The organism is Streptomyces sp. NBC_01445 (genome assembly GCF_035918235.1).
Taxonomy (GTDB): Bacteria; Actinomycetota; Actinomycetes; order Streptomycetales; family Streptomycetaceae; genus Streptomyces.
Genome location: NZ_CP109485.1, coordinates 5,099,794 through 5,155,168 on the forward strand (window position 1 = coordinate 5,099,794; position 55,375 = coordinate 5,155,168).

Genomic DNA, 55,375 nt, shown 5'->3' on the forward strand with positions numbered 1-55,375 from the left:
GAGGGCGATCACACACGGCGTGTCGCCGTTCGGTTGCGCAGTGCGATCAGCCATTCCACGGTGGTCACAAGATCAGACACGCACCACCGAAAGGGAACAAACATGCACCATCAGCCCGTACGGCGCATTGCTACCACCGCTCTTTGCGCGACGATTCTCCTCGGCACCGCCGCCCCCGCGATAGCCGCCGAAAGCGACCCGGGAAGCTCCAGCAGCGTCGAGGCACTGCGCGCACCGGTTCCCGGAGCGGATGCGCTGCTGGGCCAGGTCGGCACGCTCGGCAGCATGAGTTCCGTCATCACGCCGGTCACGGACCTGCTCACCGAGGTCCTCAAGGCCGACGACGGAAAGCTGTCCGCCGAGGCGGCACAGAAGCACGCGGACGCGATCAAGGCGGCCATCGACGCCGCCAAGGCCACCGTCCCCGCAACCACCACCACACCGAAGTCGGCCACCCCCGACGACGCCAAGGCGGCCCGGAAGGACGTGAAGGGCGACGCCCTGACCGCGCTCCAGACCGCCGTCGACGCGCTGCTCAAGGCGTCCACCGCGGGTGACGTCGCGGGCGTGGCCACGGCGGCCACGAACGTCGTCACCGGCCTGGTGAACCTGCTCGCCGCCACGCTGCTCGGTGGCGGGCTGCCCGCGCCCACTCTGCCGGGCCTGCCCAAGCTCCCCGCACTCCCGGGGGTCCCGCTCCCGTCCACGGCGTCCCTCCCGTCCACCTCCACGCTCCCGCAGACGCCGGCGCTCCCCAAGGCTCCCGCCCTGCACGACTGACGGGGGCGTGCCCGTATCGAAGCGGGCGCCCCCGCCCACCCGTCGCGCCGGTCCTGCACCGGCGCGGCGGGCTTTTCATGTTCCGGCCGTGCCTGATCGGGCGCCCTGCGCCGACAATTCACCTCCTCCTAAATCTCATATGAGAACTCCACGGCCCTTCGTTCGAGTGGGTTCGGCAAATCCCCTGACCTCAGAGTTTCCGTTGCCGGGGACGCTCGTTGGATATTCCGTCGCTGGTGACAAATCGTCACCCCAAGGAAGGAACATGATGAAGCCCCTGAAGGCCGCCGCCGTCGTCGCCGGATCCATGGTCATCGCCGGTGCAGCCGCACCCGCCTTCGCCTCCGACCTCACGCCGACGAGCCTCAACGGCGCGATCGAGACGCTGAGCCACCAGTCGGTGCTCGACGCCCAGCCTCTGCACACCAACATGCTCGACACGGAGCGGGGCGGTTCGGTCCTCAACACGGTGCAGGACACGGCGGACAACGTGAACGACGCCGGTGCGGGCGCCCCGGCCGGACTCCTCGGCGGCCTTCCCCTCGGCAAGTAGCGATCTGCGCGGGTGTGTTCCTGCCACCCGCCGTACAACCAGGTTCATAAGCTGCAAAAAACCCCAATTGGGAAGGTTTTTGAGATGAACACTGCCAAGAAGGCTGCTCTGGTCATGGCCGTCGCCGGTCTCGCTGCGGGCGCCGCTTCGGGCAGCGCCTTCGCCCACGGCGGCGCCGGCGCGGAGGGTGCCGCGGTGGGCTCCCCGGGCGTCGGTTCGGGCAACGTCGTCCAGGTGCCGATCGACGTTCCGGTCAACGCCGTCGGGAACACCGTCGACGTCATCGGCCTGCTGAACCCGGCCTTCGGCAACAGCGGCCAGATCGGCTGACGCAGCCCTTCGCGCGCCTCTCGCGCGAAGCGGCACTCAGGCCGACAAGAGGCCGGCCCCCCGCTCCGAGCGGCCCCGGACCGGCCTCTTGGCGTGTCCGGCGCGGCCCCAATTCTCGTTCGAGTGGGGGCCGTTCCCCCAAGCGGGTGAAAGGTCGCCGGGGCGCCCGGCGCCCGTGGCTACGCTGCCGTGGTGACTTCAACGCCGACTGAGAACCGCGCCTTCCGCGCCATCGATCTGGGCACCCTCGCCGTCATCGCATGGAGCGGCGAACACCCGGACGAGGCAGGGGACATGCCCTTCCTGCTGGCCTACTCCCTGGGGGACGGCGCGGGCGGGCAGGAGGCATCGACCGAAGCGGTACGAATCCTGCTGGAGAACAACGGCCTGCCGGTCGGCAAGGTCGTGGACGCCACGGGCAAGCCCAGCTTCCCCGTCTCGCTGCTCGTCGAGGCCGGCCAGGCCGTCGTCAACATGCCGTACCTCAATGCCCAGTGCGTCGCGCCCCCCGAGTGGCTGGCCGCCGCGGCCGAACGCGGTTACGCGTACTTCGTGTTCACCACGCGCCCCTGGACCTCGGCGGTGCCCGGCAGCCCGGTCGCCGAGGAGGACTTCGCCTCGTTCGCGGGCGACGAGGCGACGCTGACCGGCGCGGCCCACTGCCTGCTCCCCGTACGCAAGCTGCGCGTCTGACGAGAAGGAAGTGGCCCATGGGAACCACGAACACCGAGGGACGCCCGGCCCCGATGCCGCGGCAGCCCGGTCCAACTCGGCACGGTGACAGCTCGGTTGAGGCTTCGCGTTCCGCTCCGGAGTCCCGTTCCCTGGGTTTCGCGCTGCTTCTGGTGATCACCGGTGCGGCGGGGCTGCTCGCGGCGTGGGTCATCACGATCGACAAGTTCAAGCTGCTCGAGGACCCGAACTTCACGCCGGGCTGCAGTCTGAACCCGGTCGTGTCGTGCGGGAACATCATGAAGAGCGAGCAGGCGTCGGCGTTCGGGTTCCCGAACCCGATGCTGGGGCTCGCGGCCTACGCGGTCGTGATCTGTGTGGGGATGAGCCTGCTGGGGCGGGCGAGCTTCCCGCGCTGGTACTGGCTGACGTTCAACGCGGGCACGCTGTTCGGGGTCGGGTTCTGCACGTGGCTGCAGTTCCAGTCGCTGTACCGGATCAACTCGCTGTGCCTGTGGTGCTCTTTGGCGTGGGTCGCCACGATCGTCATGTTCTGGTACGTGACGTCGTTCAACGTGCGCAACGGGTTCCTGCCCGCGCCGTCGTGGCTGCGGTCGTTCTTCGGCGAGTTCACGTGGGTTCTTCCCGTGCTGCACGTCGGGATCATCGGGATGCTGATCCTGACCCGCTGGTGGGACTTCTGGACCAGCTGATACACATATCGGCCAATTGCGCCGGGCGAGGGAAATTTGCACTGATGCCGCCCGCCGGGTCGTTACTCCTTTCGCGGTGACCAGTACCGCGAAGCCCGAAAGGATCCGTGTCCGACATGAAGCCAACTGCCAGAGGGACGCTCGCTGTACTGGCCGGCTGCCTCGCCGCCGCGGGCGCGGGCGCCGCTCCCGCCGTCGCGGGCGAGCAGGTACCCGTAGCCGTTCCGCTGACCGGTGTGGAGAACGCGCTGCACGTGAAGGCGCCCGAGCTGTCGACCGGAGTGCCGATCCCGCTGCCGGGCGGGCCCGACGCCCCGCGCTTCGTGGCCGGGCGGATGCTTCCCGAGCCGCTGCTGCCGGCGGTTCCGCTCAGCAGCGAGTTGCCCGAAACGCGGCTCGAGGCGCCGCTGTCCCAGGTGACGGGGGACCACAAGGTCGATCACCTGGGCCTGACCACCGCGGGGTCCGACGTGCGGACGGCCACCCCCGGAGCGTCGGTCAACCCGCCGCTCACCGGCCCGCCGGCCGACCGCTTCGGGCTCCCGGATGTGGCGCTTCCCGAGGCCGCGGTCGTAACTCCGCTGCTGACGACGGCGCCGGGAGCCGCGCTCGACATCGCGTGACCCGCACGCAGTATGGAAGAGGAGACGCCAGTGGAAGCCGGTACCCCACCTGTCGGTCTCGGTCCCGTCGGCCAGGGGGTCGTGACGCGCCGGACCGCAGTGCGGCGGCTGATCGGGGTCGCGCTCGCCGCCGCCGTGGTGCCGGCCGCCGCCCTCGTCGGCCGGACCTTCCGCGAGCCGCACGACGATCTGCGGGGCGCGTCCGGCAGGGACTTCGAGGAGACCTACCGCGGCCGTCACATCCGCGGAACGCGCGGACAGGGCTCGATGATGCGCGCCCACCTCGGGCAGAAGCCGGGGCAGCGGTCCGGGCGCTGGGACGTCACGGTCGACGGCCGGCCGCTGCATCTGATGCGCCGTGCCGACGGCAGCTATCTGAGCATGGTCGACCACTACCAGTCGTATCCCACCCCCCTGGCCGCGGCGAGGGGGGCCGTGGACGAGCTCGGTCACCAGATACTGCGCCGGCAGGTGCTCTGAGCGCCGCGGCACAGCCGAAGTTGAAGGAGCAGGACGGCGTTGGTCTACACGCGGCAGAACCAGAGCGCGCTCACGACAGCGCAGAAGAAGCGGTTCGTGTCCGCGCTGCTCGCGATCAAACGCAGCGGGCAGTACGACGAATTCGTGCGAATGCACGTGGCGTTCTACGTCGGTGACGGGGACGGCGGGCAGCGGGTCGCGCACATGGCGCCGACCTTCCTGCCCTGGCACAGGCAGTTCCTCCTGGAGTTCGAAGGCGCGCTTCAGCGCGTGGACCCCGGGGTCTCCGTCCCCTACTGGGACTGGACGGTGGACCGCTCCCCCACGTCGTCGCTGTGGGGCGAGGGGTTCCTCGGCGGGAACGGCCGCCGCTCCGACCGGCGGGTGACGACCGGTCCTTTCGCCTACGGGAACGGGCACTGGCCCATCAAGGAGGGCGTGACGGAGGGCGAATACCTGACCCGGGACTTCGGCCGCCCCCACGATCCGATCGAGCTGCCCACCAAGGACGAACTGGCCTGGGCCATGCAGGATGCGCTGTACGACTCGGCCCCGTGGAACTCGACGTCCTCACGCGGGTTCCGCAACAAGGTCGAGGGCTGGACCTCGGGGGTGGGGAACGGCAAGTTCCGTAACCACAACCGGGTGCACCGGTGGGTCGGCGGGCACATGCTCGGCGCGGACGCAGTGAACGACCCGGTCTTCTGGCTCAACCACGCGTTCGTTGATCTGCTCTGGTCGCGCTGGCACCGGAATTACCCCGACTCGGCTCCCTATTTGCCGGCCGGAGGGACGATGGGGCGTGTCGTGACTCTTGACGAGCCGATGCCGCCCTGGAAAGTGAAGCCGAGTTCGATGATCGAGCACGGGCATTTGTATCGGTACGCATAATCCGCGCCACTCATGAGAAAAGGCCCCCGCGCATCCGCGCCGGGGGCCTTTGTCGGGGTGTCAGCCGCCGTAGCCGCCGTTGTCGCCCCCGTCGTGGTCCTCATCGTTGGCGCAGGCGTTGCCGAAGGCCGGGTTCAGCAGGCCGATGACGTCGACGGTGTTGCCGCAGAGGTTGATCGGGACGTGGACCGGGACCTGGGCGGCGTTGCCCGAGACGACGCCGGGCGAACCGGCGGCCACGCCCTGGGCGCCGGCGTCGGCCATGGCCAGGCCGGCACCGCTGATCACCACGGCGCCGGTGCCGAGCGCGACAGCGGCGGCCTTCGCGATGCGAGACATCACGTTCTCCTTTTTGCTGGACGGATACGGCCGCAAGATCGCGTCCGCATACCGGTTCAACGGACTCGCCCCGCCCAGGTAACGGCCTTAACGACATCCATCCGACGGACCCCGATTTATGGTGATTCCGGCGGAATAGGGCGGCCTAGTTCCGTTGCGCACGGTCGCCTGTGCGGAAAATCGTCGGAAATTCGTGGCGCGAATTATTGCGGGGCGGAGGGCACGAATGGTGGCACGGTGCCGGGCGGCTCTTCGTGGCGGTGGCGCAGGAGGAGCATCGCCGCGTCGTCGTGCAGGGGGCCCGCCGCGTGGTGGACCAGGTCGGCGCGCAGCTCCTTGAGGGCGGCCTCCGGGTCGGGGTCCTTGAGGAGCGAGGCGCGGTCGCCGAGCGGGTAGAAGTCTCCGGCCCGGTCCCGCGCCTCCGTGACGCCGTCGGTGTACAGGAGGATCTGGTCGCCCGGCTCGAACCCGACGGTGTACGGCTCGGGCCCCTCCGCTCCGTGCACGCCGAGGCCGAGCGGCAGCGCGTACTGCGGCGGGCGCGGGAAGTGGGCCGAGCCGTCGGGGCGTACGAGCATGGCGGCCGGGTGCCCGAAGTTGAGGAACGTGACCTCGCTGCCGCCGCCCCGTACCTCGGCGAGGAGCGCGGTCACGAACTTCTCGCCGTGCAGGTCCCGGTCCACGGCGCGCTCCAGGCGGCGGCTCAGGCCGAGCAGTTCGGGCTCGTCGTGCGCGGCCTCGCGGAACGCGCCGAGGACGAGCGCCGCCGTCTCGACGGCGTCGAGCCCCTTGCCCTGCACATCGCCGATGATCACGCGTACGCCGCCCGGCGAGGCCACGACCTCGTACAGATCGCCGCCTATCCGGGCCTCTGCCACCGCCGATGTGTACGACACCGCCACCCGCAGCGGGCCGGCGCTGCGGGGCACCGGGCGCAGCAGCACGCGCTGGGCCACCTCCGCTATCGAGCGCACGCTCGCCAGCTCGGCGTCCCGGCGGCCGCGCATCACAGCGGCGGCTATGCCCGTGGCGGTCACGCCGAGGACGCAGATCAGCGCCGTGTACCCCCGGCGCTCGCCCAACTGCCCGTCGTCCACCGCGAGGAGCGAGCACAGGGCCATGGCGATGCCGCCGATCCACGCCGTGCGCCGCCAGCTGCCCACGAGGCCCGCGAAGGCGGGGCCGAGCGAGGCGAGCGGCAGCAGACCCCCGCCCGGGCCGGACGCCACGTCCGCGAGCGCGACCAGAGCCATGACCCCGTAGGGCAGGGCGGACAGCACGCGGTACGCCCGGCCTCTCCCCCGGCTTTCCTGACCCTTCGCCTCGGTCATACGTCACCCCGGCTTGACCAACGGCCGGTGGAGTGGCGAAAGTTCCCGCAACGGCCTCGCAAAGGGCGGTAAAACCCGGCATCAATGAACAGTAAAGATTGCCGGGATATGGCAATGTGCGAACGCCGGTCGTGGTGCGAGGATGTGGCCATCACCGAAGGGGGCGGCCGGTACGGGTACGGCCGGAAGGGGGATGCGGTGACGGTTTTTCTGGGGCTCGGTATCGCGGGGGTCGTGCTGCTGGTGCTCGCCCTCGTCTTCGACGGCGTGCTCGAAGGGCTCTTCGGCGGCGCCGGGTTCCTCGACGGGCTCTTCGACGGGCTGCTCTCGCTGCCGGTCGTCGCCGGGTTCGTCTCGATGCTCGGCTTCGGCGGTGCACTCGTGCTCGGCACCACCGGCCTCGGGGCGGGGCCCGCCACCGCCGTGGGGGCCGGCGCGGGGGTCGCGGCCGGGTGGCTGACCTGGCGGCTGAGTCGGGCCCTGATGCGCGATCAGGACGGATCCGCCCCGCGCGGCGACGACCTCGTCGGCACGGCGGGTTCCGTCGTCACGGCGATCCCGGCCGACGGCTACGGCGAGGTGCTGCTGCGGCTCGCCGGCCAGCCGGTGAAGCTCGCGGCGAAGAGCGCAGGGGCGACGGCCGTGGCACGGGGCAGCGAGATCTGGGTCGAGGAGTCCCTCTCGCCCACGTCGGTCGCCGTGCGGCCCGTCCAGCGCTGAGCGCCTCCGCCGGGGTCCTACAGCCGTGGCCATACATACGTAATCGATCCACCGTCCCCCAGGGGGCAGGAGGGGGGAATCACCATGAGTCCAGTGCTCATCTCCGTCATCGGAGTCGTCGTACTCGTCGTGCTGCTCGCGCTCGTCGTCGTGACCCGGTACAAGGTGGCCGGGCCCAGCGAGGCGTTCATCGTCACCGGGCGGCGCGGGAAGCAGGCCACCGACCCGGAGACCGGCCGGGTGTTCACCGACAACAGCGGCCAGAAGGTCGTGGTCGGCGGCGGCGTCTTCGTCGTCCCGTTCGTCCAGCAGAAGTTCACCCTCGACCTGTCGTCGCGGCACATTCCGATCGCCGTGCGCGGCGCGGTCACGCTGCGCGGAGTGAAGGCCAACCTCGAGGGCGTCGCCATCGTCAAGGTCGGCGGCACCGAGGACTCGATCCGGGCCGCGGCCCAGCGCTTCCTCGCCCAGCAGGGCGGCATCGTCGGCTTCACGCAGGAGGTGCTCTCGGGCGCCCTGCGCTCCATCGTCGGCCGGATGTCGGTCGAGGACATCATCCGGGACCGGGCCGCGTTCGCCGGGCAGGTCGCCGAGGAGGCCGAGGCCAGCCTCTCCGGGCAGGGCCTCGTCCTCGACGCCTTCCAGATCCAGGACATCACCACCGAGGGCTCGTACCTGGAGGACCTCGGCCGGCCCGAGGCCGCCCGCGCCAAGCAGGAGGCCGACATCGCCGAGGCGGTCGCGCGCCGCGCCGCCGAGCAGGCCCGGCTGAAGGCTGAGGAGGAGATCGCGATCGCGCAGCGGACCTTCTACCTGAAGCAGGCCGAGATCAAGGCCGAGACCGACGAGGCCGCGGCGCGTGCCGGGGCCGCCGGTCCGCTGGCCGAGGCCGCGCGCCGGCAGGAGGTGCTCGCCGAGCAGGAGAAGGTCGCCCAGCGCCAGGCGGCCCTGACCGACCGCGAGCTGGACACCCAGGTCCGTAAGCCCGCCGACGCCGCGCGCTACCAGGCCGAGCAGGAGGCGGAGGCCCGCCGTATCGGTCTGGTCAAGCAGGCGGAGGCCGACGCCGCGCGGTCGCGGCTGACCGGTGAGGGCGAGAAGGCGCACCGTGCGGCGCTCGCCGACGCCGTCCGCCTGGAGGGTGAGGCCGAGGCGGCCTCGATCGGCGCGAAGGGTGCCGCCGAGGCGGAGGCCATGCACAAGAAGGCCGACGCGTTCGCGCGGTACGGCGACGCCGCGGTGCTCCAGATGGTCGTCGAGGTGCTGCCGAGCGTCGTCGCGAAGGCGTCCGAGCCGCTGAGCGCCGTGGACAAGATGACGGTGATCTCGACGGACGGCGCGAGCCAGCTGTCGCGCACGGTCGCCGACAACGTCGCGCAGGGGGTCGAACTCCTCAGCTCCACCACGGGAGTCGACCTGGCGTCGCTCCTCAAGGGGCTTACTTCGGGATCGGGTTCGGCAGCTGCGGCCAAGGGGCAGGTGCCTGCGCCCGCGGCCGGATCCGCTTCCGCTTCCGCCGCGGACAGCAACGGCCGGATCGAGGTCGCCGGGGAGTAACTTCCCAGGCAGCGGCATCAGCAGGGCGGCGTCCGCCGTATTCAGGTCGTCGGGATTCCGGTCCCGGGGCCGGTCTACGGGCATGGGCGCCGCCCTGTTGCCGTGACCGGCGCCGCCCCGTCAGTGCGTGGACACCAGTGGCCGTAGACGCGTCGTGCTCAGGCGGTCCACCAGTGGGGCGGCCCGGGTCGCGAGCGGGGTGAGCAGGAGGGCCAGAGTGGCGCCTACGGCCAGGCCCACCGCGACGTCGTGCGGGTAGTGCGCGCCGATCCACACCCGGGAGGCGCCCATCAGGACCGCCGCCGGGACCGCGATCAGGCCGATGCGGCGGTCGGCGAGCAGCAGCGTGACGGCCGCCGCGGCGGCGATCACCGCGTGGTTGCTGGGGAACGACCAGTCCCCGAGTGCCGGGCACGCCTCCACGGTCACCGTGTGGAGCGTGCGGCACGGACGCTGTTCGTCGACGACCGACTTGAACAGGGAGTTCACCGCATAGGCGACCACGACGATGACCGGGGACGCGAGGGCCCGGGCCATCAGGACGCCGCCCTCGCCTCTCGCGCGCCACCACGCCGCGATCATGAGTACGGCGAAAAGCGCGAGCCCGTAGTCCGACCAGGCGGACACGACGGCGTTCACCGCGTGCGGAGTGCTGTGCGCCAGGTCGGTCACCCACGTGTAGAGACCGCCGTCCACGGACGCGCCGCTGAAGGCGAGGGGTGCGGTCATGAAGTGCCCTCCTCCGCGGCGCGGCGCTCACGAGACCGGGCGCGGGAGCGCCACACCTCCAGGACCAGCGGGATCAGGGAGACGATGACGACGAGGGCGACGATCGGCAGGAGGTAACGGTCGACGTTCGGCACCGACGAGCCGAGTCCGTAGCCCGCGAGGACCAGGCCGACCGTCCAGACGAGGCCGCCGACGACCTGCCACACCGTGAAGACCCGCGCCGGCACCCCGAGCGCTCCGGCCAGCGGATTGAGCACCGTACGGACGACGGGGACGAATCGGGCCAGGACGATCGCCTTGGCGTGCCCGTACCGATCGAGAAGCTCCTCGGCGCGGGCCGCCCCCTCGTGCAGCCGCTTGGCTCTGCTGCGGGCGAGGAGCGCGCGGCCGCCGCGCCGCCCGATCCAGTACCCGGCCTGCGCTCCGGCCAGCGCGCCCACGACGGCGGCGGCCAGGACCTGCGGCAGCGAGAGGTGGACGGGCCCGTGCGAGCCGCCCGCGCACAGCAGGCCGGCCGTGAAGAGCAGCGAGTCGCCCGGCAGGAAGAACCCGACGAGCAGTCCGGTCTCCGCGAACAGGACGACGGCCACGCCGAGGGCGCCGAAGGCGGACAGGAGGGAACCCGCGTCCAGCACGTTCACCGCTTGGGCGGCGGCGAGGGGGTCTACGGCCATGGGGCCGCTCCTCTCTCGGTCGTCTCATAATGGGCTGAACGGCGGCCGCGAGCCGGCGCGCCGACCGCACGACTACAGTCGTGTAGACGGTCTACTCAACTGTAGACGAAGAAGAGCGGAGGATCGTTCCATGGCCGAGGAGCAGGAACGGCGTCCCGCGGGCGAGCTGGAGGCGAGCGTCCTCGCCGCGCTCTGGGCCGCCGAGACGCCGCTCACACCCGGCGAGGTGCAGCGGGCGCTCGCCGACGGCCTGGCCCGCACCACCGTGACCACGATCCTGACCCGGCTCTACGGCAAGGGGACGGTCACCCGGGACCGGGCGGGCCGCGGCTACGCGTACCGGCCCGCGCAGGACGCGCACGGGCTCACGGCCCGCCGTATGCACGCCGAACTCGACAAGGACGAGGACCGCGGCACGGTGCTGGCCCGTTTCGTCTCCGAGCTGAGCAGCGAGGACGAGCAGATGCTGCGCGCGCTGCTCGACGGCGACGGCGGAGGCGACAGCGGTACCGAAGGCGGCACAGGGAGCGGCGACCCCGGAGGTACCGGCCGATGATCTTCGCCGTCTGGATCCCGCTGCTCATGCCGCTGCTCGCCGTGCCCGCCGCGCGGCGCGCCGCCGAGTGGCTGCCGCCCCGCGCGGCGGCGTGGACGCTGGCGGGCTTCTCCGTCGTCCTCGCCGGGTCCAGCACGGCCTCGCTCGGACTCCTCGCCTCCGCCGGGGCGCTGCGGCTGCCTCCCGTGGCCGCCCTCGGGCGTCTGTCGCCACCCCTCCTCGGCGACGGCTCCCCGGTGCTCGTTCCCGCGTCGGTCCTCGCCGCGCTCGCGTTGGCTGCTGGCGCGTTCGCGCTGGTCCGTACGGGGCTGCGGCAGCGGCGCGAGATGCGGGCGGCCCGCGCCGGGTCCGCCGGCGCCGACGAACTCTCCGTGCGGCCGGACGAACTCCCGTACGCCTACGCCCTTCCGGGCCGCCCCGGCCGGATCGTCGTGACGACGGGGATGCTGCGGTCCCTCGACGCGCGGGAGCGCGAGGTGCTCTTCGCGCACGAGCGCGCCCACCTCGCGGGCCGCCACCACCTGTTCCTCGCGGCGGCCGAACTGGCCGTCACCCTGCACCCGATGCTGCGCGGTCTGCGCGAACCCCTTGCCTACGCGCTCGAGCGCTGGGCGGACGAGTCCGCCGCCACCGCGACGGGCGACCGGGCGCTCACCGCGCGCGCGATCGGCCGGGCCGCTCTCGCCGCGGCCCGCTTCCCGGGGGCCGGATCACGGCCCCGTACGGCGCTCGCCGTCGCGGCCGGCCCGGTGCCGCGGCGCGTCACCGCCCTGCTGACCACGAACGCCACGTCGGCCCGCCCGCGCAAGGCGCTGCGGCGCGCGCTGGCCGGCGCGCTCCTGGTGTGCGCGGCGCTCTCGGCCGGCGCGGTCGCCGACGCGGCTCACGACCTGCACGCGGGCGTGGAGGTCGCCCAGGGAGAGACCGGCCGCTGAATCCGGCCTCCTCGCGCGCGTGGCCCGTCACTTACCCGTCTTCACCGTCCAGCTGACGCTGTTGGACGCCGCCCGGATCGCCGCCGGGTCCCGCAGCGACGCGCTGCTGTCGACGGCGGTCGCCGTGATGGTGTGCATGCCCTTGCGCGCGCCGAGCTCCTTGCCGGTGACGCTGTGCTCCGCGGCGGCGCGGCGCACCTCGACCCCGTCGACGTACCAGTGCACGCGCACGTCGGACAGGCCCTTGGCGAGCGGCGCGAGGTCCACGCGGATGTGGTCCTGGGGGCGCAGGGTGCGGGCGGTGGGGGTGCGGGCCGTGAGCACGTCGGCGTCGCGGTAGAAGCCGGCGATCATCGCCTCGCGGCCGACGAGGTTGAACTGCTCGGTGTCCAGGGCGCGCATGATCGAGTTCTGGGTGGGGCGGTAGATCCCGTACTCGTAGTAGCCGCCGCCCTCGTACGTGCCCACGGTCCCGCCCGCCGGGTCGCTCTCGCCGAGCCAGCGGTACCACTTGGCCTTGGCGCCGGACATGCCGTCCGCCGTCTGGATGCTGGTGTTGGGCTCGACGGGCTCCGCGCCGGGGTACCTGCCGTAGCCGTCGTACTGGTACTCGTCGGCCAGCAGGCCTATGGAGTGGCCCAGTTCGTGGGCGCCGATCAGGTACGAGCGGTCGTTGTCGGAGGACATCGTGGCGATGCCGGTGTGCCCGGCCGTCGACTGGACGCCGCTGTAACCGGCGCCGCCGTACTTCGTGGCGTTCGAGACGACGAAGACGATGTCGGAGTCCGGGGCCTGCTGTGCGTACGAGTCGACCTTCTTCTCGTCGATGCACAGCAGCCGCTCGACGTCGTCGCAGAAGAAGTAACTACTGAGCGCGGTGTCCTTGACGACGTCCTGGGTGGGATCCCCGGAGACACCCGATTCGTTCGAGACCGCGTTGACGAGCCAGAAGTTGAAGAGGCCCTTGTAGCTCTTGTACGGCTCGATCGCGAAGATCGAGGCGAGCTTGGACTCGGCGTCCTGCCTGAAGTCCTCCTGCTGGTCCGCCGTGTAGCCGTCGCCCATGATCACGAGGTCGAGGCGGCCCTCGGAGGGGCCCGTCTTCTGCAGCGCGGTGACCTCGCCGTCCGGGGCGGCCGTCGCGGGCGCGCGCCTCTCCTTACGGATCTCCGCCGGTACGGCGGCGGGAACCTGGACGTGCCGGCCCTCTCCGTGGGAGTCGGCGAAGTACTCGACCGTACGGGTCCCCGTGTCGGAACGGCCCGCGGCTTCGGCGGCGTCGGCGTGACCGGCGAGGCCGGCACCACCGAGGGCGGCGGCCGCGAGTACACCGGCGAGGAGCGCGGCAGGCAGGGGGCGGCGCGGGGACTTGGGTATCGGCACGAGGACCTCGGGTACTCAAGTAGGAGACATAAGTGCTGGGTTAATCAGACTTAATCGGTCGATCAACCTAGGGGGTGGCGTGACGGCTGACAAGGGGTAAGACTCAAGTGCCCTGCGGCGAAGAACAGTTGCGGGTGCGGAACCACGGAGCGGGACAGGAAGGGCGGCGCGCCGCACGATGACGCACGACAGCACCCCGGAGGCGGGCGGCCCCGGCTCCATACCGGACGGGGAACCCGGCCTCGTACCGGACGCCGAGCCCGCCGAACCTGCCGACGAACCCATCGGCCGCCGCGTCCTGCGTCTGCGTACGGAACGCGGGTTGACCCAGCGCCAGGTCGCCGAGCCCGTCTACACGCCCGCCTACATCTCCACCCTGGAAGCGGGCCGCGTCCGCCCCTCCGACGCCGCCCTGCGGCATGTCGCCGAGCGCCTCGGAGTGACCTACGAGGAGCTCACGACGGGGCAGCCCGCCCACCTCGCCACCCGGCTGCGCCTGCGCCTCACCGAGGCCCAGCGCGGGCTCACCACGGGCGCCGCCGAGGAGGCCGCCGTCCTCTACGAGAAGCTGCGTGCCGAGGCCGAGCGGCACGGCCTCACCGCCGAACAGGCCGCCGCCGAACTCGGCCTCGGCGAGTGCGCCCTGGAGACCGGCGAACTCCCCGCCGCCCACCGGCACTTCGAGGCCGCCGAAGCGCTGCTCGTCGCAGTAGGCGCACCGCTGCCCCAGCGCGCCCCCGTCGTGCGCGCGCGTGCCCTCGCGCACTACCTCTCCGGAGAGCTGCGGTACGCGTGCTACCTCCTGGAGTCCGCGCTCGACGAGCTGAACACCAGCGGCCTGCACGACCCGGACGCCCTGCTGCTGCTCTACACCGCGACCATCGCCCCGTACATGGACATGGGCGCCCACGCGCGCGCCGCGCAGGCCGCCGAGCTGGCGCTCTCGCTGGCCCCGCAGGCCGGGGACCCCGTACTCGTCGCCAAGATGCACCGCTCGGTGGCCCGTACGCTCCTCGCCGAGGGCCGCGCCGCGGAGGCCGACGCCTCCCTGAGCAAGGCCGCCGAGCTGTACCAGCGGCTCCAGATCCGCACCGAACTCGCGCACTGCCACTGGATGCGTGGCTATGTGCACGCCCAGGACGGCCGACTCGCCGACGCGGAAAGGGAGTTGAGAACCGCGCGCGACATGCTGTCGGCCAAGCGGGCGGTGCTCTACACGACGCAGGTCGAGGTGGAGCTGGCCGACGTACTGCGCCGCAGGGGCAGCAGCGACGAGGCGGCCGCGCTGCTGCGGGCCCTGCTCGGCGACCTGAATCCGGAGCGCGGCGCCGTCCACGCGGCGGGCGCGCACCGGCTGCTCGGCATCATCGCGGAGGAGTCGGGGGCCGCGGGCGACCCGGAGGACACGGCGGCGGCCGAGGCCGCGGAGGAGCACTACGTCACCGCACTGAGCCTGCTCGAACGCGCCGGCGCGGCGGGCGACCTGGCCGACCTGTGCCGCCTGCTCGGCGACCTCTACCGCCGCACGGGCCGTATCGACGCCGCCCTCGACACGTACCGCACGGGCCTCGGACACCGCGCCGCGCCCGGCACCACCACCCTCGGCCCGGCACCCGCCGAGCCGCCCGTGTGACCGGGAAGCCATCCACAGGCTGGAGTTATCCACAGGCTGGGGAACCTCGTCGGCGGATTGTCGGCCGGTGGAGGCACTATGGGGCCATGACTGAGAGCAACGGGGCCCCTCGGGGGGCGGGCGGCGGATCCATGCCGGACTGGGAGAAGCGCTTCCGTGCGCCGCGGGTGTCCCTGCCCGACTGGGCGGAGGACGCGCCGGACCGCTCCCTGTTCGTGTCGAACGCGACGGGGACGTACGAGCTGTACGCGTGGGACCGGGCGACGGGCGAGCAGCGCAGAGCGACGGACCGGCCGAACGGGACGACGGACGGCGTCCTGTCCCCCGACGGCGAGTGGATCTGGTGGTTCAGCGACAAGGACGGCGACGAGTTCGGGGTGTGGCTGCGCCAGCCCTTCGGCGGGGGCGACGACGTCCCCGCGGTGGACGGGCTCGAAGCCTCGTACCCGGCGGGCCTGGCCATCGGGAGGGACGGTTCGACGGCGGTCGTGGGCCGCTCCACGGACGAGGACGGCACGACGATCCATGTCGTCCGCGACGGCGGCGCGCCCCAGGAGATCTACCGGCACCGCGAATCGGCCGGCGTCGGTGACCTCTCGCACGACGGCACCCTCATCGCCATCGAGCACACGGAGCACGGAGACGCCATGCACTCGGCGCTGCGTGTGGTGCGGCCCGACGGGACGACGGTCGCCGAGCTCGACGACACCAAGGGCGGCATGCAGGAGCTGGGCCTGGAAGTCCTGGGCTTCGCTCCGGTCGACGGGGACAACCGGCTCCTCGTCGGGCATCAGCGGCGCGGACGCTGGGAGCCGATGGTGTGGGACGTGGCGTCGGGCGAGGAGACCGATCTCGCCCTCGACCTGCCCGGTGACGTCTCCGCCGAGTGGTATCCGGACGGCTCCGCCCTCCTGGTCGCGCACAGCTTCGAGGCCCGCAGCGACCTGTGGCGGTACGAGGTCGGCTCGGGCGCGCTGACCCGCGTCGAGACGCCGCCGGGCACGGTGTCGGGGGCGACGGCGCGGCCCGACGGCAGCGTGGAGTACCTGTGGTCCTCGGCGGCGGAGCCATCGGTCGTCCGGTCCACGTCGGGTGGCGTGGTCCTCGATCCGCCCGGGCTCAAGGCGCCCGCGTCGGTGCCGGTGGAGGACGTGTGGGTCGAGGGGCCCGGCGGCCGCATCCACGCCCTCGTACAGAAGCCGGCGGGGACGACGGGGCCGCTGCCCACCGTGTTCGAGGTGCACGGGGGGCCGACGTGGCACGACAGCGACTCGTTCGCGGCCGGACCCGCGGCCTGGGTGGACCACGGGTACGCGGTGGTCCGGGTCAACTACCGGGGCTCGACCGGATACGGGCGCGAGTGGACGGACGCGCTCAAGCACCGCGTCGGCCTCATCGAGCTGGAGGACGTCTCGGCGGTCCGCGAGTGGGCCGTGTCGTCCGGGCTCGCCGACCCGGACCGGCTCGTCCTCGCGGGCGGCTCGTGGGGCGGATACCTCACGCTCCTCGGCGTCGGCACCCAGCCGGACGTCTGGGCGGTGGGCCTCGCGGCCGTGCCCGTCGCGGACTACGTCACGGCGTACCACGACGAGATGGAGGCCCTCAAGGCGCTGGACCGCACGCTGTTCGGCGGCACCCCTGAAGAGGTCCCCGACCGCTTCACCGCCTCGTCCCCGCTGACGTACGTGGACGAGGTGAAGGCCCCGGTCTACATCTCGGCAGGGGTCAACGACCCGCGGTGCCCGATCCGCCAGATCGACAACTATGTGGACCGGCTCGCGGCACGCGGCGCGACGCACGAGGTGTACCGGTACGACGCGGGGCACGGTTCGCTCGTCGTGGAGGAGCGGATCAAGCAGGTGCGGCTGGAGCTGGACTTCGCGGCGCGCCATCTGACCTGACGGCGACGCTCTCGCGCGGGGCGGGCACGGGGACGCGAGGCTACGGGTCCCGGGGTGGGTGGTCCTGAGAGCCGGGCCCACCCCGCGGCCCGGGTCCCCGCGCGGGAGCCGTACCGTGGGGAGGGTGTACCGGTTCCTGCTGACCCCCCGGTGGTGGGGGATCAACCTGTTCGTCGTGCTCGCCATCCCCTTCTGCGTCTTCATGGGCTCCTGGCAGCTCGGCCGCTTCGAGGACCGGGTGCAGGGCCACAAGGACGCCTCGGCGCAGTCGACGGCGAACGAGAAGGCCGCGCCCCGGCCGCTCGACTCCCTGCTGCCCGTGGACCAGAAGACGTCCGGCAAGCGGGCCACCGCGACCGGGCACTACGGCAAGCAGTTCCTGGTCCCCGACCGTGAACTCGACGGCAGGACCGGCTTCTACGTGGTGACGCTGCTGCGCACGGAGGGGGGCGCCGGTCGGGCGCTGCCCGTCGTACGCGGCTGGGTGCCCGGCGCGGCGAGCGCCGCGAAGACTCCCGCCGCGCCCCGGGGCGAGGTCACCGTCACCGGCGCGCTCCAGGCCTCCGAGAGCCCCGGCTCGGGCGGGGCGCCCGCCGCGGGGGGCCTGCCGGCCGGGCAGCTCGGCGCGATCAGCGCGGCATCCCTGGTGAACCTCGTCCCGTACGACGTCTACGACGCGTGGGTCACGCTCGACAGGGCGGACTCGGGGATGACGGCGGTACCGGCGACGGCGCCGCAGGGCAGTGGCCTCGACCTGAAGGCGTTCCAGAACCTGGGCTACACCGGCGAGTGGTTCGTCTTCGCGGGCTTCGTGGTCTTCATGTGGTTCCGCCTGCTGCGCCGCGAGGCGGAGTTCGCGCGGGACGCCGCCCTGGGGCTCACGGAATCGGATGACGCTTCGGACGCGGCAGACTCCCCGGAGCCCGCGAGCCCCGAAGCGGCCCGAGGCTAGTCCGGCACCTCCGCCGCAAGGGCGAGTGCGAGTGCGAGGCGCCCCCGGCGAGGCCGGGTTTCGCCCCGCCGCTCCCCCTAGGACGCCGGCAGAATCCCCGTGCGGTACACCGTTCCCGAGCACGCGTTGGGGATGGTCGCGCTGGAGGAGGGCGTGCCCCCTTCCGCTGTGTGGGAGACCGCTACGCTGCCGTCGGCCGTCGGGCCCTCGGCCACCAGCTGCGTGGACAGGCCGCTCTGGTCCGGGTTCGAGCCCGTCGCGTCGCCCGTGGTGCCGCCGGACGGGGTCGGGCTGGGCGACGGGTCGCCACCGCCTCCCGTGGTCGGGCACTCCGCGGACGGGATCCATGCGAAGCGGACCTCGTACGACATGCCCGGTTCGAGGATCAGCTGGCTGGGCTCCGTCGACGGGTCGGGCAGCCCGGTCGCGGCGTCGCCCGCCGTGTGGTCGACGACGTTGACCTTGGCCGGGTCGGCCGCGCCCTGGGCCATGACGGAGACGGTGCCGGGGGTGTCCACGGAGCAGTTCGCCTGGGAGATGTTCGTGACGCGGAAGGAGCCGTAGACATTGCCGCCCGCGTCGGCCGCGCCGACGTTCGCCGGGGCGCCGCCGAGGTCGGCCGCCCCGCAGACCGGGGAGCTCGCGGCCGCCGTGCTCGCGGGATCAGGGCCCCCGGTGGCACCACCGCCCGCACCCTTGCCCTTGTCACCGGGCTTGCCCTTCTTGCCGTCCTTGTCCTTGGACTTGGACTTGCCCGAAGGGCTCCCCGTGCCGCTCTCGCCGCCGTCGGGCCCCTTCCCGGAGCCCGTACCGCCGTGCGACGCCTCGCTGTTGCCGGCGATGGACGGCCGGTCGTTCGACCCGCTCTGGCCCGCCACATGGACGAGCGCGGGGATCGCCGTGCCGATGAACAGGGCCGCGGCCGCCATACCGACGACGGCCTGCCGCTTACGGGCCCGCCGGGCGGGCACTGCGCGGCGCAGATGTTCGAGCGTCCCGTTCGTCGGCTCGATCTCCTCCACGGCCTCGTGCAACAGGCGCCGCAGCGCCAGCTCGTCACTGCCGAGGGAGTCCAGCGGGTCGACAGAGTCCGCGCCGCCCGCGGAGTCCGGGCGGCCGAAGGGATCCTCGGGACCGCCGAAGAGGCCGTCGTCCTGGCCGGGGCCGTGATTCACAGTTCCATCCCCGGATCCCACATGCCTGTTCTGCTCATCCCGATCATTGCGGTGCTTGTCGCTGCTCATGCGGGGGCCTCCATGGCGACGCGCAGCGCCGCTATGCCCCGGGATCCGTACGCCTTCACTGATCCGAGGGAGATGCCCAGGGCCTCCGCCACCTGCGCCTCGGTCATGTCCGCGAAGTAGCGCATGACGAGGACCTCGCGCTGACGGCGCTGCAGCCCGCGCAGCGCCTTCTTCAGCGCGTCGCGCTCAAGGAGGTCGTACGCGCCCTCCTCCGCGCTCGCCATGTCGGGCATCGGCTTCGTCAGAAGCTTCAGGCCGAGGATGCGGCGGCGCAGGGCGGAGCGCGAGAGGTTCACGACCGTCTGCCGCAGATACGCGAGCGTCTTCTCGGGGTCACGCACTCTCTTGCGCGCGGAGTGGACCCTGATGAACGCCTCCTGCACGACGTCCTCGCACGAGGCCGTGTCGTCCAGGAGCAGGGCCGCGAGACCGAGAAGCGACCGGTAGTGGGCGCGGTAGGTCTCGGTGAGATGGTCGACCGTGGTGCCTGCTGCCATCGTCTCCTCAGCGCCTTCGCGCTGAGTGGGTATGCGGGCAGGCCGCGCTGCTGGCATGGGGGCGATCACCGGCATGCCGCCGGACGAACCGGACATCCGGGGACGCCGGGGCGGGCGAAGGGCCGCGCCCCTCGCCTGAACCGCTGTGAAATCGAGTACCTCTGCCACGCCTGTTGGACACGCTTCCCCCCGTCAGGGTTGTACGCGACAGGCGTCCTGTTTGCGGCAGGCATCATCCATGACGCTGCGTCAAGTGCCCTCATGCGTACCCGCTCTTCCCCTATGCCCCAGTTTCCCCTGGCGCCCCTAGGCCCGGCGCCCCCGAAAGGCGATCGCAAAGACGCTCCCCGTCCCGTGCGCGGTTGCACGGAACGGGGAGGGATCTTCGACGAATCTTCGGACGCGCGGACCGTCGCGTTCAAGTGGTTAAGACCACCGATCGCCCACAGGTCCTTCACAGATCTTATAAAGCGCGCCGGATAAAAGAACACCAAGCCCGGCTTCCGGACGGTGAAGAGGCCGAACTCACGCGGCGGGCGGGAACTCCTGGGCCACCAGCTCGGCGATCTGCGCGGTGTTCAGGGCCGCACCCTTGCGCAGATTGTCCCCGCACACGAAGAATTCGAGCCCGGCCGGGTCGTCGAGGGAGCGCCGGACACGGCCCACCCAGGTCGGGTCGGTGCCCACCACATCGGCGGGCGTCGGGAACTCACCGGCGGCCGGGTTGTCGAAGAGCACGACACCGGGCGCGGTCGCGAGGATCTCGCGTGCCTTGTCGACCGTGACCTCGCTCTGGAAGCGGGCGTGGACGGTCAGGGAGTGCGTGGTGACGACGGGGACGCGTACACACGTCACCGCGACCTTGAGGTCCGGCAGGCCGAGGATCTTGCGGGACTCGTCCCGCACCTTCATCTCCTCCGAGGACCAGCCGTCCTCGCGCAGGGACCCGGCCCACGGCACGACGTTGAGCGCCACGGGCTCGAGGAAGGGGCCGGTGTTGTCGCCGACCGCACGGCGTACGTCGCCGGGGTGGGTCCCGAGCTCCGTACCGGCCACGAGCGACATCTGCTGGCGCAGGGTGTCGATGCCGGCTCGGCCGGCCCCGCTGACGGCCTGGTAGCTGGAGACGACCAGCTCGCGCAGCCCGAACTCGGCGTGCAGCGCTCCGACGGCGACGATCATCGAGAGGGTCGTGCAGTTGGGGTTGGCGACGATGCCGCGCGGCCGCACGCGCGCGGCGTGCGGATTGACCTCGGGCACGACGAGCGGCACGTCCGGGTCCATGCGGAAGGCGGCCGAGTTGTCCACGACGACCGCCCCCTTGGAGGCGGCGACGGGCGCCCACTGCGCGGAGATCTCGTCGGGTACGTCGAACATCGCGACGTCGACCCCGTCGAAGACCTCTTCGCACAGGGCCATGACCTCGACCTCCTCCCCGCGCACGGCCAGCTTGCGGCCGGCCGAGCGTGAGGAGGCGATCAGGCGGATCTCGCCCCAGATGTCCGCGTGCTGCGAAAGGATCTGGAGCATGACCGCGCCGACGGCCCCGGTCGCTCCCACGACCGCGAGCGTCGGCCTGTCGGTCTGAGCCATCAGCGGCCGGTGCCTCCGTAGACCACGGCCTCGTCGGAGTCCGAGTCGAGGCCGAAGGCGGTGTGCACGGCGCGCACGGCCTCGGTCACATCGTCGGCGCGCGTGACGACCGAGATGCGGATCTCGGAGGTCGAGATGAGCTCGATGTTGACGCCCGCGTCGCTGAGCGCCTCGAAGAACCCGGCCGTGACACCCGGGTTCGTCTTCATACCGGCGCCCACGAGGGAGATCTTGGCGATCTGGTCGTCGTAGCGCAGGGACTCGAAGCCGACCGCGCTCTTCGTCTTCTCCAGGGCGTCGATGGCCTTGCGGCCCTCGGTCTTCGGGAGAGTGAACGAGATGTCCGTCAGGCCGGTCGAGGCCGCGGACACGTTCTGCACGATCATGTCGATGTTGACCTGGGAGTCCGCGATGGCCCGGAAGATGTTCGCGGCCTCCCCGGGCTTGTCCGGGACACCGACGACGGTGATCTTCGCCTCGGAGGTGTCGTGAGCGACACCGGAGATGATGGCCTGCTCCACCTTCTGGTCCCCTTGATCAAAGTGCGGTTCGTTGCTGACCCAGGTGCCCTGCAGTCCCGAGAAGGACGAGCGGACGTGGATCGGGATGTTGTAGCGGCGCGCGTACTCCACACAGCGGTGGAGGAGCACCTTGGACCCGGAGCTGGCGAGCTCCAGCATGTCCTCGAAGGAGATCCAGTCGATCTTCCGCGCCTTCTTCACGACGCGCGGGTCGGCGGTGAACACGCCGTCGACGTCCGTGTAGATCTCGCACACCTCGGCGTCGAGGGCCGCGGCGAGGGCGACTGCGGTCGTGTCGGACCCGCCACGGCCGAGCGTGGTGATGTCCTTCTTGTCCTGGCTGACGCCCTGGAACCCGGCGACGATGGCGATGTTGCCCTCGTCGAGCGCCGTCCTGATCCGTCCCGGCGTCACATCGATGATCCGGGCTTTGTTGTGGACCGAGTCGGTGATGACGCCGGCCTGACTGCCCGTGAACGACTGGGCCTCGTGGCCCAGGTTTTTGATCGCCATGGCCAGCAGGGCCATGGAGATCCGCTCTCCGGCGGTCAGCAGCATGTCGAATTCGCGCCCGGCAGGGATCGGGGATACCTGCCCGGCGAGATCGATCAACTCATCCGTCGTGTCGCCCATCGCGGACACCACGACAACCACCTGGTTGCCGTTCTTCTTGGCGTCGACGATTCGCTTGGCGACCCGCTTGATGCCTTCGGCATCGGCTACGGAGGAGCCTCCGTACTTCTGCACGACAAGGCCCACGTGCGCTCCTCGCTCAGTTTGTCTCGGTCGGCTCAGTCTAACGAGCGGCCGAAATCAGCCCCGGGAATACCACATCCTGAGATGTCCCGCTCAGAAAGTGATCACCGGGCACAGGGACCCGGTGGGGCTTCACGCTCCGGCCGCTCGGACAGGCGCATGCCCGCACCCCGGCCCGGCAACCGGAAAAGTGGGGTGGGTCACTTCACCGGCCGGGTCGTCTCACCGGCGAGCACCCACGGGTGCGGGTCATTTCACCGGCACGTATCCACAGGTCAGAGGTCATTTCACCGTACGGAGCCCCAGCGGTCCCGCGATCTCCTCCGCCATGACCTTGCCCGCCGCCTCGGCGAGGGCTTCCTCGGCGAGGTCCTCGTCGGTGTCGAGGCCGTCCAGGTCGTCCAGCGGCTGGTTCAGGCGGACGTGCGCGACCAGGGACTGCAGCGCGCGCAGGGCGCCGGAGGCCGTGGAGCCCCAGTTCGAGAAGTAGGAGAACTGCCACCACCACAGGGCCTCGGTGGTGCGGCCCGCGCGGTAGTGGGCCATGCCGTGGCGCAGATCGGCCATGACGTCGGCCAGGTCGTCCGAGATCCGGCAGGCGACCGGCGCCTTGCGGGGCTCGTACGGGTCGAAGACCTCGGAGTAGACGTCGATCGGCTCCAGGATCGTGGCGAGCTTCTGGCGCAGGTCGTCGACGTCCGGCTCGGGGCCGAGATCGGGCTCGTAGCGCTCGTCGGGGACGATGTCCTCGTGCGCGCCGAGCCGGCCGCCCGCGAAGAGCAGCTGGGAGAGCTCGAGGAGCAGGAAGGGGACGGCCGAGTCCGGCTCGTCGCCCTTCGCCACCTCGGCGACCGCGACGAGGAAGGACTCGATCTGGTCCGAGATCTGGACCGCGAAGTCGTCCGGATCGTCCTTGACGGCGTTCAGTGTGGCGTCAGACATCTAGGAGTCGTCTCCCCTCGAAGGCGCGGCCGAGCGTGACCTCGTCCGCGTATTCCAGGTCGCCCCCCACCGGGAGCCCGCTGGCCAGGCGGGTGACCTTGAGGCCCATCGGCTTGATCATGCGGGCGAGGTACGTCGCCGTGGCCTCGCCCTCCAGGTTCGGGTCCGTGGCCAGGATCAGCTCGGTGACCGTGCCGTCGGCGAGACGGGCGAGGAGTTCCCTTATCCGCAGGTCGTCCGGGCCGACGCCCTCGATGGGGCTGATCGCCCCGCCGAGCACGTGGTACTTGCCCCGGAACTCGCGGGTCCGCTCGACGGCGACGACGTCCTTGGGCTCCTCGACGACGCAGATGACCGTGAGGTCGCGGCGCGGGTCGCGGCAGATGTTGCACAGCTCCTCCTGCGCCACATTGCCGCAGGTCGCGCAGAAGCGGACCTTCGCCTTGACCTCCATCAGGGCCTGCGCGAGACGCCGTACGTCCGTCGGCTCCGCCTGCAGGATGTGGAAGGCGATCCGCTGCGCGCTCTTGGGACCGACGCCCGGCAGCCTGCCGAGCTCGTCGATGAGGTCCTGGACCACGCCTTCGTACACGGAGTGCCTTCCGACTTCTGCTTGATGGTGCTGTGCCGCTGAGCATGCCAGCCGCTGAGTAGTACGTACGTTAGTTGCGCTACGGCTTCCTTAGAAGGGAAGCCCCGGGATGCCTCCGCCGCCCAGGCCCTGGGCCAGCGGGCCGAGCTTCTGCTGCTGGAGCGTCTGCGCGTTCTCGTTCGCCGCCTGGACCGCCGCGACAACCAGGTCGGCGAGGGTTTCGGTGTCTTCCGGGTCGACGGCCTTCGGGTCGATGACGAGGCCGCGCAGCTCGCCGGAACCGGTCACCGTCGCCTTGACCAGACCGCCGCCGGCCTGGCCCTCGACCTCGGTCAGCGCCAGCTCTTCCTGGGCCTTGGCGAGGTCCTGCTGCATCTTCTGGGCCTGCTGGAGCAACTGCTGCATATTGGGCTGGCCACCACCGGGAATCACGATTCAGCTCCTGTTGCGTACTGTTTCGACCTGCGACCGGGCGCGGGGTCTCCGCCCTGGAACGAGCCTACGTGGTCGGGGTGTCGCCCGCCCCGGCACCTTTCGCTGCACTCTTTCGAGTGAGCCGGTCCCCCTGCCTATACCTGATCAAGACCCACTTCCGGGCGGAAATCCCGTGAAAACGGGTCCTTGGCCACCCATTGGGCGGTAGGAAGATGCTCTGCACATGAGCCCCATCCGTGACCAGGACCAGTCGTAGGGAGTGCCGGGTGAGCCAGCCGGAGATGCAGCCCGAGGGACCGCCGCAGGAGGAGCGGGGCGCGCGCGGCGAGAGCAGTGACGGCACGGGTGACGCGGTGCGGCCGGGCGACCTGACCGGGCGGGCGTTTCCCGTCGGTGACTGGGGCGAGCCCGCCGAGCGGCTCGACGAGCTCTACCGGTGGGTGGAGCGCGGGGCGCTCGACACGGCGTACTGGTACCTCGCCGACCGGGTGTGGAAGCGGCGCGGGGCGCGGGCGCTGCGCGGCGGCGCGATCGTCGGTGCGGTGTCGGGGGCGGCGCTGCCGCTGCTCGATCTGACCGGGGCTCTGGGCGGGGTCGCGCCCTGGGGGTACCTGGCGCTGCTGCTCGCGGTGGCGTGCGTGGCCTGCGACCGGTACTTCGGGCTCACGTCGGGCTGGATAAGGGACGTGGCCACGGCCCAGGCGGTGCAGCGGCGGCTCCAGGCGCTCCAGTTCGACTGGGCGTCGGAGAGCGTGCGGGAGGTGCTCGGCCCGACGGAGGGCACGGCCAGCGAGGCCGCCGAGCGGTGCCTGTCGGTGCTGCGGCGCTTCACGGATGACGTGACGGACCTGGTGCGGGCGGAGACGGCGGACTGGATGGTGGAGTTTCGCTCGGGTCCGGCGCCGCTGGTGATGCAGTCCTCCGTCACCCCGGGCACCCGCCCCGTGGAACCCCCGCCGGGCCGCTTCCCGCTCCCCCCGGGCGCCCGCCCGAACATGCCCCGCCAGCGCCCGCCCGAGCCGCGCTGACCGCCCCGCCCCGCGTCACGCCTGGGGCGGCGAGAGCGCGCGGACGAAGCACACCCGGTCCTCCCCGGGCCCGTCGTAGTCCCGGTGCACGGGTACGCCGTCGGTCTCGCGGTCGCCCGCGACCACCGTGAAGCCCATGGCCCGGTGGAAGGCGACGGACCCCTTGTTGCCCGGCGAGGTGATCGCGCGGACCTCCCGGCGCCCGGCGCCGGCGGCCTGCCGGAAGAAGGTCTCGTAGAGGCCCCGGGCCACGCCCCGCCCGCGCAGCTCCGGGTCGACCCCCACGAAGTGGATGTACGCCTCGGTCTCGTTGTCGGCGGAGTGGAAGCCGACGAGGAACGCCCTGATGCCCGACCCGTCCTCGACGACCAGGCTGGTGCCGGCGAAGAACTGCAGGAACACCTTCGGCAGCAGCCGGGACAGCTCGCGGGCCCGGGCGGGGCTCCGCGAGTCGCCCCACCAGTTCTGCACATGGCGGACGAGCGCGGGGTGGTCGCGGACGTGGGCGGGGCGCATCTCGGGCACGGGGCTCCAGGTCAGCTGAAGATGATCATGGAGCCTTGGGCCAGGCTCCGGGTCGCGGCCGCGTGCAGGCCGAGCCAGACGTGGCGTTCGCGGGCGAAGGGGCTGTCGTCCAGGGGAGCCGGGGCCGCCGGTTCCTCCAGGGACGTGGGGCCCTCCGGCGGGACCGGGGGCGCCGGTGGGTTGGCCGGGTCTATGCCGATCGACCGGGCCACGTACTCCAGCTCCCGAAGCAGCGCGTGGGAGGAGCCGAGGGGGCCGCCGCCGGCGAGGAGTTCGTCGTTGGACAGCGGGCTCGGGAAGTCCACGGGGACGTACGCGCCCGCGTGGTCGTAGTGCCAGACCAGGTGCGACTGCTGGGCCGTCGTCTCGAACATCTCCAGGAGCTGCTCGTAGTCGCCGCCCAGTTCGTCGACCGGTGTGACGGCGAGGCCGCACATCTGGAGGAGGTAGGCGCGGCGCAGGAAGTGCAGCGCGTCGTAGTCGAAGCCGGCGACGGGGGCCACGTCACCGGAGAGTCCGGGCATGTACGAGTAGACCGGCACCGGTGGCAGTCCTGCCTCGTGCAACGCCTTGTCGTAGAGCGCGAGTTCCTCGGCGAAGGGGTTGTCGGGGCTGTGGCACAGCACATCGACGAGCGGGACCAGCCACAGGTCACAGGCCAAGGCGACTCCTCCGGTATGAAAGCCCGTAATGAACGGCGGAAAGGCAGCGTAATGCGCGGGGAGCCGGTTCAGCTCCCCCTCTGCACATTGCTCAGATCCCAGATCCATACGCCTCCGGTCCACGTTCCGGCCCTGCCGACCAGCTGGTCGACCGTCGCCCGCAGCACCCCGTCGTTCTGCTGCGGCGCGAGCACGAGGACGCCGGCGTGCCAGTACGCGAAGTCGCGGCGGGCCTGGGCGCGCCACGCGTCGGTGATCTCGGGGGCGCGGCCCGAGTAACGGATGTCCCGCAGCAGGTTGGAGGTCCAGCGGGGCGAGGCGCCGTAGATGCCGACGTGGTCGGGTCCGTAGGGGCCGTTGAAGTAGCCGCCGGGGAGGCGGAAGCCGAGGCCCGCCTCGGTCTGCCAGTGCAGGGCCTCCGCGTTGCCCGGGTCGGGCAGCGGCACCGGCACGAGGCTCTCGCCGGGGCCGACGTACCGCTTCCAGGTGCCGTCGGCGACGAACGCCGGGACGTCGGCCCGGTCGACCGCCCTGAGCGGCGCCGGGACGATCGGCACGAGCGCCGCGGCGACCGCCGCGAGCCCGAGGAGCCGGTACGGCACCCGCACCGCGGCAAGCCGGTCGAGCGCGAGGGCGAGCAGCATCCCGAGCGCGGGCGCGCACACCATCGCGACCCGCGACTCGATGACCGACTCGAACAGGGGCCGGTGGGCGAGCAGCGCCCAGGGGCCCGGCAGCACGACGTCGGTCAGCGGGATGCGGAACTTCGGGCCGAGCGAGAGCAGCGCCGCCGCGAGCGCGGTGAACGCGAGCGCCTTCACGGCGGCGCTGCGCCACAGCCGTACGACGATCGCGAAGGCGAGCGCGACGAGCGGCCAGCCGTAGAAGGCGTTCTGCTCGGTCGGGTTGAGGGCGAGCGTGGCGGCGCGCTCGCGGGAGCCGGCGAGGGAGCGCTCGGCGAAGGAGAGGAGGGCGAGGGGGCTGTTGCCCGCGTTGTCGCCGTGCAGCACGCTCTTGTAGCTCTGCGGGCCGAGGAACTGCCAGTACAGGGGGAACGCGACGAGCGGCAGGGCGACCGCGGCGGCGATCCCGAGCCCGCGCAGGAGCGGGCGCCAGACCGCTTTCGCCACGTCCCTGCGCACGACGGCGTAGGCGAGCGCGAACAGCGCCATGCCCATGACGGCGAGCAGCAGCGGCTCCTCGCCGAGGAAGATCTGGTACGTCGCGAAGAGACCGAGGACGACGCCGTCGCGCACCACGCGCTTGCCCTCGCACAGCCGCAGCGCCCGCTCGATGATCAGCGGGATCATGAAGAGGACGACGAAGTTCGGGTGCGCGTGCGCGTGGCTGACCATCGGGGGCGCGAACGCGGCGAGGAGCGCGCCGGTCGCGGCGGCCCACGGGGTCCGCACGAGCCGTTTGAGGATCAGCCGGTACCAGGCGAACGCGGTGGCGGCGAGGCCGCCCGTCATCGCCACGTTCAGGGCGACGCCGGGGCCGAAGAGCCAGGTCACGGGGGCGAGCGGGACGGACAGGCCCAGCATCGCGGTGTTGGCCATCAGGTTCACGCCGTCCGGGAAGCCCTGGAGCGTCGTGAACAAGGGGTTGTGGAGGTGGCGGACGCTGTCCGCCGTCACCGCGAAGAACCACTCCCACTGGTTCTGGTCCTGGAGGGAGTCGGGGAGGTAGCGGTGGGCGGGCGCCGCCCAGCGGCCCGAGTACAGGGCGACGGACAGGACGAGGAAGAGCGCCGCCACGAGGAGGTGGGCCTTCGGCACCGCCCGCGCCCTGAGCGTCACCAGCTCGGCCAGGACCCGTACGTAGTCGAAGGGGCGGACCTTCGAGCCCGCCTGGTGCGACCACCGCACGGGCACCTCGGCGACCGGCCAGCCGGAGCGGCGGAAGTACATCAGGATCTCTACGTCGATGCCCCAGCCGTCCAGGCGTGCGGCGCCGAACGCGGCGCGGGCCCGGTCGCCGTCGAAGAGCTTGAAGCCGCACTGGGTGTCCCTGATGCCGGGGACACTCGTCGCGCGTATCAGGAAGTTGCCGGTGCGGCCGAGGAGTTCACGCAGCCGGTGCTGGTGGCGGGCGATCGTCGCGCCGGGCCTTGCCCGGGAGCCGATCGCCGCCGCGTGCCCCTCGCCGAGCGCCTTGTCGAGGGCTTCCAGCTCCTCTATGGGCGCGGCGAGGTCGGCGTCGGTGACCAGGACGCGGCGGCCCCGGGAGGCGAGGACGCCCTGGCGCAGGGCGTGGCCCTTGCCGCGGTTGCGGGGGCTCCGGACGAGCCGGATGCGGGGGGTGCGGCCGGGGCCCTCCGGGGCGGCGGCGGCCGCGCGCTCCGCGATCTCGCGGGTGCGGTCGGTGGAGCCGTCGTCGACGACGACGATCTCCCAGTCACCCCACCGGTTCCCGCCGTCCCCGGCGTCCAGGTACGCGGTGACCGCGTCCAGGGTGGGGCCGAGCCGGCGCTCCTCGTTGTACGCGGGGACGACGACGGTGAGGTCCACGACGCCCGCGCGCGCGGCGACAGGACGGTCCGTCCGCTCCGTGCTCACCGCGCGGCCAGCCGCTCGACGAGGGCCAGGGAGTCCGCGTTGTACGCGGTGACGATGTCCTGCGCGGCGCGCGCGTCCCGGTCTGCGAGCGCGTCGACGAGGCCGCAGTGCCCGGCCCAGAGGTGGCCCCTGAGGTCGTCCACGCGGCGCAGGTGCGGGACCGCGCACATCCACGACTGGACGCGCAGCCGGTGGAAGAAGTCGGAGAGGTACGGGTTCCCGAACAGGGCGCTGAGCTCGCGCCAGAACCGCAGGTCGTAGCCGATCAGCACATTCAGGTCGCCGGCCGTGGCCGCGCGGGCGGCCTCCTCGCCGCGGCGGCGGACGCCGGCGAGGGCGGCGGGGGTCACGTGGTGCGCGTCGGCGTTCGCGGCCAGGCCGCGGAAGATGCCGTCGGTGACGAGGCTGCGGGCTTCGATCATGCCGCGGTAGTCGGCGAGGGAGTACTCGTGGACCGCGAAGCCGCGGTGCTGGGCGGAGTCCAGGAGGCCCTGCCCGGACAGGTCGACCAGGGCCTCGCGGACCGGAGTCGCGGAGACGCCGTACTGCTCGGCGATCTCCTTGACCGTGAACTCCTGGCCCGGTTCGAGCCGCCCCGCGAGGATCTCGTCGCGCAGGGCGTCGGCGATCTGCTGGCGCAGCGTGCTGCGCTGGACGGCAGCTCCGCCGTCGGTTCCGGGCACGTGGTGTCCCTCCCCCGTAGTGCGTCGTCAGCTGGTGAGGCTGTCCTGGTCAGCTGGTCAGCCTACGCACTACGGGGAGTGACACGGAGTACCGCTTTCGCTACGAGGTGTAGCCGTCCGCCACGGTCAGCGCCTCGTCGAGAGCGGCGAGGCCCTCCTTGGCCTCGGCCTCCGTGACGTTGCACGGCGGGACCACGTGGGTGCGGTTCATGTTGATGAAGGGCCACAGGCCGTTCTTCTTGGCGGCGGCGCCGAAGGCGGCCATCGGCGCGTTCGCCGCACCCGCCGCGTTGTACGGGGTCAGCGGCTCGCGGGTGGCCTTGTCCTTCACCAGCTCCAGGGCCCAGAACATACCGAGGCCGCGGACCTCGCCCACCGACGGGTGACGCTCCGCGAGGTCGCGCAGCGCCGGGCCGATCAGCGTCTCGCCGAGGTGGGCGGCGTTCTCGACGACGCGCTCCTCCTCCATGACGTTGATGGTGGCGACGGCGGCGGCGCAGGCCAGCGGGTGCCCGGAGTAGGTGAGGCCGCCCGGGTAGGGGCGCTTGCCGAACGTGTCGGCTATGGCGCCGGAGATGGCGACGCCACCGAGCGGGACGTAGCCCGAGTTCACGCCCTTGGCGAAGGTCATCAGGTCGGGCACGACGTCGTAGTGGTCGGCGGCGAACCACTTGCCGGTGCGCCCGAAGCCCGCCATGACCTCGTCGAGGATGAAGACGATGCCGTGCCGGTCGCACAGCTCGCGCACGCCCTGGAGGTAGCCGGGCGGCGGCGTCATGATGCCGGCGGTGCCGGGCACGGTCTCCAGGATGATCGCGGCGATGGTGGCCGGGCCCTCGAAGACGATGGTGTCCTCGAGGTGCTGGAGCGCGCGCTCGCACTCCTGCTGCTCGGTCTCCGAGTAGAACGGGGAGCGGTAGAGGAACGGCGCCCAGAAGTGGACGACGCCCGCCGTGCCCTGGTCGCTCGGCCAGCGGCGCGGGTCGCCGGTCAGGTTGATCGCGGTGGAGGTGGCGCCGTGGTACGAGCGGTAGGCGGAGAGCACCTTGTGACGGCCCGTGTGCAGACGGGCCATGCGGGTGGCGTTCTCCACCGCCTCGGCGCCGCCGTTGGTGAAGAAGATCTTGTCCAGGTCGCCGGGGGTCCGCTCGGCGATGAGGCGTGCGGCCTCGGAGCGGGCCTCGACGGCGAACGCGGGCGCGAAGGTCGTGAGGGAGGCGGCCTGCTCCTGGATCGCGGCGACGACCTTCGGGTGCTGGTACCCGATGTTCGTGAAGACGAGGCCGGAGGTGAAGTCGAGGTAGCGGTTGCCGTCGTAGTCCCAGAAGTACGAGCCTTCGGCGCCGGCGACGGCGAGCGGGTCGATGAGCTCCTGTGCGGACCAGGAGTGGAACACGTGCGCACGGTCCGCGGCCTTGACGGCGGCGCCGACCTGGGGATTCGGCTGAGGGGTCATGGGCCCGAGGGTAAATGTCCGCATGGTGGAAGGACCATCGGCGTCCTGTCTGTGGGACGGCCGCTAACGCGACACACTGTCGCCCTCGCCCGGAGGCACCGCTCCGGGGAACAGCGTCCGCACCGCTTCCTGCCACGGTCCGGCCGCCAGTTCGGGCCGCAGCACGGCGAGCCCGCCGCAGTACTTGCCGAACGCCACGGGCGCCACCCCGAACCGTGCAAGCAGCCGGTCCGCGTCCGTCGGCCGCCCCGGCGCACCCGCCTTGGTCTCCACGAGCACGGACCCGCCGTCCGCCCGTACCGCGCGCCCCTCACCCGCGTCGCGCACCACGAGCCCCGCGTCACAGGTGAGCCGCTGCCCGTCGACGACGAACGTCGCGCGCCGGTACTCGGTGACGACGCGGGCGGCCAGCTCCTGCGGCGCCCCGATGCCGTACGTACCGCGCAGGACCCCGTTGACGAAGGCGCGCCCGGTGTCGTCGAGGGGGTCGTCGCCCTCTCCCAGGCGGGTCCGGTGCTTGACCGTCGCGCCGTCCGCGCCGCGCACCTTGAGCTCCAACTGCCGCTTCCCGCTGTCCTGGTAGAGCCGCTCCCTGACGCCGAAGCGGGGCGCGCGCTCCTGCGCGTGGTCGTGGAACGAACGCAGGGCGGGGGTGTCGTAGTGCGTCGAGCGGTATCCGAACCAGCGGCGGCCGCCCACCGACAGGGCGCGGTAGGGGCCGCCCGGCCTGCGGGGGTCGGTGAGCAGGGCGGCGAAGTCCTGGAAGAGCTCGACGGGGACGAGATAGCTGTGGCCGTGGTGGCGCAGCAGCGGGGCCGCGGCGTCGGTCTCGTCGAGTCCGACGGGGCGGGCGGCGAGCGCGGCGCGCGCGAGGGCGCGGACGGCGACTGGCGTCCTGTTCAGCACACGGTCTCCTCGGTCGGGGGAGGTCGTAGACGTGAAGGGGTACGTCGTGACGTGGTCGTCGTGGGTCGTCGTGAAGTAGTACGTACCGGATCGCAAGATTGTTCCGTTTGGCGGAAATAAAATTCCGCGAGAGGGCCGGTCGCTCGAATGTCATTGACAGCACACTGTCGTAATGACAGCATGCTGCCATCAGCAAGAGGTGAGACCAGGTATCAGGCAGCAACAGGTGACCGAGGTTCTGGAGAACGCCATGACGATCAGCCGCACCGGGAAGCCCGTACACCTCGCCGTCTACGACACCCTCGCCGACTGGGAGTCGGGGCACGCGACCGCCCACCTCGCCCGCGGCGGTCACGGGATCCGCACCGTCGCGCTCGACGCCGGGCGGGCCGTCACCACCATCGGCGGCGTGCGCATCGAGCCCGACCTGGCCCTCGACGAGCTGCGCCCCGAGGACAGCGCGCTGCTGATCCTCACCGGCGCCGACCTCTGGGACACCGGCGCCGACCTCGCGCCCTTCGCCCGCAAGGCCCGCGCCTTCCTCGACGCGGGCGTGCCGGTCGCCGCGATCTGCGGGGCCACCGCCGGACTCGCCCGCGAGGGCCTGCTCGACGACCGGGCGCACACCAGCGCCGTCCCCATGTACCTGGACGCCACCGGCTACAAGGGCGGCGGGCGCTACGTCGACGCGGACGCCGTGACGGACGGCGGGCTGATCACGGCCGGGCCGACCGAGCCCGTCGCGTTCGCTCGCGAGATCCTCGGCGAGCTCGGGGTGTTCGAGGGGGAGTTGCTCGACGCCTGGTACCGGCTGTTCCACGACTCCGACGCGACGGCGTACGAGACCCTCCAGGGAGCGCAGGGGTGAGCAGGGCGCGGCAGGACCTGCTGAGCCGGACGGCGCTCGGCGTCTTCCGGCTCAACGGCCAGTTCCTGTCCGTCTCCGAGGAGCTGTCACGGCCCGCGGGGCTCACCGCCGCCCGGTGGCAGGTGCTCGGCGCGGTCCTGACCGAGCCGCTGCCCGTCGCCGGCATCGCGCGCGTCATGGGCATCACCCGCCAGAGCGTCCAGCGCGTCGCCGACCTGCTCGTCACCCAGGGCCTCGCCGCCTACGAGCCGAACCCGGCCCACCGGCGCGCCAAGCTCCTGGCCCCCACCGAGGAGGGCCGCGCGGCGGTCGCGCGGATCGGCCCCGGCCACGCGGCCCTCGCGGACCGGCTCGCGAAGGCACTCGGCGAGGACGAACTCGCCGCGACGGTACGGATGCTCGAACGGCTGTCGGCGGCCCTGGACGAGGTGACGGATCACCCGACGGCCCACCCTGTTACGGAACCGTAGACGCCGCCCCGCCCCCAGTGTCACAACCTCCCACTATTCTCAGGATGTTGGTCACACATGGGGGAGGGTGGCGCGACATGGAGAAGCTGGGGGCGGGAGATCCGCAGCGCATCGGTGCGTACCGGCTGCTGGCGCGGCTCGGGGCGGGCGGGATGGGCCAGGTCTATCTGGCGCGCTCGGACCGCGGGCGCACGGTCGCGGTCAAGCTGGTGCGCCAGGAGCTCGCCGAGCAGGAGGAGTTCAGGAACCGGTTCCGGCTCGAGGTGCAGGCCGCGCGGCAGGTCGGAGGGGAGTGGACCGCGCCGGTCCTCGACGCGGACACCGAGGCGGACATCCCCTGGGTGGCCACGGGTTACGTGGCGGGGCCCTCGCTCCAGACGGTCGTCTCGCACGACCACGGCGCGCTGCCCGAGCGCTCCGTGCGGATCCTCGCGGCGGGCCTCACGCACGCGCTCAAGGACATCCACACCGCGGGCCTCATCCACCGCGACCTGAAGCCGTCGAACGTCCTGGTGACGATCGACGGGCCCCGCGTCATCGACTTCGGCATCGCCCGCGCCCTGGAGACCGTGACGGACGGCGGCCTCACGAGAACGGGCGCCCTCGTGGGCTCGCCCGGCTTCATGGCCCCCGAGCAGGTGCGCGGCGACCGGATCACCCCGGCCTGCGACGTGTTCTGCCTCGGCTCGGTCCTCGCCTACGCGGCGACGGGCGCGCTGCCGTTCGGCACGGCCAACAGCGGGGTGCACGCCCTGATGTTCCGTATCGCCCAGGAGGAGCCCGACCTCGAAGGGCTCCCGGAGGGCCTCCAGGAACTCGTACGGGACTGTCTGCGCAAGGACCCCTCGGCCCGTCCGACCCTGGACCAGCTTCTGGAGCGGACCGGCGCCGAGGACACGCTCGGCGACGGCGGACGCACGCGTGACCCGTGGCTGCCGGGGGCGCTCGTGGCGCAACTGGGGCGGCACGCCGTGCAGTTGCTGGACAACGAGGACCCTGACGGTCCGACCGGGGCGACCTCCGGGAAACCGCCCGGCCTCGACAAGGAGAAGCCCGCGCCGGCCGGAACCGGAGACGGTGGCGACGGCGGCGGGAGCGGTGAGACCACCCCTCCCCCGCCCGGCGCGCCCGGCGCCGCCCCCGTCAACCACCTGCCGACGATGGTCTCCCCCTCCGGCCCGTCCGCCCCCGCGCTCCCGCCGGCGCCGCCGCCCGCCTCCGCCGCGTACGGGTATCCGCACCCCCACCCCCAGGCACCCGTCTACGGCTACCCGCAGCAGGGCGGCTGGGGCGGGACGCCGCCCTACGGCCCCGGCTCCACACCCCCGTACGGCCCGGCCGTCGTCCCCATCGGCGCGCCTCAGCCGGAGCCGCGCCGCAGCGGGCGCTCCACGGCGGCGCTGATCGTGGTGGCGCTCGTCGTGGCGCTCGGCGCGGGCGGATCGGTGTACGCGCTGATGAAGGACGACGGCAGGACGGCCTCCCAGACCGATGACCCCAAGCAGCCGACGTCCAACGCGCCCACGAGCCAGGGACCGACGACGGGCGGGCCCAGCTCGCAGGACCCCGGGACATCGCAGCCGCCGAGCTCCTCCGAACCGCCCGCCGGCGGGGACGTGCCCACCGAGTTCCTCGGCACCTGGACCGCCTCGATCGACAACGGCACGGGCCACAACACCCGCCGTCTGAGCATCCAGCAGGGCAGCCCCGGGGACACGGTCCTGTCGATGACGGCGGACGGCCCGCTCAAGGGCGGCGGCACGTACCACTGCGTGTTCCAGGGCACGCTGGTGTCGGCATCCGGCGGGACGCTGCGCATCGGCGCCACGGACGTCGTCTCGGGCCCCTCCGGTTCGTGCAGTCCGGGCAAGCCGAGCTCGGTCGAGGTGCTCTCGTCGGGCGAGCTGCGCCGCACGATGGACAACGGCGACGAACTGACGTACAGCAAGGGCTGAACACCCCATCCGCTGGGCCGAGTTGAACGGAAGGGTGTCGTCCGGCGAACATCCGCCGACGCGCCCGCCGTTCCGCCCCCGGCCCGCCGCCCGTTTCGTACGGTGACCGCACGATCAAGTCGGTCACCCGTGCGAGGGGCTCATGAGCTGGTTCGATGTCGACGTCGTCATGGGTGGCGCCGGTGTGCTCATCGGCATCGCGTCCATCGCCGCGCCCGTGTGGATCGACCGCCGCGCGCCGCGCCGCAAGCGCATCGGCTACCGCAAGCAGATGGACACCGTCATAGGCGGCAGCAACCGCGCGGGCGCCAGCAACGTACGGCTCGGGCTCTTCGACGAAATGCCCGAGATGTCTGACGCGACGCTCGTCCTGCTGCGCATCGAGAACGACGGCTCGGTGCCCATCGGCCGGGACGACTACACGGACTCGTCGCCGCACCACGGCCTGACCGCCGTGTTCGAGGACCGCACCGTCCGGGGCGTGGCCGTCACGCTGCCGCCCGAGGCGGAGCACCTGATGGGCCACTTCGACCAGGGTCCGGGACTGGTCAGTTCGGGCAGCGCGCTGCGCATCCCGCGGGTGCCGCTCAACCCCGGCGCGTACTACAAGCTCCTCGTCCTGCTCACCGGCGGACCGGTCGACAGCGACACCACCGTCCAGGGCGATGTCGAGGGCGGTGAGCTGCACGAGAACCACAGCGTCACGCCCGACGAGAAGCCCCCCGTGTTCGGCCTCTGGGCTCGCCGGGTGACCGGCCTCCTGAGCGCCTTCGTCATCGCGCTCGCGGCCCTCGCCCTGTGGCCCGACACCCCGCCGCCGCCCGACTACTGCGAGAGGGGCACGCTGACGGTCACCGGCTCGACGGCGTTCGCGCCGGTCGCCGAGGAGCTGAAGCAGAAGTACGAGGAGCACTGCCCGGACGTGACGATCACGGTCAGCGCCCACGGCAGCCAGACCGGCGTACGGGAACTCGCCCTCGGCGGCGCGCGGGGAACGGGGGCCGCCGGGCAGCCGGCCAAGGGGTCACCGGCCGTGGTCACCTTCTCCGACGGGCCGCGCCCCGCGAGCTACACCCAGCTCAGCGAGAACCACGTCGCCGTCTCCCTCTTCACCCTCGTCGTCAACGACCGGGTCCGGCTCAGGAACCTGCGGGTCGCCGACGTACGCCGCCTCTACCGCGGCGAGATCCGCTCCTGGGCCCAGCTCGGCGGCCCCGACCTGCCCGTCGTCCTGGTCAGCCGCACCTCGGGCTCCGGCACCCGCCGCGCGCTCCAGGACCGGGTCCTCGCCGGGGGCGAGGAGCCCCGCACCTCGTCGGACGACTGCACCAACAGGACGGTGCGGTCGGTGCCCGTACTGCGCTGCGAACTCGACTCCACCGACCAGGTCCTGGACGCCGTGGCCCGCATCCCCGGAGCGCTCGGCTACAGCGAACTGCGCGCCGCCACCGAGCTGAAGGGCCTGCACCGCCTCTCCCTCGACGGCCACGCGCCGGACATCGACCACATCGAGTCGAGCGGCTACCCGTACCGCGAGATCGAGTTCGCCTACACCTACGGCCGCCCGCCCGCCGACTCCCTCGCCTCCAGCTTCCTGGCCTACGCGATCCGCGGCCCCGGCCAGGACGTCATCCGCACCCACGGCCATCTGCCGTGCGGGACGCCGGTGGGGCTGCGGATCTGCGGAAACGGGTGACGGTCCCGTTCCCCGTGACTCCCACAGAAAAAAAGCCCGATGGTGCCTACAACCTTCGGCCTCCGGCGCGGGTCTCCTGATCACCAAAACCGCCATGCCGAGCCCGCCGCAGGAGAATCCGCCATGCCGAAGCACAAGCGCACCCCCGCCGTCAGACCGGGCCGTGGCCGCATAGCGGCCGCGACGGCCGCCGCGGCCGCACTCACCGGAGGCCTCGTCTCCCTGTCGGCCGGCGCCGCGTCGGCGACGCCCGGCGCCTCCGCGACCCAGCCGCACGAGGCCGACTTCAACCTCGACGGCTACCCGGACGTCGCCGTCTCCTCCCCCGAGGCATCCGTCGGCGGCCAGGCGAAGGCCGGGCAGATCACGGTGTTCTACGGCTCGGCGAACGGGATCAGCGCAGCGAAGCGCGCCACCCTCACCCAGAGTTCCACGGGCGTGCCGGGCACTCCCGAGTCCGGCGACCTCTTCGGATACGTCACCTCACCGGGCGACTTCAACCGTGACGGCTTCACCGACCTCGCCGTGGGCACCCCCTACGAGGACATGCCCGGCGACACCGACGGCGGGACCGTCACCGTCCTGTGGGGCTCCTCCGGAGGGCTGAAGGGCGGCACCACCATCGCGGACCCGGCGCCCACGAGCCACGACCGGTTCGGCTTCGACGTCGCGGCGGGCGACTTCGACGGCGACGGGAAGACCGACCTCGTGACGGCGGACAGCAGCAAGTCCGTCCGCGTCTTCAAGAGCGGCATCGCCAAGTCGGGCACGGTCGGCTCGGTCACCGCCGTCACCACCCCGGTGCGCGCGACCAGCCCGTACCACCTTCGCAAGCTCACGGCCGGCGACGTGAACGCCGACGGCAAGGACGACCTCGTCGTCAGCGGCAACAACGCCACCAGTGACGGCGACTACCTCGCCAACTTCTACCTGCCCGGCACGGCGTCCGGCCCGTCCGCCACCGCCACCGCGCTGCCGGGCGGCGTGATCAGCGATATCGGTGACATCAACGGCGACGGCTTCGGCGACGTGGTCACCGGCCTGACCGCGGACCCCTCCAACTCCGAGGAGCAGCCCGGCATGTCCGTCGGCGGCGACATCCACGTCACGTACGGCTCCGCCACCGGACCGGACGGCGGCACCACCGTGATCTCGCAGGACACCGCGGGCGTCCCCGGCACCGGTGAGGCGTCGGACCTGTTCGGCTGGGAGATCAGCGTCGGCGACATCAACGGCGACGGTCTCTCCGACATCGCCGTCGGCACCGTCGCCGAGGACGGCGCGGCCTCGGGATCGGGCGACAGCGGCGCCGTGACCGTCCTGTACGGCTCGGCCTCGGGCGTCACGGGAACCAGCTCCCAGACCTTCACCCAGGACACGGCCGGCGTTCCGGGCACCAGCGAGTACAAGGACGCGTTCGGCACCGACGTCCTGCTGTCGGACTTCAACGCCGACGGCAGGTCGGACCTGGCCATCGGTGTAGGCGGCGAGAACGAGGGCAACGGCGCGGTCACCGTCCTCAAGTCCAGCGGCGGCAGGATCACCACGACGGGCGCGGTGTCGCTCTCGCCCTCGGCGGTGGGCGTGTCCACGTCCGGCACACCGCAGTTCGGCTCGGTCTTCGGAGGCTGACCGCACACGCGAAGGCGCCCCGGCCCGCCGAAGCGGACCGGGGCGCCTGCTGTTCCGGGGCGCGGGGCCTAGAGGAACGAGTTGACCTCGATGGTCTCGGTGCGGCCGGGGCCGACGCCGATCGCGGAGATCGGGGCGCCCGACATCTCCTCCAGGGCCTTCACGTACGCCTGCGCGTTCTTCGGCAGGTCGGCGAAGGTCTTGGCCTTGGTGATGTCCTCGGACCAGCCCGGCAGGTACTCGTACACCGGCTTCGCGTGGTGGAAGTCGGTCTGGGAGTACGGGAGTTCCTCGACGCGCTTGCCGTCGATCTCGTAGGCGACGCAGACCGGGATCTGCTCCCAGCCCGTGAGCACGTCCAGCTTGGTGAGGAAGAAGTCCGTCAGGCCGTTCACACGGGTCGCGTAGCGGGCGATGACCGCGTCGAACCAGCCGCAGCGGCGGTCACGGCCGGTGGTGACACCGCGCTCGCCGCCGATGCGGCGCAGCGCCTCGCCGTCCTTGTCGAACAGCTCGGTCGGGAACGGGCCCGCGCCGACACGGGTCGTGTACGCCTTGAGGATGCCGATGACGCGGCTGATCTTCGTCGGGCCGACGCCCGCACCCGTGCAGGCGCCGCCCGCGGTCGGGTTCGACGACGTCACGAAGGGATACGTGCCGTGGTCGATGTCGAGCAGCGTGCCCTGGCCGCCCTCGAAGAGGACGACCTTGTCGTCGTCGAGCGCCTTGTTCAGGATCAGGGTGGTGTCGGCGACGTAGCCCTTGATCTGCTCCGCGTAGCCGAGCAGCTCCTCGACGACCTGCTCCGCCTCGATGGCGCGCCGGTTGAAGACCTTGGTGAGGAGCTGGTTCTTGCCCTCGAGCGCCGCTTCGACCTTCTGGGTGAGGATCGACTCGTCGTAGAGGTCCTGGACGCGGATGCCGACGCGGTTGATCTTGTCCGCGTAGGTCGGGCCGATGCCGCGGCCGGTGGTGCCGATCTTGCGCTTGCCGAGGAAGCGTTCCGTCACCTTGTCGACGGTCACGTTGTACGGCGTGATGATGTGCGCGTTGCCGCTGAGCAGCAGCTTCGACGTGTCGACGCCGCGCTCGTTCAGTCCACTCAGCTCGGAGAGCAGGACCGACGGATCGACGACGACACCGTTTCCGATGACCGGCGTGCACTCCGGCGAGAGGATCCCGGAAGGGAGGAGGTGGAGCGCATACTTCTGGTCGCCTACGACGACCGTGTGACCGGCGTTGTTGCCGCCCTGGTAGCGCACCACATAGTCCACGGATCCACCGAGCAGGTCGGTGGCCTTTCCCTTGCCTTCGTCACCCCACTGAGCACCGAGCAGCACAAGTGCGGGCACAGGCGTACACCCCTTCCGGGCGGGGCAAGACCAAGGTCAGGGGCCGTAGCCGCCTGTATGGGTGTGCCTTGGTGTGCCCCGGAATAGACGAAGCCCCTGGCGCAATAGCGCAAGGGGCTCTTGCACCAAGATGCTACCCGAGGAAGCGAGGCAGGACCGAGGTGGCGGCTTTTGACCAGCTACTGGTGGTCGTCGATCCGGTCGCCCGGCGTGCGGACGGCGAGTCGGTACGCATCGCGAAGGACGTGCTCGGCGCCGGTGCGACGGTGAAGGTGTGTCTGCCGGACGGGCCGGAGGAATTCGCGAAGGCCCTGGTCAGAAGGGGTTCCCGGCGGCCGGTGGTGATCGGGGACGACCGGGCGCTGCTGCGCGCGGTGGCTCTGCTGCACCGCGAGCGCGAGCTGGCGGGTTGCGTTCTCTCGCTCGTCCCGGTCGGGGCGAGTGTCTCGCTGGCGCGCTCCCTGGGTGTGCCGACCGGGGCGGTGGCGGCGGCGCGGGCGGCCCTGGAGGGCGTCGAGCGGCGGCTCGATCTGCTCGTCGACGACTCCGACGGGGTGGTTCTCGGGAATCTGCGGATCCCGCCGGTGGCGCACCCGGCGGCGCTGGGCTCCGACCCCGCGCACCACTGGCTGCGTACCTGCCAGTCCCTCGTCCGCACGCTGGCGGCGCGCCCGACGCGTGCGACGGCGCCCGCTCCGGGGCCGCAGCGGCTGCGGGTCGAGGCGGACGGGGTGACGCTGGTCGATCTGGACCGGCCGGTCGAAGGCGTGAGCGTGGCCCCCGACGCGGCGGGCCGGGCCAGCGTCGAGGTCAGGCCGTCCTCGGTGGGCGCGGAGGCGGGGCCCTTGCGGGTCCTCGCGCACACGGTGACGGTGTCGGGCCCGGACTTCCGCTACCGCGCGGACCAGGTGGTGGCCGGCCCCGTACGCACCCGCACATGGACGGTACGGGCGGGTGCGTGGGGGCTGACCTTGCCCAAGTGACGCGGTCGCTCAGTTCGACAGGTCCCGGCGGCGCAGGCCCGTCAGGCCCGCCGCGACGAAGACCACCGCGATCGCCGTCAGGGTCAGGACCGGGGTCCAGGCCATGTCGCCGCCCGGCAGCTTCGGCAGATGGCCGAACGGGGAGAGGTTCATGACCGACTGCGGGAGGTCGAAAGCCGGGCCGATCCAGCCGATCAGGAGCGCGATGCCCGCGACGGCCCAGGCCGCCACCGCCGCCCTCGGGAACACTCCGAACAGCAGCACCGCGAGGCCCCCGATGACCCAGATCGCGGCGAGCTGCGTGACGCAGGCGCCCAGGACGGGGCCGAAGCCCTCCCCGTAGCCGATCCCGAGGCCGAGGCCGCCGATCACCATGATCAGCGCGGCCCCGCCGAACGCGATGACCAGATGGCCCGCCGCCCACCGCAGCCGGCCGACCGCCGCCGCGAGGAGCGGCTCGGCGCGCTGCGAGGTCTCCTCGCCGCTGAGGCGGAGGACCGACGACACGATGTAGAGCGCGGCGACCATGCCCAGCATGCCGACCATCGTGGCGAGGAACGCGTCCGTGACACCGGACTGGCCGCCCATCCGCTCGATGATGTCGCGCGTCTTCTGGTTGTCGCCGACGAGATCGGTCGCGCCCTGCGTCATCCCGCCGAACGCGATACCGGCGACGAGGAACCCGGCGCTCCACCCGAACACGGTGCCGCGCTGGAGCCGCCAGGCGAGCGCGCCCGCCGTGCCGAGCCGGCCCTCGGCGGGTCCGGGGCGGCTCGGCAGGAAGCTCATCCCGATGTCTCGCCGCCCCGCGAGCCCGTACGCGACCACACCCTGCGCGGCGACGCCCGCCACGAACAGGAGCAGCACCCACCAGCGCTCGTCCGCGAACGCCCGCGTGTTCTCCAGCCACCCGAGCGGCGACAGCCAGGTCAGTGCCGACGAACCCTCCGCCGTCCCGGAGTCCCCGGCCGCGCGCAGCACGAACGCCAGGCCGAGCACCGCCGACGTGAGGCCCTTGGCGAGGCGCGCGCTCTCCGTGAGCTGCGCGACGATCGCCGCCGTCGTGGCGAACACCATGCCGGTCGCCGCGATCGCGAGCCCCAACGCCAGGGCCCCGCCGCCTCCTTGGGAGGCGAGGCCGCCCGCGACCAGCAGGGCGGTGGCCGCGTTGGCGACGAGCGCCGCGAGCAGCGCGGCGGTCAGCGGGGCGCGTCGCCCCACCATCGCCGACGACACCAGTTCCTGCCGCCCGCTCTCCTCCTCGTCACGGGTGTGCCGTACGACGATGAGCAGGCTCATGATGGCGGCGAACAGCCCGCCGTAGACGCCGATGCGCCACGCGGTGAGTCCGCCGATCGAGTCGGCGAACACCGGACCGTACAGAGCGCGCATCGAGCTGTTCGTGACCATCGACTGCGCGAGGTCGGCGCGCTCGGCGGCGGTGCTGTACACGCTCTTCAGCGAGCCCGGCATCGACAGGACCATCATGAGGATGACGGCCACCCATACGGGGATCATGACGCGGTCGCGGCGCAGCGCGAGCCTCAACAGGGTTCCTGTGCCCGCGAGTTGGCGCGCTCCGGCGGCGCGGGGGACGAATCGCGTGTCGGCCACGGCGGCGGTCATCGCGACATCGCCCCTTCGACTGCGGCGCCGTGTGCACCATCGTCCTGGTAATGCCGCAGGAACAGCTCCTCCAGCGTGGGCGGGGTGCTGGCGAGCGACCGTACGCCGGAGCCGGTGAGCGAGCGGAGCACCGCGTCGAGCTTGTCGCTGTCGACCTGGAGCTTGACGCGCAGGCCCTGGACGTCCAGGTCGTGCACGCCGGGGAGCTGGGCGAGTCCGTTGGGCGCGGAGGCCAGTTCGGCGGTGACGCTGGTGCGGGTCAGGTGCCGCAGCTGGCTGAGCGAGCCGGTCTCGACCGTACGGCCCTTGCGGATGATGCTGATCCGGTCGCAGAGCGACTCGACCTCGCTGAGGATGTGCGACGACAGCAGCACGGTCTGGCCCCGCTCGCGGGCGGACTCCTTGACGCACTCCTGGAAGACCTCCTCCATCAGCGGGTCGAGGCCGGAGGTCGGCTCGTCGAGGATGAGGACATCGACGTCGGACGCGAACGCGGCGACCAGGGCGACCTTCTGCCGGTTGCCCTTGGAGTAGGTGCGGCCCTTCTTGGTCGGGTCGAGCTCGAACCGCTCGATCAGGTCCGCCCGGCGCGCCTTGTCGAGGCCGCCCGCCCGTCGCCCGCCATGCAGCCGCCCGTAGAGGTCGATCACCTCGCCGCCGCTGAGGTTGCGCCACAGCGTGACGTCGCCCGGCACGTACGCGACCTTGCGGTGCAGGGCGACGGCATCGGCCCAGGGGTCGCCGCCGAGCAGCTGCACCGCGCCGGAGTCGGCGCGCAGCAGGCCGAGCAGGACGCGGATGGTGGTGGACTTCCCGGCGCCGTTGGGGCCGAGGAAGCCGTGCACCTCGCCGGCCTCGACATCCAGATCGAGGCCGTCCAGAGCATGCGTCTTGCCGAACGACTTGTGCAGTCCGGAGACGGTCATTGCCTTCGTCATGTTTCAGAACGTACGCTACTTTCACAAACTTGTGAAGTTAAGGAAGCGTATAAACTTGAGGCTGCACGTCACCCAGGGGAGATGATCGGGACATGAGCGCGACGAAGGACGGCGACGGCGCCACCGGGGCGGACCAGGACGGCGCCGAGGCGGCGGTGTCACGCTTCGTGGAGCGGTTCGCCGCGGAGATGACCGAGGCCGGGATGCAGCGGATGGCCGCCCGCGTCTTCGCCTCGCTGCTCGCCTCCGACGAGAGCGCGCTGACCTCCGCCGAGCTCTCCGAACGACTGCAGATCAGCCCGGCGGCGGTGTCCGGGGCCGTGCGCTATCTGACGCAGGCGGGCATGGTCGGCCGCGAGCGGGAGCCCGGCTCGCGCCGCGACCGCTACCGGCTGCACAACGACCTGTGGTTCGAGACGTTCACCCGCCGCGACCAGCTCCTCGCGCGCTGGGAGAGGGTCCTGCGCGACGGGGTGGAATCACTGGGCCCGGACAGCCCCGCGGGCCTGCGCATCGCCGAGACGGCGGCGTTCATGGAGTTCCTGGACGGCGAGCTGAAGGGGCTGATGAAGCGGTGGCACGCACACCGCGAGACGCTCGACCTCGGCCCCCGGAGCTGATGACCCCCTCGGTACGCCGACTGCTTACGCGGGCCTGACCAGCCGCGCCTCGTACGCGAAGACCGCCGCCTGGGTGCGGTCCCGCAGGCCCAGCTTCACGAGGACGCGGCTGACGTGGGTCTTGATGGTCGATTCGGCGACGACGAGCCGTTCGGCGATCTCCGCGTTCGACAGGCCCTGGGCGATCAGGACCAGCACCTCCGTCTCGCGCTCCGTCAGCTCGCCGAACGCCCCCGGGTTCGCCACCGCCGGCAGCTTCGGGACCTCGGAGAGCTTGGAGAACTCCGTGATCAGGCGGCGGGTGACCGAGGGGGCGAGTAGCGCCTCGCCCTCGGCCACCACCCTTACCCCGTCGGCCAGTTGGCGGGCCGAGGCGTCCTTGAGGAGGAAGCCGGAGGCGCCCGCGCGCAGCGCCTGGTAGACGTACTCGTCGAGGTCGAAGGTGGTCAGGACGAGCACCTTCGCGCTGCGGTCCATGGCGGCGATCTCGCGGGTGGCCTCGATGCCGTTCAGCTCCGGCATGCGGATGTCCATGAGGACGACGTCCGGGGAGAGTTCACGGACCCGGGCGACGGCCTCGCGGCCGTTGACGGCCTCGCCGACGACCTCGATGTCGGGCATCGCGTTGAGCAGCACCGAGAAGCCCTCGCGGACCATCATCTGGTCGTCGGCGATCAGTACGCGGATGGTCATGCGGGGTCTCCCGACTGGTCCGTCGTCGGCTGCGGCGCGGGCTCCGGTGTCGCCACCGGCACGAACGCCGCCACCTCGTAGCCGCCGTCCGCCGTCGGGCCGGCCGTCATCTCGCCGCTCAGCATCGCGATGCGCTCCCGCATGCCGGTGATCCCGTGGCCCGCGCCCGGCGAGGGCTTGACCAGGCCGGTCGGCGGGCCGTTCACGATGCGCAGGCCGAGCCCCCCGAGGACGTACGACACCTCGACGCGCGCCTCGGCGCCGGGCGCGTGCCGCAGCGCGTTGCTCAGCGCCTCCTGCACGATGCGGTACGCCGACAGCTCGACGCCCTGCGGCAGGTCACGGACCGCGCCGGTGACCGTCTGGCCGACCCGGAGCCCGGCCTCCCCGACGTTCTCCAGGAGCCGGCCGAGGTCCGCGAGCGTGGGCTGCGGGGCGTCGGGCGCCTCATAGTCCTCGGCCCGTACGACGCCCAGGACGCGACGCAGCTCGGTGAGCGCCGCCACCGCGTTCTCGCGGATCGTGACGAACGCCTGCTCCAGCTCCGGGGGCGGGTTCTCCACACGGTAGGGCGCGGCCTCCGCCTGGATCGCGACGACCGACATGTGGTGCGCGACGACGTCGTGCAGTTCGCGGGCGATGTTCGTGCGCTCCTCCAGGAGCGTGCGCTTGTCCCGCTCCACCGCCGTGACCTGGCGCTGCGCGGTCATCTCCACCTTCGCCTCGCGCCTGACGTGCACCGACGTGGTGACGAGGAGGGCGAGCGCGGAGACGAAGAGCATCGGCGCGGTGTCCGGGTCCATGCTGTACCAGAAGACCGACGCGAAGAAGCCGAAGGCGGCCGTGCCCGCCCACATCCAGGCCGCCGTGCGGGGCCGGGTCCTGGCCGCGACCACCGTCATCACGACGAGGTGCGCGAAGAACCCGGCGGGCGCCCACGGAGCGCCGAATCCGTCCCCTCCCATGATCGCGACGAACGGCGTCGACACGAGGGATATCCACCATGCCCCGACCGGCCTGATCAGCGTCATCGCCACGGCGAGTGCCGGGATGAACCCGGACAGCGCGTGGATCACGTCGCCGCCCATCGCGTCACCGGCGGCGAATGCGATCAGCAGCGTGAACAGGGCGGCGCCCAGGACCACGGCGTGCGGAGTCCACACCGCGTAGCGGCGCAGCCGCTCCGGCAGCCGCCCGATCAGCGGGCCGTCCGGGGAGCACGGCGGCAGCGGACGGTAGGCGAAGGGATCCTTGAACAGGTCCTGCCGCAGGCCGCTCAGCGCGCCGGCGGCGAGACGGTACTCGGGGCTGCGGCTCTTGGCCCCCGTCGGCATCGTCTGGGTCTGGGTTTCGGTCACGTACAGCACCGTAAGCGGCGGCCCGCCCCGAAGGCGTCCCACGGGAGGAGGGTCCTGGGCCCTCCGTCGCAGGTACTACACGCTCCCGCCAGGGCCGGGCGTCGTCACCACGCCAGCTGGGCGATCTCCTCAGCCACCACGGCGCACGCGTCCGCGGCGGGGTCGATCAGCGGGAAGTGGCCGACGTCCTCCAGGAGCGTGAGTCCCACTACCTCGCCCGCCTTCGCCGCCGCGTCCGCGTAGGCCTCCGCGACCGCGTACGGCACCGTCGTGTCCGCCCGTCCCTGCACCAGCGTCGTCGCGATGCCCGTGGGAAGCAGCGCGGCCGGGTCGGCGTACGGCAGGCGCTCCTCGAACACGGCCTTGCCGCCCAGGAATTGGGCGGGTGCGCCGGAGCAGACGTCGAGGTCGCGGGCCGTCACGAAGTCGGCGATCGGGGCGAGCGCGACGACGCCGCGCAGCGGTGCGGGGGCGGCGGTGCGCCAGGGCGCGTCCTCGGGCAGCAGATGCCGCGCGGCGGCCCACAGAGCGAGCTGCCCGCCGGCCGAGTGCCCCACGACGACGGTGCGCCGCGGGTCACCCTGCGGCAGCACTTCCCGTACGAGGCCGGGGAGCGCGTCGAGAGCGGCGGCGATGTCGTCGAACGTCTCCGGCCACCGCCCCGCCACCGGAGCGGTACCGCCCTGCTGGGGCAGTGAACTGCCGCGCCGGTACTCGACGTTGGCGACCGCGAAGCCGCGCCGCGCGAGGAAGTCGGCGAACGGCGTGAGGTGCTGCCGGTCGTAGGGCGCGCGCCACGCGCCGCCGTGCAGGAGCACCACCAGGGGCGCGGATTCCGCGCCGTCGCGGGGCGCGTAGAGGTCGACGACCTGGTCCGGGTGATCCCCGTACGCGGCGGTGACGTCTGGCGGGACCACGGGGTGCGAGAAGGCCGATGCCTCTTCGGCCTCGTCGCGGGCGGCGGCGTCGTCCGGCATGCTCCAACCTCTCAGCGTCACGGCGGAATTGGAAAGTATGCGGACGCTACCAGGCCGGTGACGTGGGCGGACACACACCGTAACCGGATAAACGGTTCCCCTGTGCCGTTACCCTGACCGTATGCCCGAACAAGCAGAGCCCGGGACCGCCCCTTCGGACCCCGGCACCGCGCAGGCGGAGCCCGGCACCGTCCGTCCCGGCGGGCGCACGGCGCGGGTGCGCGCCGCCGTCCTCGACGCCGCCGGTGACGTGCTCGCCGAACAGGGCTTCGCCCATCTCGACCTGGCGGACGTCGCGCGGCGCGCGGAGGTCGGCAAGACGACGGTGTACCGGCGCTGGGGCTCGGTCACGGGGCTCGTCGCCGATCTGCTCGCCGACATGGCCGAGCAGTCGCTGCCGCGCACCGACACCGGGACCCTGCGCGGCGACCTGCGGGCCAACGCCCGCCTGGTGCGGCGCGCGTTGGCCGACCCCCGCCAGGGCGCCCTGTTCCGGGCCGTCATCGCCGCCGCGACCTGCGACGAAAAGACGTCGGCGGCGCTACGCCGCTTCTACGAGGTACGGGTCACCGAGTGGGCTCCGTGCGTGGAACAGGCCGTGCGGCGCGGCGAGTTGAGGGCCGGCACGGACGCGGCGGCCGTCGTGCGGGCCGTGTCCGCGCCCCTGTACTACCAGCTCCTGACGGCCGGATCCGCGCCGACCGAAGCCGACGCGGACCAGGCCGCCGACGCCGCCGTCGCGGCGGCGGAAGCGGGCGTCTACACCACCTGAGGCGCGTCTACGCCGCCGCGGCCGCCAGCTGATCCGCGAGGACCCGCGCGGCCCGCTCCACCTCGGCGAACCCGAGATACAGCGGGGTGAAGCCGAACCGGAGCACGTCGGGCGCGCGGAAGTCACCGACCACACCCACCGCGATCAGCCGCTCCATGACGGCCCCGGCGTCGTCGGCACGCAGCGCCACCTGGCTGCCGCGCTCGGCGTGCGCCGCCGGCGTCACCGACTCGACCCGCCCCGCGGGCACATACGCCTCGACGCACTCCAGGAAGAAGTCCGTCAGCGCGAGCGACTTGGCGCGCACCGCGTCGACCGACACCCCGTCCCAGACGTCGAGCGCCGCCTCCAGGGCGAGCATGGACAGGATGTCGGGGGTGCCGACCCTGCCCCGCACCGCCCCGTCCCCGGCCTCGTACGAGGGCCGCATCCCGAACGGCTCGGCGTGCGAGTTCCACCCCGGCAGCGGGGAGTCGAAGCGGCTCTGCAGATCACTGCGCACATACAGGTACGCGGGTGAACCCGGGCCGCCGTTCAGGTACTTGTAGGTGCAGCCGACCGCGAGGTCGACCCCGTGCCGGTCGAGCCCGACCGGCAGCGCGCCCGCGCTGTGGCACAGGTCCCAGACGGACACGGCGCCCGCCGCGCGCACCGCGGCAGTCAGCGCGGGCAGGTCGTGCAGGCGGCCCGTGCGGTAGTCGACGTGGTTGAGGAGCACCGCGGCCGTACGGTCGCCGAGCGCGCCCGGGACCTCCGCCGGGGTCAGCGGACGCAGCGTGCAGCCCGTCATCCGGGCGGCGGACTCGGCGATGTACCCGTCCGTCGGGAACGTCGTCGCGTCGACGAGGATCTCGTCGCGCCCCTCACCGGCCAGGCGCACCGCGCCCACCAGCGCCTTGAACACATTGACGCTGGTCGAGTCGCCGACGACGATCTGCCCCTCGGCGGCGCCGACGAGGGGCGCAATCCGGTCGCCGATCCGCTCCGGCGCCGTCCACCAGCCCGACTCGGTCCAGGAACGGATGCGCAGCTCGCCCCACTGCCGGCGCACGACGTCCTCGACGCGCCCCGGCACCTGCGCGGGGAGCGCGCCGAGCGAGTTGCCGTCGAGGTACACGCTGTCGCCGGTGTCGTCCAGGACGAAACGCTCGCGCAGCTTGCCCAGCTCGTCGGCGGCGTCCAGCTCCAGCGCCTTACCGGCAAGCGCAGTGACGTCAGACATGGGACCTCGCTGTCCACAGCTCGGGGAACACGTTCTTCTGCGCGCGCTTCTCCAGCCAGGCCACGCCCGCGGAGCCGCCCGTGCCCGTCTTGGCGCCCATCGCCCTGCGGGTCGCCACCAGATGGTCGTTGCGCCATCGCCACACCAGCTCGGCGACGTCGGTGAGGGCCTCGCCGAGGCGGGCGAGCTCGTCGCCCTCGTCACCGGCGTACAGCGCGGTCCACACGGCCTCGACCTCGGGGGACGGCTCGTACCTCTGCGCCACGTCCCGCTTGAGCACGGCCTCGGGGACGGCGTGGCCGCGGCGGGCCAGCAGCCGCAGCACCTCGTCGTACAGGCTCGGCTCCTCCAGGGCCTTCTCCAGCTCCGCGTACACGCGCGGCGCGCCCCGGTGCGGGACGAGCATGGAGGCGGACTTCTCGCCGAGCAGGAACTCCATGCGCCGGTACATCGCCGACTGGAAGCCGGAGCCCTCGCCGAGGGCGGCCCGGTAGGAGTTGAACTGCGCGGGGGTCAGCTGGCCGAGCGGGCGCCACGACGCGTTCAGCGCGTCCAGCTCGCGCACGGAGCGCTTCAGGGCGGCCACCGCGGTCGGCACGTCGTCGCCGCGCAGGGCCCGCGCCGCGGTCTCCCACTCGTGGACGATGACCGTGAACCACAGCTCCATCACCTGGGTCGTGACCAGGAAGACCATCTCTCCGGGGTCGTCGGAGCGGGTGTGCTGGAGGTGGGTGAGGACGTCGGCCTGGACGTAGTCCTCGTAAGGGGTGGTTCCCGCAAAGTCGAGATACGGCGTCTCTGGCTCGTTCGACTCGTGAGCCTCGTGGGACATCGCTGTCTCCTTGAACGTACTCCGGGTAGCGGTCCGCCCCTGCCGAATTCCGGCACGGGGGCCCCGGTCCCCACCGGCATCCTCCGCAATCGTCCCCCGAAACGGCAAGGCCCGCCCGGTCACATCGTCACGGGCGGGCCTGGAGGAAGTGCGGAAATCTAGCCCAGGGTCTGGGCCGCGGCGGGCGAGGAGTCCTTGAGGAACTGCGCGCAGCGCTCGTACTCCGCCTGCTCGCCGATGGACTGCGCGGCGCGCGCGAGGGCGTGCAGGGCACGCAGGAAGCCGCGGTTCGGCTCGTGCTCCCACGGCACCGGGCCGTGGCCCTTCCAGCCCGCGCGGCGCAGGGAGTCCAGGCCGCGGTGGTAGCCGGTGCGGGCGTACGCGTACGACTCGACGACGCTGCCGCGCTCGTACGCCTCGTCGGCGAGACGCGCCCAGGCGAGGGAGGAGGTCGGATACTTCGCGGCGACATCGGCGGGCGCCGTGCCGCTCGCGAGCAGCTCGCGCGGCTCCGGGTCGTCGGGCAGCTCGGTCGGGGGCGGTCCCCCGAGAAGGTTCTCGTGAAGGCTCATGGGTTCCAGTCTGCGCCATGACCGGGGGTGTGTTCCATGCCGGTGATCGCGAGCCTGCCCAGCGCCCGCACCAGCGCGTCCGCGCCCGCCTCGGCCTTGGCGCGCGGGCAGCCGACGTTCAGGCGGACGAATCCGGGCGCCCCGTAGGTGGCGCCCGGCATGATCGCCACGCGCTCCCGCTCGACGAGCTCCCGCTGGAGCGCGTCGTCGTCGACGCCGAGGGGGCGCAGATCGATCCAGGCGAGATAGCCGGCCTGCGGCGGCCGCCACCCGAGCCCGGGGAACGCGGCGTCCAGCCGCTCCGCGAGCATCGCCAGGTTCCCGTGCGTGTACTCCCGTACGCCGTCCAGCCACGCCCCGCCCTCGCGGTACGCGGCGATGTGCGCGGTCAGCGACAGGACGGCCGGCGAGGCGAGGCCCTCCGCGGTGTCCATGCGCCGCACGAACTCGGCGTGGTCGTCCGGATCGCCGACGAAGCCGTAACTCCCGCTCAGGGCAGGGAAGTTGAAGGCCTTGGTGGCGGAGGTGACGAGCGCCCAGCGCAAGCCCTCGCCGTACGGTGTCCACGGGCGGTGGACGTGGCCGGTGTGCGTGAGGTCGGCGTGGATCTCGTCGCTGATGACGGCGACCGAGTGGCGCCGGGCGAGGTCCGCGATCCGGGTCAGCTCGGCGTCCGTCCACACCTTGCCCGTGGGGTTGTGCGGCGAGCACAGGATCAGGACCCGGCTGTCGGGCCGCGCCAGCTCCCGCTCCAGACCCGCCCAGTCGTCGACACCGGCGGTGCGCATCTCGCGGCCGAGCCCGGTGACCGCCTTGCGGAAGCCGTCGTACGTGGGGGTGTGCAGGACGACGCCGTCGCCGGGCCGCGTCCACATGCGCAGGAGCTGGGCTATCTGGTTGAGCACGGACGGGGCGTACACGAGCCCGTCCACGTCGACCTCGGTGCCGTACCGGGTCGCGAACCAGTCGCGCACGGCGCCGCGGAAGTCGTCGTGCCGCCAGTCCGTGTACCCGAACACGCCGTGCGCGAGCCGGGACCCGAGCGCCGCGAGGACCTCGGGCGCGCAGGCGAAGTCCATGTCGGAAATGGTGAACGGCAGCAGATCGGGCACCGCGAACCGGTCCGCGACCCCGTCCCACTGGACGCACCACGTGCCGCGCCGGTCGACCGGGGTGTCGAAGTCGTAGCGCACAGTCATCTCCCTCGGGGTACGCCGGAGGCCCGGCACCCCAGGAGGGATGCCGGGCCCCGGTGACCAGCCTCGTACTACTTGAGCTTCGTGCCCGTGGAGCGCAGGTTCGCGCAGGCCTCGGAGACGCGCTTGGCCATGCCCGCCTCGGCGGACTTGCCCCAGGTGCGCGGGTCGTACTGCGACTTCACGCCGACCTCGCCGTCGACCTTCAGGACGCCGTCGTAGTGGCGGAACATGTGGTCCGCGACCGGACGCGTGAAGGCGTACTGGGTGTCGGTGTCGAGGTTCATCTTCACGACGCCGTTCTCCAGCGCCGTCGCGATCTCCTGCTCGGTGGAGCCGGAGCCGCCGTGGAAGACGAAGTCGAACGGCTGCGACCCGGCCGTCTTGCCGAACTTGGCGCCGACGCCCTCCTGGAGGTCCTTGAGGAGCTCCGGACGCAGGACGACGTTGCCCGGCTTGTACACGCCGTGCACGTTGCCGAAGGACGCGGCGAGCAGGTAGCGGCCCTTCTCGCCCAGGCCCAGGGCCTCGGCGGTGCGGATCGCGTCGTCGACGGTCGTGTACAGCTCGTCGTTGATCTCGTGGCTGACGCCGTCCTCCTCGCCACCGGTCGGGGTGATCTCGACCTCGAGGATGATCTTCGCGGCGGCGGCCTTCGCCAGCAGCTCCTGGCCGATGGCCAGGTTGTCGGCGAGGGTCTCCGCGGAGCCGTCCCACATGTGGGACTGGAACAGCGGGTTGCGGCCGGCCTTGACGCGCTCGGCGGAGATGTCGAGCAGCGGGCGCACATAGCCGTCCAGCTTGCCCTTGGGGCAGTGGTCGGTGTGCAGCGCGACGGTGACGTCATACTTCTCGGCGATGATGTGCGCGTACTCGGCGAGGGCCACGGCACCCGTCACCATGTCCTTGTTGTACTGGCCGCCCAGGAACTCCGCACCACCGGTGGAGATCTGGATGATGCCGTCGCTCTCGGCCTCCGCGAAGCCGCGCAGCGCAGCGTTCAGGGTCTGCGAGGAGGTCACGTTGATGGCCGGGTAGGCGAACTTGCCGGCCTTCGCCCGGTCCAGCATCTCGGCGTAGACCTCGGGAGTTGCGATGGGCATGTGTCCGCTCCTTGGGATGTGCGGGTGTGTGCTGTCAGACCCTGACCTGGGGCCTCTCGTCTGGATCGGCCCCGGATGGCGACGTCATCGTCGCCCCCATCTTTCCAGACTTGCCGGACAGCTCCAGTACTGGTCGCGTACTGGGTCCGGCCCGTTGTCGACCGGCCTCAGTCGAGGCCCAGTTCGTCCTTGCCGTACGCGAACAGGTAGGGCACCCCGGCGCCCTCGGTGATCTTCTCGGCGGCACCGGTGGCGCGGTCCACGATCGTGGCGACGCCGACGACCTCGGCACCGGCCTCGCGCACTGCCTCGACGGCGGCGAGCGGGGAGCCGCCGGTGGTGGAGGTGTCCTCGACGACGAGCACGCGGCGGCCCCTGATGTCCGGGCCCTCGACGCGGCGCTGCATGCCGTGCGCCTTGGCGGCCTTGCGGACCACGAAGGCGTCGAGGCGCTCGCCCCGGGCGGCGGCCGCGTGCAGCATGGCGCCGGCGACCGGGTCGGCGCCCATCGTCAGGCCGCCCACGGCGTCGAAGTCGAGGTCGGCGGTCAGGTCGAGGAGCACCTGGCCCACCAGCGGGGCGGCCTCGCCGTCGAGGGTGATGCGGCGCAGGTCGATGTAGTAGTCCGCCTCCAGACCGGAGGAGAGAGTCACCTTGCCGTGCACCACGGCCTTGTCCTTGATCTGCTGGAGAAGCGCGTCGCGCACGTCGTTCGTCATGGCTAAGAGCTTAGAGCGCCCGCCACGTCCAGGTGGTCGACGCCTCAAGGGGCTCCACCGGGGTGACGAGGCGTGGCAGCGTGTTCAGACCGTCCGGCGGGCCGGTCTGCGGCTCCACGCACACGGCCGCCTCCTGCTCGTCGTAGACGACGACCCACTGCTCCCGGCTCGCGATCCTGACCTCAAGCTGCTGCGGCCAGGTCAGGGTCACGTCGACGCCGTCGGGCATGCCGAAGCAGTCGTCCCAGGGGCCGCCGGTGCGGTCGATCCGCTTGCCGGTGGGGAGGTGGTCGTCGCCGCGCTCCTCCTGCCAGGCCGGTGAGAACTCGACGTGCGCGCCGTCGGCGGAGCCGTCGAGGGTCCGGTTGAACCAGGGGTGCCAGCCGGCCTGCGCGGGAAAGGAGTCGCCGTACGTCTCGATGCCGAGCGTCAGCGTGAGCGAGTCCTCGGCGAGGCGCACCATCTGCGTGACGCGCCCGGTCCAGGGCCAGGGCTCGGCGAGGTCGTACGTGAAGACGGCCTCGTCGGCGCTCGCGCGGGCGGTCGTCCACTCGGCGTCGCGGGCGAAGCCGTGGATGGCGTGGGGCGGCGAGTTCAGGGGCATCTGGTACGTCTGCCCGCCGTCCCGGAACCTGCCGTCCCTGATACGGCCGCACCACGGCACCATCGGGAAGCAGCCGTACCGCTCCCCCTGCCGGAGGAGTTCGGTGCCACCGATCCGCAGGCTGCTCACGCGGCAGCCGTTGCCCGGCTGCACGGTCACTTCCGCGTCACCCGCGGTCAGCGTCGTTTCCTGGGTAGTCACGGGCCGACCTTACGTTTCGATCAGCGCCGGCGGCGCAATACCCGGCCGACGACGATCGCGGACGCGACCACGAGGGCGGCGGCGGGCGCGGCCCAGCGCAGGGTGGCGGTGGCCGCCGTGGTCTCGGGCGCGGGCACGGGGGCGTACCGGCCGCGCGGCGGCGCGTGGTCTACCTCCTCGGCGCTGCGGCCGATCATGGTGCGGCGCGCGTGGGCGGCCTCGGCGGGGGGCGCTTCGGAGTCGAACCCGGCCTCCTCTGGGGCAGCCTCGGCGAAGGGGGCGAGCGAGGGCGGCGGGATCTCGGTCTCGAAGACGGAGGTGTGGTCCTCGTCCTCGGCGTCCGTGTCGGTGGCGTCCGCGGCGTCTGCGGCGTCTGCGGCGTCCGCCGTGTCCTCGGCGGAGTCTCCCGCAGGGGCCGCGTCCTGTGCCCCCGGGTCCGTCCCCGGTTCCGCCGCCGTGCCGAGCGCCTCCGCGAAGCGGCTCAGGAGACGGCGCACCGCGGACTGCACGGCGTCCTCGGAGAGTTCGGCGACCCGGCCGTCCCCGCTGCCGGACGCGACGAACGTGACGTTCGAGCCGCCGGACGCGGCGGCGACCCGCACCGTCACCGCGAACTTCACGGACCCGGTGCCGCGCGCCTCGGTGCCGTCGCCCTCGACCGCGAACGCCCCGGTCTCCGTCTCGGTGACGCGCAGGGAGCCGCGGTAGGTGATGGTGTGGCCGCCGATGCGGAGCTTCAGCCGGCCGCCGTCGCCGGAGGCCTCCCGCTGAAGCCCGGGCACCGCCCTCGCCACCAACTCGGGGGCTGCCAGCGCGCCCCTCAACGACTCCGCCGG

At 72.1% G+C, this 55,375-nt stretch carries 56 protein-coding genes (1 of these 56 cut by a window edge); 24 read left to right on the forward strand and 32 right to left on the reverse strand.

Going from position 1 to position 55,375, the window contains the following annotated elements:
- Positions 1-102: 102 nt before the first annotated feature.
- The 8 genes from OG574_RS23290 (at position 103) to OG574_RS23325 (ending at position 5,042) form a co-directional block, all read left to right on the forward strand.
- Positions 103-780 (forward strand): hypothetical protein, encoded by a 678-nt coding sequence (locus OG574_RS23290; RefSeq protein WP_326774788.1) that lies wholly within the window; start codon positions 103-105, stop codon positions 778-780.
- A 268-nt stretch (positions 781-1,048) separates the two neighbouring features.
- Positions 1,049-1,333: a hypothetical protein gene (locus OG574_RS23295; RefSeq protein ID WP_326778588.1), complete on the forward strand. Its 285-nt coding sequence runs from the start codon at positions 1,049-1,051 to the stop codon at positions 1,331-1,333.
- Between the two features lie 84 nt (positions 1,334-1,417).
- A complete protein-coding gene (locus OG574_RS23300) occupies positions 1,418-1,663 on the forward strand; it encodes a chaplin (protein ID WP_326774789.1) in 246 nt (81 codons plus the stop codon).
- A 192-nt stretch (positions 1,664-1,855) separates the two neighbouring features.
- Complete coding sequence (locus tag OG574_RS23305; RefSeq protein WP_326774790.1) at positions 1,856-2,356, forward strand: DUF5949 family protein; 501 nt, start codon at positions 1,856-1,858, stop codon at positions 2,354-2,356.
- Between the two features lie 53 nt (positions 2,357-2,409).
- Positions 2,410-3,048, forward strand: coding sequence for a vitamin K epoxide reductase family protein (locus tag OG574_RS23310; RefSeq protein WP_326778589.1), 639 nt, complete (start codon positions 2,410-2,412; stop codon positions 3,046-3,048).
- Between the two features lie 116 nt (positions 3,049-3,164).
- Positions 3,165-3,671 carry a hypothetical protein gene (locus OG574_RS23315; protein ID WP_326774791.1) on the forward strand — a complete coding sequence of 169 codons (507 nt, stop codon included), beginning with the start codon at positions 3,165-3,167 and terminating at the stop codon, positions 3,669-3,671.
- Between the two features lie 12 nt (positions 3,672-3,683).
- On the forward strand, positions 3,684-4,151 hold the full coding sequence (locus OG574_RS23320; RefSeq protein WP_326774792.1) for a tyrosinase family oxidase copper chaperone: 468 nt from the start codon (positions 3,684-3,686) through the stop codon (positions 4,149-4,151).
- Positions 4,152-4,190: 39 nt separating this feature from the next.
- The gene (locus OG574_RS23325; protein ID WP_326774793.1) at positions 4,191-5,042 is read left to right on the forward strand and encodes a tyrosinase family protein; all 852 of its coding nucleotides are present in this window, start codon (positions 4,191-4,193) and stop codon (positions 5,040-5,042) included.
- 60 nt (positions 5,043-5,102) lie between these two features.
- Here the strand turns inward: OG574_RS23325 and OG574_RS23330 are convergent, their stop codons facing one another.
- On the reverse strand, positions 5,103-5,381 hold the full coding sequence (locus tag OG574_RS23330; RefSeq protein WP_326774794.1) for a chaplin: 279 nt from the start codon (positions 5,379-5,381) through the stop codon (positions 5,103-5,105).
- Between the two features lie 203 nt (positions 5,382-5,584).
- Positions 5,585-6,712: a PP2C family protein-serine/threonine phosphatase gene (locus OG574_RS23335; RefSeq protein ID WP_326774795.1), complete on the reverse strand. Its 1,128-nt coding sequence runs from the start codon at positions 6,710-6,712 to the stop codon at positions 5,585-5,587.
- Positions 6,713-6,910: 198 nt separating this feature from the next.
- On the opposite strand from OG574_RS23335, the gene OG574_RS23340 reads away from it, so the two are divergent.
- Positions 6,911-7,432 carry a hypothetical protein gene (locus OG574_RS23340; protein WP_326774796.1) on the forward strand — a complete coding sequence of 174 codons (522 nt, stop codon included), beginning with the start codon at positions 6,911-6,913 and terminating at the stop codon, positions 7,430-7,432.
- An 84-nt stretch (positions 7,433-7,516) separates the two neighbouring features.
- Positions 7,517-8,989 (forward strand): flotillin family protein, encoded by a 1,473-nt coding sequence (locus tag OG574_RS23345; RefSeq protein WP_326774797.1) that lies wholly within the window; start codon positions 7,517-7,519, stop codon positions 8,987-8,989.
- 120 nt (positions 8,990-9,109) lie between these two features.
- Here the strand turns inward: OG574_RS23345 and OG574_RS23350 are convergent, their stop codons facing one another.
- On the reverse strand, positions 9,110-9,718 hold the full coding sequence (locus tag OG574_RS23350) for a phosphatase PAP2 family protein (protein ID WP_326774798.1): 609 nt from the start codon (positions 9,716-9,718) through the stop codon (positions 9,110-9,112).
- The gene (locus tag OG574_RS23355) at positions 9,715-10,392 is read right to left on the reverse strand and encodes a DedA family protein (protein WP_326774799.1); all 678 of its coding nucleotides are present in this window, start codon (positions 10,390-10,392) and stop codon (positions 9,715-9,717) included. Before OG574_RS23355 ends, OG574_RS23350 begins: the two co-directional genes overlap by 4 nt.
- A gap of 130 nt (positions 10,393-10,522) precedes the next feature.
- On the opposite strand from OG574_RS23355, the gene OG574_RS23360 reads away from it, so the two are divergent.
- Together OG574_RS23360 and OG574_RS23365 are read left to right on the forward strand one after the other, a co-directional pair.
- A complete protein-coding gene (locus tag OG574_RS23360) occupies positions 10,523-10,948 on the forward strand; it encodes a BlaI/MecI/CopY family transcriptional regulator (RefSeq protein ID WP_326774800.1) in 426 nt (141 codons plus the stop codon).
- Positions 10,945-11,883 carry a M56 family metallopeptidase gene (locus OG574_RS23365; RefSeq protein ID WP_326774801.1) on the forward strand — a complete coding sequence of 313 codons (939 nt, stop codon included), beginning with the start codon at positions 10,945-10,947 and terminating at the stop codon, positions 11,881-11,883. Before OG574_RS23360 ends, OG574_RS23365 begins: the two co-directional genes overlap by 4 nt.
- 27 nt (positions 11,884-11,910) lie before the next feature.
- On the opposite strand, the gene OG574_RS23370 is transcribed toward OG574_RS23365, so the two are convergent.
- Complete coding sequence (locus tag OG574_RS23370) at positions 11,911-13,266, reverse strand: M64 family metallopeptidase (RefSeq protein WP_326774802.1); 1,356 nt, start codon at positions 13,264-13,266, stop codon at positions 11,911-11,913.
- Positions 13,267-13,444: 178 nt separating this feature from the next.
- Here OG574_RS23370 and OG574_RS23375 point away from each other — a divergent pair, with 178 nt between their 5' ends.
- From OG574_RS23375 to OG574_RS23385, 3 genes are all read left to right on the forward strand, one after another.
- Entirely contained in the window at positions 13,445-14,899 is a 1,455-nt protein-coding gene (locus tag OG574_RS23375; protein ID WP_326774803.1) for a helix-turn-helix domain-containing protein, read from the forward strand.
- Positions 14,900-14,985: 86 nt separating this feature from the next.
- Complete coding sequence (locus OG574_RS23380) at positions 14,986-16,800, forward strand: S9 family peptidase (RefSeq protein WP_326774804.1); 1,815 nt, start codon at positions 14,986-14,988, stop codon at positions 16,798-16,800.
- A gap of 124 nt (positions 16,801-16,924) precedes the next feature.
- Positions 16,925-17,752 carry an SURF1 family protein gene (locus tag OG574_RS23385; RefSeq protein WP_326774805.1) on the forward strand — a complete coding sequence of 276 codons (828 nt, stop codon included), beginning with the start codon at positions 16,925-16,927 and terminating at the stop codon, positions 17,750-17,752.
- A 77-nt stretch (positions 17,753-17,829) separates the two neighbouring features.
- Here OG574_RS23385 and OG574_RS23390 read toward each other — a convergent pair whose 3' ends face one another.
- The 7 genes from OG574_RS23390 to OG574_RS23420 form a co-directional block, all read right to left on the reverse strand.
- On the reverse strand, positions 17,830-18,927 hold the full coding sequence (locus tag OG574_RS23390; RefSeq protein ID WP_326774806.1) for a hypothetical protein: 1,098 nt from the start codon (positions 18,925-18,927) through the stop codon (positions 17,830-17,832).
- 65 nt (positions 18,928-18,992) lie between these two features.
- Positions 18,993-19,661 carry a SigE family RNA polymerase sigma factor gene (locus tag OG574_RS23395; protein WP_100596378.1) on the reverse strand — a complete coding sequence of 223 codons (669 nt, stop codon included), beginning with the start codon at positions 19,659-19,661 and terminating at the stop codon, positions 18,993-18,995.
- 357 nt (positions 19,662-20,018) lie between these two features.
- Positions 20,019-21,086: an aspartate-semialdehyde dehydrogenase gene (locus OG574_RS23400; RefSeq protein WP_100596379.1), complete on the reverse strand. Its 1,068-nt coding sequence runs from the start codon at positions 21,084-21,086 to the stop codon at positions 20,019-20,021.
- The gene (locus OG574_RS23405; protein WP_100596380.1) at positions 21,086-22,366 is read right to left on the reverse strand and encodes an aspartate kinase; all 1,281 of its coding nucleotides are present in this window, start codon (positions 22,364-22,366) and stop codon (positions 21,086-21,088) included. The genes OG574_RS23400 and OG574_RS23405 overlap by 1 nt, the downstream gene beginning before the upstream one ends.
- 279 nt (positions 22,367-22,645) lie before the next feature.
- Entirely contained in the window at positions 22,646-23,305 is a 660-nt protein-coding gene (locus OG574_RS23410) for a DUF5063 domain-containing protein (protein ID WP_100596381.1), read from the reverse strand.
- Entirely contained in the window at positions 23,298-23,897 is a 600-nt protein-coding gene (gene recR, locus OG574_RS23415) for a recombination mediator RecR (RefSeq protein WP_100596382.1), read from the reverse strand. The genes OG574_RS23410 and recR overlap by 8 nt, the downstream gene beginning before the upstream one ends.
- A 90-nt stretch (positions 23,898-23,987) precedes the next feature.
- Entirely contained in the window at positions 23,988-24,329 is a 342-nt protein-coding gene (locus OG574_RS23420) for a YbaB/EbfC family nucleoid-associated protein (protein ID WP_100596383.1), read from the reverse strand.
- A gap of 269 nt (positions 24,330-24,598) precedes the next feature.
- Here OG574_RS23420 and OG574_RS23425 point away from each other — a divergent pair, with 269 nt between their 5' ends.
- Positions 24,599-25,360, forward strand: a complete 762-nt coding sequence (locus OG574_RS23425; protein ID WP_326774807.1) for an SLATT domain-containing protein — start codon at positions 24,599-24,601, stop codon at positions 25,358-25,360.
- Positions 25,361-25,375: 15 nt separating this feature from the next.
- Here OG574_RS23425 and OG574_RS23430 read toward each other — a convergent pair whose 3' ends face one another.
- The 6 genes from OG574_RS23430 to OG574_RS23455 all read right to left on the reverse strand — a co-directional run bounded on the left by OG574_RS23430 (position 25,376) and on the right by OG574_RS23455 (position 32,246).
- Positions 25,376-25,876: a GNAT family N-acetyltransferase gene (locus OG574_RS23430; RefSeq protein WP_326778590.1), complete on the reverse strand. Its 501-nt coding sequence runs from the start codon at positions 25,874-25,876 to the stop codon at positions 25,376-25,378.
- A gap of 20 nt (positions 25,877-25,896) precedes the next feature.
- Entirely contained in the window at positions 25,897-26,547 is a 651-nt protein-coding gene (locus tag OG574_RS23435) for a hypothetical protein (RefSeq protein ID WP_100596386.1), read from the reverse strand.
- 68 nt (positions 26,548-26,615) lie between these two features.
- A complete protein-coding gene (locus OG574_RS23440; RefSeq protein ID WP_326774808.1) occupies positions 26,616-29,105 on the reverse strand; it encodes a dolichyl-phosphate beta-glucosyltransferase in 2,490 nt (829 codons plus the stop codon).
- The gene (locus tag OG574_RS23445; protein WP_100596388.1) at positions 29,102-29,788 is read right to left on the reverse strand and encodes a GntR family transcriptional regulator; all 687 of its coding nucleotides are present in this window, start codon (positions 29,786-29,788) and stop codon (positions 29,102-29,104) included. Before OG574_RS23445 ends, OG574_RS23440 begins: the two co-directional genes overlap by 4 nt.
- Positions 29,789-29,888: 100 nt before the next feature.
- A complete protein-coding gene (locus tag OG574_RS23450; protein WP_326774809.1) occupies positions 29,889-31,244 on the reverse strand; it encodes an aspartate aminotransferase family protein in 1,356 nt (451 codons plus the stop codon).
- A 63-nt stretch (positions 31,245-31,307) separates the two neighbouring features.
- Positions 31,308-32,246, reverse strand: coding sequence for a VTC domain-containing protein (locus tag OG574_RS23455; RefSeq protein WP_326774810.1), 939 nt, complete (start codon positions 32,244-32,246; stop codon positions 31,308-31,310).
- A 154-nt stretch (positions 32,247-32,400) separates the two neighbouring features.
- On the opposite strand from OG574_RS23455, the gene OG574_RS23460 reads away from it, so the two are divergent.
- The 5 genes from OG574_RS23460 (at position 32,401) to OG574_RS23480 (ending at position 38,771) form a co-directional block, all read left to right on the forward strand.
- Positions 32,401-33,018 carry a DJ-1/PfpI family protein gene (locus OG574_RS23460; protein WP_326778591.1) on the forward strand — a complete coding sequence of 206 codons (618 nt, stop codon included), beginning with the start codon at positions 32,401-32,403 and terminating at the stop codon, positions 33,016-33,018.
- Positions 33,015-33,488: a MarR family winged helix-turn-helix transcriptional regulator gene (locus tag OG574_RS23465; RefSeq protein ID WP_326774811.1), complete on the forward strand. Its 474-nt coding sequence runs from the start codon at positions 33,015-33,017 to the stop codon at positions 33,486-33,488. The genes OG574_RS23460 and OG574_RS23465 overlap by 4 nt, the downstream gene beginning before the upstream one ends.
- A gap of 77 nt (positions 33,489-33,565) precedes the next feature.
- Positions 33,566-35,443, forward strand: coding sequence for a serine/threonine-protein kinase (locus OG574_RS23470; protein ID WP_326774812.1), 1,878 nt, complete (start codon positions 33,566-33,568; stop codon positions 35,441-35,443).
- Between the two features lie 142 nt (positions 35,444-35,585).
- Positions 35,586-37,139, forward strand: coding sequence for a substrate-binding domain-containing protein (locus tag OG574_RS23475; protein WP_326774813.1), 1,554 nt, complete (start codon positions 35,586-35,588; stop codon positions 37,137-37,139).
- Positions 37,140-37,262: 123 nt separating this feature from the next.
- Complete coding sequence (locus OG574_RS23480; protein ID WP_326774814.1) at positions 37,263-38,771, forward strand: FG-GAP and VCBS repeat-containing protein; 1,509 nt, start codon at positions 37,263-37,265, stop codon at positions 38,769-38,771.
- Between the two features lie 68 nt (positions 38,772-38,839).
- Here OG574_RS23480 and OG574_RS23485 read toward each other — a convergent pair whose 3' ends face one another.
- The gene (locus OG574_RS23485; RefSeq protein WP_100596394.1) at positions 38,840-40,123 is read right to left on the reverse strand and encodes an adenylosuccinate synthase; all 1,284 of its coding nucleotides are present in this window, start codon (positions 40,121-40,123) and stop codon (positions 38,840-38,842) included.
- A gap of 161 nt (positions 40,124-40,284) precedes the next feature.
- On the opposite strand from OG574_RS23485, the gene OG574_RS23490 reads away from it, so the two are divergent.
- A complete protein-coding gene (locus OG574_RS23490) occupies positions 40,285-41,106 on the forward strand; it encodes a diacylglycerol kinase (protein WP_326774815.1) in 822 nt (273 codons plus the stop codon).
- A gap of 9 nt (positions 41,107-41,115) precedes the next feature.
- On the opposite strand, the gene OG574_RS23495 is transcribed toward OG574_RS23490, so the two are convergent.
- Both OG574_RS23495 and OG574_RS23500 read right to left on the reverse strand, forming a co-directional pair.
- Positions 41,116-42,732, reverse strand: a complete 1,617-nt coding sequence (locus OG574_RS23495; RefSeq protein WP_326774816.1) for an ABC transporter permease — start codon at positions 42,730-42,732, stop codon at positions 41,116-41,118.
- Positions 42,729-43,670 carry an ABC transporter ATP-binding protein gene (locus OG574_RS23500; protein WP_326774817.1) on the reverse strand — a complete coding sequence of 314 codons (942 nt, stop codon included), beginning with the start codon at positions 43,668-43,670 and terminating at the stop codon, positions 42,729-42,731. The genes OG574_RS23495 and OG574_RS23500 overlap by 4 nt, the downstream gene beginning before the upstream one ends.
- Positions 43,671-43,762: 92 nt before the next feature.
- On the opposite strand from OG574_RS23500, the gene OG574_RS23505 reads away from it, so the two are divergent.
- Positions 43,763-44,290 (forward strand): GbsR/MarR family transcriptional regulator, encoded by a 528-nt coding sequence (locus tag OG574_RS23505; RefSeq protein WP_326774818.1) that lies wholly within the window; start codon positions 43,763-43,765, stop codon positions 44,288-44,290.
- A 24-nt stretch (positions 44,291-44,314) separates the two neighbouring features.
- Here the strand turns inward: OG574_RS23505 and OG574_RS23510 are convergent, their stop codons facing one another.
- The 3 genes from OG574_RS23510 to OG574_RS23520 all read right to left on the reverse strand — a co-directional run bounded on the left by OG574_RS23510 (position 44,315) and on the right by OG574_RS23520 (position 47,318).
- A complete protein-coding gene (locus OG574_RS23510) occupies positions 44,315-44,983 on the reverse strand; it encodes a response regulator transcription factor (RefSeq protein ID WP_326774819.1) in 669 nt (222 codons plus the stop codon).
- A complete protein-coding gene (locus OG574_RS23515) occupies positions 44,980-46,341 on the reverse strand; it encodes a sensor histidine kinase (protein ID WP_398378749.1) in 1,362 nt (453 codons plus the stop codon). Before OG574_RS23515 ends, OG574_RS23510 begins: the two co-directional genes overlap by 4 nt.
- Before the next feature lie 104 nt (positions 46,342-46,445).
- Entirely contained in the window at positions 46,446-47,318 is an 873-nt protein-coding gene (locus tag OG574_RS23520) for an alpha/beta hydrolase (protein WP_100596400.1), read from the reverse strand.
- Between the two features lie 121 nt (positions 47,319-47,439).
- On the opposite strand from OG574_RS23520, the gene OG574_RS23525 reads away from it, so the two are divergent.
- Positions 47,440-48,090 (forward strand): TetR/AcrR family transcriptional regulator, encoded by a 651-nt coding sequence (locus OG574_RS23525; RefSeq protein WP_326774820.1) that lies wholly within the window; start codon positions 47,440-47,442, stop codon positions 48,088-48,090.
- A gap of 7 nt (positions 48,091-48,097) precedes the next feature.
- Here the strand turns inward: OG574_RS23525 and kynU are convergent, their stop codons facing one another.
- The 8 genes from kynU to OG574_RS23565 all read right to left on the reverse strand — a co-directional run.
- On the reverse strand, positions 48,098-49,312 hold the full coding sequence (gene kynU, locus OG574_RS23530) for a kynureninase (protein WP_326774821.1): 1,215 nt from the start codon (positions 49,310-49,312) through the stop codon (positions 48,098-48,100).
- Positions 49,305-50,144 (reverse strand): tryptophan 2,3-dioxygenase family protein, encoded by an 840-nt coding sequence (locus OG574_RS23535; protein ID WP_326774822.1) that lies wholly within the window; start codon positions 50,142-50,144, stop codon positions 49,305-49,307. Before OG574_RS23535 ends, kynU begins: the two co-directional genes overlap by 8 nt.
- Positions 50,145-50,302: 158 nt before the next feature.
- Positions 50,303-50,716 carry a DUF3151 domain-containing protein gene (locus OG574_RS23540; RefSeq protein WP_100596404.1) on the reverse strand — a complete coding sequence of 138 codons (414 nt, stop codon included), beginning with the start codon at positions 50,714-50,716 and terminating at the stop codon, positions 50,303-50,305.
- Positions 50,713-51,915: a MalY/PatB family protein gene (locus OG574_RS23545; protein ID WP_326774823.1), complete on the reverse strand. Its 1,203-nt coding sequence runs from the start codon at positions 51,913-51,915 to the stop codon at positions 50,713-50,715. The genes OG574_RS23540 and OG574_RS23545 overlap by 4 nt, the downstream gene beginning before the upstream one ends.
- 68 nt (positions 51,916-51,983) lie before the next feature.
- Entirely contained in the window at positions 51,984-53,015 is a 1,032-nt protein-coding gene (gene fbaA, locus OG574_RS23550; RefSeq protein WP_266672663.1) for a class II fructose-bisphosphate aldolase, read from the reverse strand.
- 167 nt (positions 53,016-53,182) lie between these two features.
- Positions 53,183-53,734, reverse strand: coding sequence for an orotate phosphoribosyltransferase (gene pyrE, locus OG574_RS23555; protein ID WP_326774824.1), 552 nt, complete (start codon positions 53,732-53,734; stop codon positions 53,183-53,185).
- Positions 53,735-53,744: 10 nt separating this feature from the next.
- Complete coding sequence (locus tag OG574_RS23560) at positions 53,745-54,539, reverse strand: aldose epimerase family protein (protein ID WP_326774825.1); 795 nt, start codon at positions 54,537-54,539, stop codon at positions 53,745-53,747.
- A 20-nt stretch (positions 54,540-54,559) separates the two neighbouring features.
- Positions 54,560-55,375, reverse strand: the 3' portion of a protein-coding gene (locus OG574_RS23565; protein ID WP_326774826.1) for an SRPBCC domain-containing protein. The gene runs 27 nt beyond the window's last position; the window shows 816 of its 843 coding nt (coding positions 28-843); its start codon lies beyond the right edge, outside the window; it ends in the stop codon at positions 54,560-54,562.

What these genes read in the sequence shown, in the direction of transcription:
- OG574_RS23290 (WP_326774788.1), top strand. Translation starts at nt 103, where the DNA reads ATGCACCATCAGCCCGTACGGCGCATTGCTACCACCGCTCTTTGCGCG.
- OG574_RS23295 (WP_326778588.1), top strand. Translation starts at nt 1,049, where the DNA reads ATGAAGCCCCTGAAGGCCGCCGCCGTCGTCGCCGGATCCATGGTCATC.
- OG574_RS23300 (WP_326774789.1), top strand. Translation starts at nt 1,418, where the DNA reads ATGAACACTGCCAAGAAGGCTGCTCTGGTCATGGCCGTCGCCGGTCTC.
- OG574_RS23310 (WP_326778589.1), top strand. Translation starts at nt 2,410, where the DNA reads ATGCCGCGGCAGCCCGGTCCAACTCGGCACGGTGACAGCTCGGTTGAG.
- OG574_RS23315 (WP_326774791.1), top strand. Translation starts at nt 3,165, where the DNA reads ATGAAGCCAACTGCCAGAGGGACGCTCGCTGTACTGGCCGGCTGCCTC.
- OG574_RS23320 (WP_326774792.1), top strand. Translation starts at nt 3,684, where the DNA reads ATGGAAGAGGAGACGCCAGTGGAAGCCGGTACCCCACCTGTCGGTCTC.
- OG574_RS23330 (WP_326774794.1), bottom strand. Translation starts at nt 5,381, where the DNA reads ATGTCTCGCATCGCGAAGGCCGCCGCTGTCGCGCTCGGCACCGGCGCC.
- OG574_RS23335 (WP_326774795.1), bottom strand. Translation starts at nt 6,712, where the DNA reads ATGACCGAGGCGAAGGGTCAGGAAAGCCGGGGGAGAGGCCGGGCGTAC.
- OG574_RS23345 (WP_326774797.1), top strand. Translation starts at nt 7,517, where the DNA reads ATGAGTCCAGTGCTCATCTCCGTCATCGGAGTCGTCGTACTCGTCGTG.
- OG574_RS23350 (WP_326774798.1), bottom strand. Translation starts at nt 9,718, where the DNA reads ATGACCGCACCCCTCGCCTTCAGCGGCGCGTCCGTGGACGGCGGTCTC.
- OG574_RS23355 (WP_326774799.1), bottom strand. Translation starts at nt 10,392, where the DNA reads ATGGCCGTAGACCCCCTCGCCGCCGCCCAAGCGGTGAACGTGCTGGAC.
- OG574_RS23360 (WP_326774800.1), top strand. Translation starts at nt 10,523, where the DNA reads ATGGCCGAGGAGCAGGAACGGCGTCCCGCGGGCGAGCTGGAGGCGAGC.
- OG574_RS23365 (WP_326774801.1), top strand. Translation starts at nt 10,945, where the DNA reads ATGATCTTCGCCGTCTGGATCCCGCTGCTCATGCCGCTGCTCGCCGTG.
- OG574_RS23375 (WP_326774803.1), top strand. Translation starts at nt 13,445, where the DNA reads ATGACGCACGACAGCACCCCGGAGGCGGGCGGCCCCGGCTCCATACCG.
- OG574_RS23380 (WP_326774804.1), top strand. Translation starts at nt 14,986, where the DNA reads ATGACTGAGAGCAACGGGGCCCCTCGGGGGGCGGGCGGCGGATCCATG.
- OG574_RS23400 (WP_100596379.1), bottom strand. Translation starts at nt 21,086, where the DNA reads ATGGCTCAGACCGACAGGCCGACGCTCGCGGTCGTGGGAGCGACCGGG.
- OG574_RS23410 (WP_100596381.1), bottom strand. Translation starts at nt 23,305, where the DNA reads ATGTCTGACGCCACACTGAACGCCGTCAAGGACGATCCGGACGACTTC.
- OG574_RS23430 (WP_326778590.1), bottom strand. Translation starts at nt 25,876, where the DNA reads ATGCGCCCCGCCCACGTCCGCGACCACCCCGCGCTCGTCCGCCATGTG.
- OG574_RS23450 (WP_326774809.1), bottom strand. Translation starts at nt 31,244, where the DNA reads ATGACCCCTCAGCCGAATCCCCAGGTCGGCGCCGCCGTCAAGGCCGCG.
- OG574_RS23460 (WP_326778591.1), top strand. Translation starts at nt 32,401, where the DNA reads ATGACGATCAGCCGCACCGGGAAGCCCGTACACCTCGCCGTCTACGAC.
- OG574_RS23470 (WP_326774812.1), top strand. Translation starts at nt 33,566, where the DNA reads ATGGAGAAGCTGGGGGCGGGAGATCCGCAGCGCATCGGTGCGTACCGG.
- OG574_RS23475 (WP_326774813.1), top strand. Translation starts at nt 35,586, where the DNA reads ATGAGCTGGTTCGATGTCGACGTCGTCATGGGTGGCGCCGGTGTGCTC.
- OG574_RS23480 (WP_326774814.1), top strand. Translation starts at nt 37,263, where the DNA reads ATGCCGAAGCACAAGCGCACCCCCGCCGTCAGACCGGGCCGTGGCCGC.
- OG574_RS23495 (WP_326774816.1), bottom strand. Translation starts at nt 42,732, where the DNA reads ATGACCGCCGCCGTGGCCGACACGCGATTCGTCCCCCGCGCCGCCGGA.
- OG574_RS23500 (WP_326774817.1), bottom strand. Translation starts at nt 43,670, where the DNA reads ATGACGAAGGCAATGACCGTCTCCGGACTGCACAAGTCGTTCGGCAAG.
- OG574_RS23505 (WP_326774818.1), top strand. Translation starts at nt 43,763, where the DNA reads ATGAGCGCGACGAAGGACGGCGACGGCGCCACCGGGGCGGACCAGGAC.
- OG574_RS23510 (WP_326774819.1), bottom strand. Translation starts at nt 44,983, where the DNA reads ATGACCATCCGCGTACTGATCGCCGACGACCAGATGATGGTCCGCGAG.
- OG574_RS23520 (WP_100596400.1), bottom strand. Translation starts at nt 47,318, where the DNA reads ATGCCGGACGACGCCGCCGCCCGCGACGAGGCCGAAGAGGCATCGGCC.
- OG574_RS23525 (WP_326774820.1), top strand. Translation starts at nt 47,440, where the DNA reads ATGCCCGAACAAGCAGAGCCCGGGACCGCCCCTTCGGACCCCGGCACC.
- kynU (WP_326774821.1), bottom strand. Translation starts at nt 49,312, where the DNA reads ATGTCTGACGTCACTGCGCTTGCCGGTAAGGCGCTGGAGCTGGACGCC.
- OG574_RS23535 (WP_326774822.1), bottom strand. Translation starts at nt 50,144, where the DNA reads ATGTCCCACGAGGCTCACGAGTCGAACGAGCCAGAGACGCCGTATCTC.
- OG574_RS23540 (WP_100596404.1), bottom strand. Translation starts at nt 50,716, where the DNA reads ATGAGCCTTCACGAGAACCTTCTCGGGGGACCGCCCCCGACCGAGCTG.
- OG574_RS23545 (WP_326774823.1), bottom strand. Translation starts at nt 51,915, where the DNA reads ATGACTGTGCGCTACGACTTCGACACCCCGGTCGACCGGCGCGGCACG.
- fbaA (WP_266672663.1), bottom strand. Translation starts at nt 53,015, where the DNA reads ATGCCCATCGCAACTCCCGAGGTCTACGCCGAGATGCTGGACCGGGCG.
- pyrE (WP_326774824.1), bottom strand. Translation starts at nt 53,734, where the DNA reads ATGACGAACGACGTGCGCGACGCGCTTCTCCAGCAGATCAAGGACAAG.